Origin of the sequence: Streptomyces sp. NPDC025273 (assembly GCF_040638585.1) — a bacterium.
Taxonomy (GTDB): Bacteria; Actinomycetota; Actinomycetes; order Streptomycetales; family Streptomycetaceae; genus Streptomyces; species Streptomyces cinereorectus.
Map to the genome: position 1 here is coordinate 57672 of NZ_JBEZYP010000010.1, position 55948 is coordinate 113619.

55 protein-coding genes and 1 pseudogene (2 of these 56 only partly in view) are annotated in these 55948 nt (G+C 70.7%); 22 read left to right on the top strand and 34 right to left on the bottom strand.

Annotated features, from left to right (window positions below; translation table 11 throughout):
* Together AB0F38_RS18185 and AB0F38_RS18190 are read right to left on the bottom strand one after the other, a co-directional pair.
* Positions 1 to 714: the 5' portion of a hypothetical protein gene (locus AB0F38_RS18185; RefSeq protein WP_361893780.1), read on the bottom strand. Its footprint begins 60 nt before the window's first position; 714 of the gene's 774 nt are visible here — the first part of the coding sequence; its start codon is at positions 712 to 714; its stop codon lies off the left edge, out of view.
* 87 nt (positions 715 to 801) lie between these two features.
* Entirely contained in the window at positions 802 to 1986 is a 1185-nt protein-coding gene (locus tag AB0F38_RS18190) for a hypothetical protein (RefSeq protein ID WP_361893783.1), read from the bottom strand.
* 370 nt (positions 1987 to 2356) lie between these two features.
* Between AB0F38_RS18190 and AB0F38_RS18195 the strand changes: the two genes are divergently transcribed.
* Positions 2357 to 3622 carry a benzoate/H(+) symporter BenE family transporter gene (locus tag AB0F38_RS18195; RefSeq protein WP_361893786.1) on the top strand — a complete coding sequence of 422 codons (1266 nt, stop codon included), beginning with the start codon at positions 2357 to 2359 and terminating at the stop codon, positions 3620 to 3622.
* 71 nt (positions 3623 to 3693) lie between these two features.
* On the opposite strand, the gene AB0F38_RS18200 is transcribed toward AB0F38_RS18195, so the two are convergent.
* Positions 3694 to 4296 (bottom strand): hypothetical protein, encoded by a 603-nt coding sequence (locus AB0F38_RS18200; protein ID WP_361893789.1) that lies wholly within the window; start codon positions 4294 to 4296, stop codon positions 3694 to 3696.
* A 253-nt stretch (positions 4297 to 4549) separates the two neighbouring features.
* On the opposite strand from AB0F38_RS18200, the gene AB0F38_RS18205 reads away from it, so the two are divergent.
* The 6 genes from AB0F38_RS18205 (at position 4550) to AB0F38_RS18230 (ending at position 10597) form a co-directional block, all read left to right on the top strand.
* Positions 4550 to 6556: a hypothetical protein gene (locus tag AB0F38_RS18205; RefSeq protein WP_361893792.1), complete on the top strand. Its 2007-nt coding sequence runs from the start codon at positions 4550 to 4552 to the stop codon at positions 6554 to 6556.
* 20 nt (positions 6557 to 6576) lie between these two features.
* Positions 6577 to 7158, top strand: coding sequence for a hypothetical protein (locus AB0F38_RS18210; protein ID WP_361893795.1), 582 nt, complete (start codon positions 6577 to 6579; stop codon positions 7156 to 7158).
* Between the two features lie 125 nt (positions 7159 to 7283).
* Positions 7284 to 8891: a Hint domain-containing protein gene (locus AB0F38_RS18215; RefSeq protein WP_361893797.1), complete on the top strand. Its 1608-nt coding sequence runs from the start codon at positions 7284 to 7286 to the stop codon at positions 8889 to 8891.
* A gap of 3 nt (positions 8892 to 8894) precedes the next feature.
* The gene (locus tag AB0F38_RS18220) at positions 8895 to 9413 is read left to right on the top strand and encodes a hypothetical protein (protein ID WP_361893798.1); all 519 of its coding nucleotides are present in this window, start codon (positions 8895 to 8897) and stop codon (positions 9411 to 9413) included.
* Between the two features lie 101 nt (positions 9414 to 9514).
* Entirely contained in the window at positions 9515 to 10267 is a 753-nt protein-coding gene (locus AB0F38_RS18225; protein WP_361893801.1) for a hypothetical protein, read from the top strand.
* Between the two features lie 18 nt (positions 10268 to 10285).
* A complete protein-coding gene (locus AB0F38_RS18230; protein ID WP_361893803.1) occupies positions 10286 to 10597 on the top strand; it encodes a hypothetical protein in 312 nt (103 codons plus the stop codon).
* Between the two features lie 128 nt (positions 10598 to 10725).
* Here the strand turns inward: AB0F38_RS18230 and AB0F38_RS18235 are convergent, their stop codons facing one another.
* A complete protein-coding gene (locus tag AB0F38_RS18235) occupies positions 10726 to 11190 on the bottom strand; it encodes an ATP-binding protein (RefSeq protein WP_361893806.1) in 465 nt (154 codons plus the stop codon).
* A 312-nt stretch (positions 11191 to 11502) separates the two neighbouring features.
* Here AB0F38_RS18235 and AB0F38_RS18240 point away from each other — a divergent pair, with 312 nt between their 5' ends.
* Both AB0F38_RS18240 and AB0F38_RS18245 read left to right on the top strand, forming a co-directional pair.
* Positions 11503 to 12354 (top strand): helix-turn-helix transcriptional regulator, encoded by an 852-nt coding sequence (locus AB0F38_RS18240; RefSeq protein WP_361893809.1) that lies wholly within the window; start codon positions 11503 to 11505, stop codon positions 12352 to 12354.
* Between the two features lie 10 nt (positions 12355 to 12364).
* On the top strand, positions 12365 to 12556 hold the full coding sequence (locus AB0F38_RS18245) for a hypothetical protein (RefSeq protein WP_361893812.1): 192 nt from the start codon (positions 12365 to 12367) through the stop codon (positions 12554 to 12556).
* Positions 12557 to 12615: 59 nt separating this feature from the next.
* Here the strand turns inward: AB0F38_RS18245 and AB0F38_RS18250 are convergent, their stop codons facing one another.
* The 14 genes from AB0F38_RS18250 to AB0F38_RS18315 all read right to left on the bottom strand — a co-directional run bounded on the left by AB0F38_RS18250 (position 12616) and on the right by AB0F38_RS18315 (position 24703).
* The gene (locus AB0F38_RS18250) at positions 12616 to 13176 is read right to left on the bottom strand and encodes an OmpA family protein (protein ID WP_361893815.1); all 561 of its coding nucleotides are present in this window, start codon (positions 13174 to 13176) and stop codon (positions 12616 to 12618) included.
* 95 nt (positions 13177 to 13271) lie between these two features.
* Complete coding sequence (locus tag AB0F38_RS18255) at positions 13272 to 13874, bottom strand: hypothetical protein (protein ID WP_361893818.1); 603 nt, start codon at positions 13872 to 13874, stop codon at positions 13272 to 13274.
* A 31-nt stretch (positions 13875 to 13905) separates the two neighbouring features.
* Positions 13906 to 14571, bottom strand: coding sequence for a pilus assembly protein TadG-related protein (locus AB0F38_RS18260; RefSeq protein ID WP_361893821.1), 666 nt, complete (start codon positions 14569 to 14571; stop codon positions 13906 to 13908).
* On the bottom strand, positions 14568 to 14798 hold the full coding sequence (locus AB0F38_RS18265) for a hypothetical protein (RefSeq protein WP_361893824.1): 231 nt from the start codon (positions 14796 to 14798) through the stop codon (positions 14568 to 14570). The genes AB0F38_RS18260 and AB0F38_RS18265 overlap by 4 nt, the downstream gene beginning before the upstream one ends.
* 255 nt (positions 14799 to 15053) lie before the next feature.
* Positions 15054 to 16130: a response regulator transcription factor gene (locus AB0F38_RS18270; protein WP_361893826.1), complete on the bottom strand. Its 1077-nt coding sequence runs from the start codon at positions 16128 to 16130 to the stop codon at positions 15054 to 15056.
* Positions 16131 to 16231: 101 nt separating this feature from the next.
* On the bottom strand, positions 16232 to 17587 hold the full coding sequence (locus tag AB0F38_RS18275) for a histidine kinase (protein ID WP_361893829.1): 1356 nt from the start codon (positions 17585 to 17587) through the stop codon (positions 16232 to 16234).
* A 65-nt stretch (positions 17588 to 17652) separates the two neighbouring features.
* Positions 17653 to 18537 carry a DUF5936 domain-containing protein gene (locus AB0F38_RS18280; RefSeq protein ID WP_361893832.1) on the bottom strand — a complete coding sequence of 295 codons (885 nt, stop codon included), beginning with the start codon at positions 18535 to 18537 and terminating at the stop codon, positions 17653 to 17655.
* Between the two features lie 16 nt (positions 18538 to 18553).
* Positions 18554 to 19492 (bottom strand): type II secretion system F family protein, encoded by a 939-nt coding sequence (locus tag AB0F38_RS18285; RefSeq protein ID WP_361893835.1) that lies wholly within the window; start codon positions 19490 to 19492, stop codon positions 18554 to 18556.
* Positions 19493 to 19502: 10 nt separating this feature from the next.
* Positions 19503 to 20840, bottom strand: coding sequence for a CpaF family protein (locus AB0F38_RS18290; RefSeq protein ID WP_361893838.1), 1338 nt, complete (start codon positions 20838 to 20840; stop codon positions 19503 to 19505).
* Positions 20841 to 20897: 57 nt separating this feature from the next.
* Entirely contained in the window at positions 20898 to 21269 is a 372-nt protein-coding gene (locus AB0F38_RS18295; protein WP_361893841.1) for a TadE/TadG family type IV pilus assembly protein, read from the bottom strand.
* Between the two features lie 3 nt (positions 21270 to 21272).
* The gene (locus tag AB0F38_RS18300) at positions 21273 to 21731 is read right to left on the bottom strand and encodes a TadE family protein (protein WP_361893844.1); all 459 of its coding nucleotides are present in this window, start codon (positions 21729 to 21731) and stop codon (positions 21273 to 21275) included.
* A 3-nt stretch (positions 21732 to 21734) separates the two neighbouring features.
* Entirely contained in the window at positions 21735 to 23021 is a 1287-nt protein-coding gene (locus tag AB0F38_RS18305) for an AAA family ATPase (protein WP_361893846.1), read from the bottom strand.
* A gap of 7 nt (positions 23022 to 23028) precedes the next feature.
* On the bottom strand, positions 23029 to 23736 hold the full coding sequence (gene cpaB, locus AB0F38_RS18310; protein WP_361893849.1) for a Flp pilus assembly protein CpaB: 708 nt from the start codon (positions 23734 to 23736) through the stop codon (positions 23029 to 23031).
* An 82-nt stretch (positions 23737 to 23818) separates the two neighbouring features.
* On the bottom strand, positions 23819 to 24703 hold the full coding sequence (locus AB0F38_RS18315; RefSeq protein WP_361893852.1) for a hypothetical protein: 885 nt from the start codon (positions 24701 to 24703) through the stop codon (positions 23819 to 23821).
* 527 nt (positions 24704 to 25230) lie between these two features.
* Between AB0F38_RS18315 and AB0F38_RS18320 the strand changes: the two genes are divergently transcribed.
* Positions 25231 to 26955 (top strand): glycoside hydrolase family 18 protein, encoded by a 1725-nt coding sequence (locus tag AB0F38_RS18320; RefSeq protein WP_361893855.1) that lies wholly within the window; start codon positions 25231 to 25233, stop codon positions 26953 to 26955.
* A 190-nt stretch (positions 26956 to 27145) separates the two neighbouring features.
* On the opposite strand, the gene AB0F38_RS18325 is transcribed toward AB0F38_RS18320, so the two are convergent.
* The 5 genes from AB0F38_RS18325 to AB0F38_RS18345 all read right to left on the bottom strand — a co-directional run bounded on the left by AB0F38_RS18325 (position 27146) and on the right by AB0F38_RS18345 (position 32454).
* A complete protein-coding gene (locus AB0F38_RS18325) occupies positions 27146 to 28477 on the bottom strand; it encodes an Nramp family divalent metal transporter (protein WP_361893857.1) in 1332 nt (443 codons plus the stop codon).
* A 136-nt stretch (positions 28478 to 28613) separates the two neighbouring features.
* Entirely contained in the window at positions 28614 to 30089 is a 1476-nt protein-coding gene (locus AB0F38_RS18330) for a gluconate:H+ symporter (RefSeq protein WP_361893860.1), read from the bottom strand.
* 122 nt (positions 30090 to 30211) lie between these two features.
* On the bottom strand, positions 30212 to 30625 hold the full coding sequence (locus AB0F38_RS18335) for a RidA family protein (protein WP_361893863.1): 414 nt from the start codon (positions 30623 to 30625) through the stop codon (positions 30212 to 30214).
* A gap of 6 nt (positions 30626 to 30631) precedes the next feature.
* On the bottom strand, positions 30632 to 31390 hold the full coding sequence (locus tag AB0F38_RS18340; RefSeq protein ID WP_361893866.1) for an IclR family transcriptional regulator: 759 nt from the start codon (positions 31388 to 31390) through the stop codon (positions 30632 to 30634).
* Entirely contained in the window at positions 31387 to 32454 is a 1068-nt protein-coding gene (locus tag AB0F38_RS18345) for a sugar kinase (protein ID WP_361893869.1), read from the bottom strand. Before AB0F38_RS18345 ends, AB0F38_RS18340 begins: the two co-directional genes overlap by 4 nt.
* Positions 32455 to 32650: 196 nt before the next feature.
* Here AB0F38_RS18345 and AB0F38_RS18350 point away from each other — a divergent pair, with 196 nt between their 5' ends.
* Together AB0F38_RS18350 and AB0F38_RS18355 are read left to right on the top strand one after the other, a co-directional pair.
* Positions 32651 to 33940, top strand: coding sequence for an amino acid deaminase (locus tag AB0F38_RS18350; RefSeq protein ID WP_361894367.1), 1290 nt, complete (start codon positions 32651 to 32653; stop codon positions 33938 to 33940).
* 33 nt (positions 33941 to 33973) lie between these two features.
* A complete protein-coding gene (locus AB0F38_RS18355) occupies positions 33974 to 35650 on the top strand; it encodes a D-aminoacylase (RefSeq protein WP_361894370.1) in 1677 nt (558 codons plus the stop codon).
* A 27-nt stretch (positions 35651 to 35677) separates the two neighbouring features.
* Here the strand turns inward: AB0F38_RS18355 and AB0F38_RS18360 are convergent, their stop codons facing one another.
* Entirely contained in the window at positions 35678 to 36517 is an 840-nt protein-coding gene (locus AB0F38_RS18360) for a serine protease (protein WP_361893872.1), read from the bottom strand.
* Between the two features lie 305 nt (positions 36518 to 36822).
* Complete coding sequence (locus AB0F38_RS18365) at positions 36823 to 37176, bottom strand: helix-turn-helix domain-containing protein (RefSeq protein ID WP_361894373.1); 354 nt, start codon at positions 37174 to 37176, stop codon at positions 36823 to 36825.
* Positions 37177 to 37272: 96 nt separating this feature from the next.
* Between AB0F38_RS18365 and AB0F38_RS18370 the strand changes: the two genes are divergently transcribed.
* The 4 genes from AB0F38_RS18370 to AB0F38_RS18385 all read left to right on the top strand — a co-directional run bounded on the left by AB0F38_RS18370 (position 37273) and on the right by AB0F38_RS18385 (position 41083).
* On the top strand, positions 37273 to 38172 hold the full coding sequence (locus AB0F38_RS18370) for an NAD(P)-binding domain-containing protein (protein ID WP_361893875.1): 900 nt from the start codon (positions 37273 to 37275) through the stop codon (positions 38170 to 38172).
* Between the two features lie 159 nt (positions 38173 to 38331).
* Complete coding sequence (locus tag AB0F38_RS18375; protein ID WP_361893878.1) at positions 38332 to 39144, top strand: arylamine N-acetyltransferase; 813 nt, start codon at positions 38332 to 38334, stop codon at positions 39142 to 39144.
* Positions 39145 to 39385: 241 nt separating this feature from the next.
* The gene (locus AB0F38_RS18380; protein ID WP_361893881.1) at positions 39386 to 40597 is read left to right on the top strand and encodes a pyridoxal phosphate-dependent aminotransferase; all 1212 of its coding nucleotides are present in this window, start codon (positions 39386 to 39388) and stop codon (positions 40595 to 40597) included.
* Positions 40598 to 40687: 90 nt separating this feature from the next.
* A complete protein-coding gene (locus tag AB0F38_RS18385) occupies positions 40688 to 41083 on the top strand; it encodes a hypothetical protein (protein ID WP_361893884.1) in 396 nt (131 codons plus the stop codon).
* A gap of 84 nt (positions 41084 to 41167) precedes the next feature.
* Here the strand turns inward: AB0F38_RS18385 and AB0F38_RS18390 are convergent, their stop codons facing one another.
* Both AB0F38_RS18390 and AB0F38_RS18395 read right to left on the bottom strand, forming a co-directional pair.
* Positions 41168 to 42901: an Ig-like domain repeat protein gene (locus AB0F38_RS18390; RefSeq protein WP_361893887.1), complete on the bottom strand. Its 1734-nt coding sequence runs from the start codon at positions 42899 to 42901 to the stop codon at positions 41168 to 41170.
* A 235-nt stretch (positions 42902 to 43136) separates the two neighbouring features.
* Positions 43137 to 44963 carry a phosphoenolpyruvate carboxykinase (GTP) gene (locus AB0F38_RS18395; protein ID WP_361893889.1) on the bottom strand — a complete coding sequence of 609 codons (1827 nt, stop codon included), beginning with the start codon at positions 44961 to 44963 and terminating at the stop codon, positions 43137 to 43139.
* 211 nt (positions 44964 to 45174) lie between these two features.
* On the opposite strand from AB0F38_RS18395, the gene AB0F38_RS18400 reads away from it, so the two are divergent.
* A complete protein-coding gene (locus tag AB0F38_RS18400) occupies positions 45175 to 45858 on the top strand; it encodes a hemolysin III family protein (RefSeq protein ID WP_361893892.1) in 684 nt (227 codons plus the stop codon).
* Positions 45859 to 45892: 34 nt separating this feature from the next.
* Here the strand turns inward: AB0F38_RS18400 and AB0F38_RS18405 are convergent, their stop codons facing one another.
* The gene (locus AB0F38_RS18405; RefSeq protein WP_361893895.1) at positions 45893 to 47911 is read right to left on the bottom strand and encodes a thioredoxin domain-containing protein; all 2019 of its coding nucleotides are present in this window, start codon (positions 47909 to 47911) and stop codon (positions 45893 to 45895) included.
* 144 nt (positions 47912 to 48055) lie between these two features.
* Between AB0F38_RS18405 and AB0F38_RS18410 the strand changes: the two are divergent.
* Positions 48056 to 48490, top strand: a pseudogene (locus AB0F38_RS18410) (hypothetical protein); the annotation flags it as partial.
* 37 nt (positions 48491 to 48527) lie between these two features.
* Here the strand turns inward: AB0F38_RS18410 and AB0F38_RS18415 are convergent.
* Complete coding sequence (locus AB0F38_RS18415; RefSeq protein WP_361893898.1) at positions 48528 to 48758, bottom strand: hypothetical protein; 231 nt, start codon at positions 48756 to 48758, stop codon at positions 48528 to 48530.
* Position 48759: 1 nt separating this feature from the next.
* The gene (gene mca / locus AB0F38_RS18420; RefSeq protein WP_361893901.1) at positions 48760 to 49641 is read right to left on the bottom strand and encodes a mycothiol conjugate amidase Mca; all 882 of its coding nucleotides are present in this window, start codon (positions 49639 to 49641) and stop codon (positions 48760 to 48762) included.
* A gap of 97 nt (positions 49642 to 49738) precedes the next feature.
* Here mca and AB0F38_RS18425 point away from each other — a divergent pair, with 97 nt between their 5' ends.
* Positions 49739 to 50140, top strand: coding sequence for a DUF4307 domain-containing protein (locus tag AB0F38_RS18425; RefSeq protein ID WP_361893904.1), 402 nt, complete (start codon positions 49739 to 49741; stop codon positions 50138 to 50140).
* Positions 50141 to 50352: 212 nt separating this feature from the next.
* Positions 50353 to 50850, top strand: coding sequence for a transcription elongation factor GreA (greA, locus tag AB0F38_RS18430; RefSeq protein WP_361893907.1), 498 nt, complete (start codon positions 50353 to 50355; stop codon positions 50848 to 50850).
* A 55-nt stretch (positions 50851 to 50905) separates the two neighbouring features.
* On the opposite strand, the gene AB0F38_RS18435 is transcribed toward greA, so the two are convergent.
* The 3 genes from AB0F38_RS18435 to ilvA form a co-directional block, all read right to left on the bottom strand.
* On the bottom strand, positions 50906 to 51763 hold the full coding sequence (locus tag AB0F38_RS18435; RefSeq protein WP_361893910.1) for an ABC transporter permease: 858 nt from the start codon (positions 51761 to 51763) through the stop codon (positions 50906 to 50908).
* Positions 51760 to 52767 (bottom strand): ATP-binding cassette domain-containing protein, encoded by a 1008-nt coding sequence (locus AB0F38_RS18440; RefSeq protein ID WP_361893913.1) that lies wholly within the window; start codon positions 52765 to 52767, stop codon positions 51760 to 51762. The genes AB0F38_RS18435 and AB0F38_RS18440 overlap by 4 nt, the downstream gene beginning before the upstream one ends.
* A 125-nt stretch (positions 52768 to 52892) precedes the next feature.
* Entirely contained in the window at positions 52893 to 54122 is a 1230-nt protein-coding gene (gene ilvA, locus AB0F38_RS18445; RefSeq protein WP_361893916.1) for a threonine ammonia-lyase, read from the bottom strand.
* A 157-nt stretch (positions 54123 to 54279) separates the two neighbouring features.
* Here ilvA and AB0F38_RS18450 point away from each other — a divergent pair, with 157 nt between their 5' ends.
* Positions 54280 to 54810 (top strand): MarR family transcriptional regulator, encoded by a 531-nt coding sequence (locus AB0F38_RS18450; protein WP_361893919.1) that lies wholly within the window; start codon positions 54280 to 54282, stop codon positions 54808 to 54810.
* A gap of 168 nt (positions 54811 to 54978) precedes the next feature.
* Positions 54979 to 55170 carry a DUF1059 domain-containing protein gene (locus AB0F38_RS18455; protein ID WP_361893922.1) on the top strand — a complete coding sequence of 64 codons (192 nt, stop codon included), beginning with the start codon at positions 54979 to 54981 and terminating at the stop codon, positions 55168 to 55170.
* Positions 55171 to 55257: 87 nt separating this feature from the next.
* Here AB0F38_RS18455 and AB0F38_RS18460 read toward each other — a convergent pair whose 3' ends face one another.
* Positions 55258 to 55948, bottom strand: partial view of a cystathionine gamma-synthase gene (locus AB0F38_RS18460; RefSeq protein ID WP_361893925.1) — the 3' portion only. The gene runs 455 nt beyond the window's last position; the window shows 691 of its 1146 coding nt (coding positions 456-1146); the start codon falls outside the window, past its right edge — the gene reads right to left on this strand; it ends in the stop codon at positions 55258 to 55260.

Below are 55948 nucleotides of genomic sequence, written 5' to 3' on the forward strand. Positions count from 1 at the left end.
GCCCAGGAAGTCGGCGGCGTAGAACGTGACGACCGTCGATCCGGTGCGGACGAGGTGGAAGACCAGCGGCACCTCGTCCCCCTCCAGGCTGCCCGTCACCTGGTAGGCGAGCGCCTCCTGTCCTGCGGCGGGTGCGGGCAGCTCCTCGACCTCGGTGTAGGTGGTCGGGCCGTCGTCGCTCGTCGTACGGAAGCCGTCCGCACAGGCCTTCACCGCGTCCCGGACCGAGCGCAGCAACTGCTCGGCTCCGCCCTGCGGGTGGGAGGTGAGGATCTCAGTGACGACCGTCTGGTCGTCCTGCCCCTCCTCCGACGTGTCCATGACCGTACGGAAGACGGTGGCGGCCGGGGCGGGCTCGGGCGAGCCGTTGATGATCCCGGCGAGGGGGCGGCACGCCGCGTCCTCCGACCGCTCGGTGCCGCGCTCGTCGTCCCCCTGCATGGGGGTGACCTCGTAGTCCGCCAGCTCACCCGTCGTCAGGGCCACGTCGGCGAGTTCCGCCTCGGTGAGCGTCCTGCCGTCGCCGGTGGGCGCGGGTGCGGTGGTCTGCGGGGTCTTCGGGGCGTCCCGCGGCTTCTCGGGGGCCGGCGTCCGTGAGGCGCTCGCCCTGTCACCGCCCCTGCTCCCGCCGTCGCCCTCGTCCGGCCCGCAGGCGACGGCCGTCAGACACAGGACGGCCGCGGTCGCCGCCGTGACAGTCGTACGTACCTTCATCGTTCGCAGCTCCTGACCGCCCGTAATACACCGGATCCGCACGCTAACAACCGGGCTGCTCCCGGCGCGTGGGCCCGTGGGCCCAACTCACGGAGGTCCCGTCCCCAGGAGCGTCCACGCCCCGTACGCGGCGGAGGCGAGGGCGAGCAGGGAGACGACCGCGGCCGTACGGGCGGTCGTCCGCAGCCGCAGCAGCGCGAGGGCGGGCGGCAGGAGCAGCGGGAAGGCGGGCATCATCAGGCGCGGCCGGGACCCGAAGTACCCGGACCCGATCAGCGAGATGACGACGATCGCGATGCCGTACACCAGGAGGGGCAGCGGCTGCCTCTGCCGTACGCACAGGAACACCAGCCATCCCAGCAGTCCGAGGGCCGCGCACAGCCCCAGCGCGGCGGGCAGCGGCAGTCCGAGGACGAACGCGGCCAGTGCCCGGCCCCCGTCGATGCTGTTGCCCCAGTGCGCCTGGACCTCGAAGTAGGCGAAGGGGCTGCCCTGTCGCACGGCGACGAACACCACGTACGCGAGCCAGCCCAGCGGCGCGAGGCAGACGCCGGCCAGCATGCGCGCGTGCCGCCGCGGCAGGCCTGCCCGGTCGCCCGTCCGGGACTCCCGGACGAGGACGGCAGCGGCCGTGACGGCCAGCGCGGCGACGAGCGCGGCCGCCGAGGGCCGCGTGAGGCCGGCCAGTACGCACAGCGCGCCGGCCACGATCCATCGGTCCCTGAGCACGGCGTACAGGGCCCAGGCTGCGAGGGCGGTGAACAGGGTCTCGGTGTACGCCATCGACTGCACGAACGCCGTCGGGTACACGCCCCACAGCACGGCCAGCACCACTCCGGCCCGCCGCCCGTGCAGCCATGCCCCGACGGCGAAGATCCCCCAGGCGGCGGCCGGTCCGGCCGCCCAGGCGACGGTGATCCCCGCGCCCTGGACGGTGAGCGGGGTCAGCTCGGCGAGGGTGCGTTCCAGGGCGGGCAGGAGGGGGAAGAACGCCAGGTCCGGGTGGATGCTGCCGTCGGGGAGGGTGACGGTGTGGCCGTAGCCGTTCTCCGCGATCCGCTGGTACCAGACGGAGTCCCAGCGGCCGCCGAGGCGGTGCAGGGCGTCCTTCCCGTCGGCGGAGGCCCACACCTGCAGGACGACGAGCCCGACGAGCCGGACGGCCACGTAGGCCGCGAGGGCGGGCGCCGCCGCCGCGAGCGCCGCGACGGCACGGTGCCGGGTGCGGGGTCCGGGGTCCGCAGGACGGGAGCGGGTCTGCTGTGCGGGCATACGGACGATTATGTGGCCGCCGCGAGGCCGCTCACGCCGGTGGTGGCCGGGACTCCTCCTCGGTCAGGGACAGTTGTCCGGCCGTGGGCATGTCCGTCGTCACCTTCCGGTCGCGGCCCGGCCCGGCACCGTGGGGGTGTGCCGGGACGGGCGTCGCTCACTTGCTGCGACGACGCTAATTTCCCCGGGGCCTGCCCGTCTTGGGCCCAGGGACCCAACTCGGTGCTCCCGTCGCGTCACGCGCCGGACGGAGGTGTGGGCCCGTCTCGTGTGCCGGACCCGGCGGACCGGGCTCACCGGTCCGTGTCAGGGTGCGTGGGTCCGTACGGTGCGTACGGCGGGGACACGAGGAACGAAGGGCGGCACAGCGATGCCCGGTCCATCCATACCGGCTGCGGAGGAACGGGCGGAGGAGGTCCTGACCCTCGCGCCAGGGCAGCGGCCCCGTCTCGCCCGTGACCTCTCGCTCTCCGCGGTCCTCGCCGGCGTCGTCGCGGTCGTGGTCTCCTACTCCGGCCCGCTGGTCATCGTCCTCGCCGCCGCCCGCGCGGGGCACCTCGACGCCGCGCAGACCGATTCGTGGATCTGGGCGATCTCCGTCGGCAGCGGTCTCACCTGCGTCGTCCTCAGCATGCGCACCCGCATGCCGGTCATCACGGCCTGGTCCACGCCGGGCGCCGCCCTCCTGGTCACCAGCATCGGCTCGTACGCGTACGGCGAGGTGATCGGCGCGTTCGTGGTGTCGGGTGCGGTGATCGCCCTGATCGGGCTGACCGGGATCTTCGGGCGGTTGATGCGGCTGGTGCCGGGGGCGGTCGTCTCCGCCATGCTCGCGGGCATCCTCTTCTCGTTCGGCACGGGGGTGTTCACGTCGCTGGAGGGCACTCCGGTCATCGCCGGGTCCGTGCTCCTGGCCTATCTGCTGGGCAGGCGGTGGCTCCCCCGGTACGCGGTGCTCGTCGCGCTCGTCACCGGGGTGGTGTGCAGCGCCGCCGGCTCGCGGCTGCACGTCCGACTGGATCATGTCGGTCTGGTGCAGCCGGTGTTCACGACGCCCGCCTTCTCCGTCGCCGCACTCGTCGGCATCGCCGTCCCGCTGACCCTGGCCACGCTGGCCTCGCAGAACGCCCCCGGGGTCGCCGTGCTCTCCGCCTCCGGCTACCGCCCGGACGACCGGCTCCTGGTCGGATCGACCGGACTGGTCTCCGCCGCGCTCGCCCCCTTCGGCTCCCACGCGGTGAACCTGGCGGCCATCACGGCCGCGATCTGTACGGGCCCCGAGGCCCATCGTGATCCCCGCCGCCGCTATGTCGCGGGGGTCGCCTGCGGTGCCGTGTACCTGGTGGTCGGCGCGTTCGGCTCGACCCTCGTGGCCTTCTTCGCGGGCCTGCCGAAGGAGCTCGTCGCCGCGCTCGCGGGTGTCGCCCTCTTCGGCGCGCTGGCCGGTGGCCTGACCGGTGCGGTGAAGGAGGACAAGGACCGGGAGGCGGCCCTGATCACCTTCCTGGCCACCGCTTCGGGCGTCACCCTGTTCGGTGTCGGCTCCGCGTTCTGGGGGCTCGTCCTCGGCGTCGCGGCCCACGTCGCCCTCAACGGCCGGCTGCGGCGCGGGGCGGCGGTCTCCGCCGACGGGTAGGGGACCCGGGCGGCTCCGTCCGCCGGGCGCCCGCCGGTCTCCGCGCCGGTCCGTGCGTCCCTCCCGCGCGCTCACACGCTGAGGACCGCGCTCCCGAACACCCGCCAGGGCGACTGTGCGACGGACTCCATGACCGCCAGCTGCGGGTGCCGCGACGCGATGTCCTCCTGTACGGCGACGGCGTCCGGCCACCCGTCGAGGTAGGCCGTCCCACCGACGACCACCGCGTCCCAGTCGGTCCCCCGCGTGACGCCCTCCCGGTCGACGACGAAGCCGATGCACAGCACGGAGGCCCGTCCGACGGTCGCTCTGATGGCGTGCACGGCCGTCTCCCGCTCCGCCGGCGGCAGCCCGCCGAGGCCGAACTCGACGGCGACGACCCCGTGCCCGGCCCTGCGTATCCGCATCAGGACGTCCAGGTCGTGGCTCACCCAGAGCCGCACGCCGATCCCGTCCAGCCGCTCCAGTCCGGCGATGGACAACAGCTGGTCCCGGGTCACGGGCGACCGCGTCCCGCCGGTCCCCGGTGAGCCGGGGACCTGGCTGTCCAGGACGATGCGCCCGGTGACCGGATGGGCGAGCCGGAGGCCCGCGGCCTCGAGATCGCCGAGCAGGGTCCGGGCATCCACCCGGGTCCAGCCCAGGTGGTACGAGCGGAAGAAGCCGGCACCCATGGAACGCCTCACCCCATCACTGCGTGAACTCTTCACTCCGGCGCCGCCCGACCGGCTCACTAGCGAGAGTATTCAGCCACCCTGCGCCTGCGCGTGGGTCCACGGACCCAGCCCCGGGCCCGGCCGGAATCGCTCCGCGCGCCCGGGACGGTTGGGCCCGGAGTTGGGGCCGGGGGCCCACGTGACAGCCGGATTCCAGCCGTACGCTCACGCCCGACAGGGCAACGGGTGTGCGTCGGAGAGAGGTTGAACCGTGGGCAGTGGCGGCGGCTGGGGAGAAGGAAGCGCGGGCCACATACCGCCGGCGCGCGGCTCCGGGCGGGCTCCCGGTGACCGGGAAGGGTGGTTCTTCCCGCTGACCCGCGGCTGGGCGGCCGGCGCCCTGGTCTACATCGCCGCCGGGTTCCTGGTGACCCGGGCCCTCGTCGAGACGCTCGCCACCGAGGAACGGTTCGCACTCTTCGGCTGGCGGCTGGCGCTGCTGCATCTGCCCGGCGTCCTCGTCACCGTCCTGACGGTCCTGGCCGCGGCGCGTGTCCTGCCCGAAGAGCAGCGCGACTCCCGGGTCCTGTACCTCCTCGGCACGCTGACCGTTCCGGTGGCCGGGCTCGCCTACGGCTACTCGGTCTCGTGGGACGTGGTGAGCACCGAGGGCGTCCTGATGCCGGTCGTCTCGATGGTCACCGGCAGCGCCGTGGGGCTGGCCCTGGACCGGCTGGTGGAGGAGCGCGGCACGGAGTCCTCGGCCCCGGTGCCGCACACCCGCTCGTACGACTGGCGCGACGGCGGGGCCACCGCCATGGAGTACCTGGGTGTCGTCGTCCTGGTCGTCGCGCTGGTCGGTGCCCTCGCCATGGCGGGTGTGGGCGGGAGGATCGGCGACCGCATCCGGTGCGCGATCACCTCCCTCGCCGGCGACGGCGGCGGATGCGGGACGGGCGGGGACGACACGGCGAAGCCCAGGACCGATGCCGACTACGAGCCGACGATGTGTCAGGTCTCCAGCATCTCCGACACGGCGGGCGGCAAGGTCAAGATCGGCTGGTTCGAGTGGGGCGAGGAGTACGGGTTCCAGCAGAAGGTCTCGCAGGCCAGGACCGATGTGAACGGGGACGGCGAGGTCGACGAGAACGACAAGCTCGTCTACATGACGTTCACCGACGCCGCCTCCGCGGGAGCGACCGCCAGCACCCCGGGCGTCAAACTCGGCAACCTGGGGAAGGCGGACATCGACATCGGCGGCGGCATCAAGATCACCAACGGTGACACCTGGGTGTTCAAGAGCGAGGAGGACGCCCAGAAGATGCGGGACGACATCGAGGAGATGAAGATGTGGGAGACCTCGATGACGCACAGCGGCGGCTACGGCGGCAACTGGTACTCCGGCATGAAGTGGGCGGAGAAGATGGAGGACATCGAGAGGAAGATCGGCGACAAGAAGATCTCCTACTCGACCGTCGGCCTCAACGTGTACGCGGACGGCGGCCTCTCCATCAAGGACGGCGACGACTCCGAGCTCGGCGCCAAGCTGGGCGGCAAGGCCACGTTCTCGCCCGAGGTCACCATCACCAACGACGACGTGAACGGCAACGAGTCCTACACGTACACCGCCAAGCTCGAACTCGAGGGCAAGCTCGGGGGCAACGCGGGGCCGGTGAGCGGCAGTGTGGGCGGGAAGCACGACCGCACCGGGGCCATCACCGTCACCCGTGACCAGGAGACCGGGAAGATCGTCCAGATCAACATGACGCAGACGGTCGAGACGGGTTCGACGTCCGGCAAGATCGAGGTCGGCGGCGACAACGGCAAGAAGGACCAGGACAAGCGCGGCGGCAAGGGCAACGTCACCGACTCCTCCGGCGACACCGGCATCGAGATCGTGACGAACTCGATCGTCTTCGGCAAGGAGACGGACCAGGCCACGGAGGACAAGCGTGCCATCGCCGAGCAGTGGCTGGACGGCTCCGGCAACAACACCGCCCCGTTCGAGTACATGTTCGGTGACCACTCCTTGCAGGAGAGGCCGGCGGGCGACGATCCCTTCGAGCAGCTGATGTTCCAGGACGGCCTGTCCAGCACGATGCGGTACGACGGCGAGACGGACGCGCAGAATTTCGGCTTCGAGATCTCGCTCGGGATGAGCCTCGGCTTCTCCCTGTCCGACTCGCACAAGGAGGAGACGCTGACCGACGCCCAGTTCCTCGGAGCTCCGCAGGGTGACAAGCGCACGTATCTCCCGTACAGCTACTGCGCGCAGTGAACACGCACCACGAAGAGGCGATGACGTTGAAGAAGTCCCGGGCGCTCGGCGCGGCGGTCACCGCCGCACTCGGTCTGACCCTGCTCACCGGCTGCGGCGGGTACGAGGCCGCGGCGGTCCCGGACGGCTGGGGCACGCTCGACACGAAGAGTGTGTCCGTCGGCTATCCCGAGGACCAGGGGTACGCCCCGCAGCCGGCCGCCGAGCGCAGCGAGGCCAACGCCGCCGTCGCCCTCAAGGAGGAGGGCGGGCTGCGGACCGGCATGGTCTCGGTCCAGCTCGACTTCGCGACCGGTGTCAGCGACGCGGGGGAGGCGGCCGCGGCGGCGGGGGCGGGCATCGGCCTCGGTACGACCCGCAAGGACACGACGGACGTACGCCTCGCGGGCGAGGAGAGCGCCCGGGATGCCCGCAGGATCGACTACGAGTTCACCTCGACGGGGGAGGAGAGCACCCCGGAGAAGGGGACCCGGATGACGGGGGTCCTGGTGGCCGGCGTCGACTCCTCGGACGTGCCGTTCGCCATCCGTATCAACGCGGTGAAGGGCACGCTCGGTCCGGCGGACCTCGACGCGTTCGTCGGGTCGATCACCGTGAAGTAGACCTCTCGCCACGGCCGTCAAGCCAGGTGCCCGGTGCCGGTGTCCGGTGCCGGTGTCCGGGTTGGGCCCGGTGTTGGGCCCGGGGGCTCATGACGGGAGGCCCGCTCCCGCCTAGCGTGACGTTCATGTCTGTTCTGGGGGATGTACGCCGAAAGGGCCGCCGATTGCTGCGTGCTCGCACACCGCGGACCGATGCGCGCCTGCTCGGACTCCGCAGGCGCGACCGGCGTGACCGGGGCCAGTCGGCCATGGAGTACCTGGGGCTCGTGCTCGTGGTGGTCGCCGTCGTGGGTGCCCTGGTTGGCACCGGTATCGGCGCGGAGCTGGCCGAGAAGATCGGCGCGCAGGTGTCGTGCATCGGCGGGGGCGGCTGCGGTGGCAGCGGGAACGAGGCCGGCGGAACCGCGGACGGCACCCCTGCGAACCAGCCGGCGAACGACCCCGGAGCGCCGAAGTCGCCCGAGCAGATCGCGTACGAGAAGGCCCTGAAGGACCTTCAGGACGCGCAGGCCGCCGAGAAGGCGGACCAGGACAAGGCGGTCGAGGCGGCCAAGGAGCTGGCGAAGATCCTCGCCGAAGAGCTCGGGATCACCGACGCGCTCGACTGCATCACCGAGGGCGACATGGGCGCCTGCACGGAAACGCTCATCAACGTACTGCTGAGTCTGGTCGGCGGCGCGGTCGGCAAACTGGCCGCGAAGTACGGGGCGCCGTGGAAGTGGAAGAAGGCCGCCGAGCTCGTCAAGAAGCTCAAGAAGCACGGCGACGACCTGTACGACAGCCTCACCGGCCTGATCAAGAACCGCAAGAAGGTGGCGGACGCCCAGAAGGCGCTGGACGACGCCAGGAAGAAGTACGACCCCGACCGGAAGAAGCCCGACGACAAGAAGCCGGACGACAAGCCGGCGAACTGCCCCGTCAGGCACAGCTTCCTGCCGGGCACCCTCGTCCTGCTCGCCGACGGGCGCCGCGTTCCCATCGAGACCGTGCGCACCGGGATGCGGGTGGAGGCTTCCGATCCGGGCACCGGGGCGTCGGGGGGACGACCGGTCACGCGGACGTTCACGACGTACGACGACAAGGAGTTCACCCGGCTGACGGTACGGACCCCGTCCGGTACGGCAGTCGTCACGGCCACGGACTCCCACCCCTTCTGGCTCGCCGACGAGCGGCGCTGGGCGGACGCGGGCGACATCCGGCCCGGTGCGCGACTCCGTACGGACCTCGGCGGCAGCCTGCGGGTCCTCGCGGCCCGCCACTACGTACAGCGGCAGATCACGCATGACCTCGCGGTCGAAGGAGTGCACACCTACTTCGTCGGTGTGGGCGCGGCCAACGCCCTGGTGCACAACAACGACTGCGACATGTCGGGCGACGAGGTCGAGGCGGCGAGGAAGCCGGACGTCGGCGAGGGGGACCCCAAGAAGTTCAAGGACCACTTCCTGCGCCACAAGAAGCTCGTCGAGGACGCGCTCGGCACGAAGTACAAGAAGCTGAAGGAAGACGGCCCGCGGTTCCGGGAGGACATCGCGAACGCGATCAAGGACGGCACGTTCGAACTCGTCGGCAAGGGCACGCTGAAGAAGGGCGAGCCGGAGGGGCTGATCTATCGTGGCAAGGGTGTGACGATCGTCCTGAGGGAGAACGGTGACTTCTGGACCGCCCTCAAGTCCGGCGAGGGCATGGACACGAGCATCGAGATCACCAAGAAGGTGCCGACGAAGAAGGGCTGACCGATGAGCAGCGTGGCGCGGCAGGTCGCCGAGATCCTCGCGGGGAACCGGGTCCGGGACGTCCTCGTACCGGGGTGGATCGACCGGGACGACGATCTTCCCGAGTTCCGCCCGCAGCCACTGGTCCTCTGGCTGCGGCTGGATCAGGGGCTCGTGCGGTTCGCCTCCGAGGGGCAGTTCGGCCATGTGTCCGCCCGCGCGGTCCCGTCGGCCGGCTGGGAGGATGTCGAGCTGCTCGCCGAGGCGGAGGACGAGGTGGTCCTGGCCTCGTGCGGTGAGCAGCTGTTCGGCGACGGACGGGACGAGCTGAGCTGCACCGCGCTGCGCGGGTACGAGGGGGACGCCGGGGAGACGATCGCCCTCGCCCTCGACTTCGAGGGCGGGCACACCCTCTTCCTCGACCCGGCGTGGACCTTCGGCATCCGTATGGGAAACGGGGCGGACGAGGCCCGCTGGGTGGAGAAGTACGGCCAGGGCAAGGCGCCGGAGATCCTGGTGCCGGGCAGGCCGAACGGCGCGTGAGCGTGTGGATGAGTGGGGCTGGCTCGTCCGCGCGCGGACGGTCCAGCCCCACTTATCCACAGCCCCGTGCGGGATTCGTCCGATTCACCGATCGTTGTTCCATGAGCCACGAAGGGAATCCGCCCCGCCCGCGTCCGCGTTCCGAGCCCCGCCCGCGTGCCGACCCCGACCCCCGTTCACGTGCCGATCCCCGTCCTTGTCCTTGTCCTTGTCCTTGTCCGCAAGAGACGCGCACCCAGCGTCTGGAACGTGAGTTACGGGAGCTGGCGGCCCTCGCACCCGGCGGTGTACTCCTCACCGCCAGGGCACGGGAGGCGGGCTGGCCGGAGCAGCTGCTGTACCGGCGGCTACGGACCGGCGGCTGGCAGCAGATCCACCGCGGCGCCTGGGCCGCTCCGGGGCGGCTGGTGGACTGGCTGACCCACGCGTGGGTCGTGCAAACCCTCCAGCCGCACCTGGTGTGCAGCCACCGCACCGCCGCGGCCCTCCACCTGATCGAGGTCCTGGGCCCCGCCCACACCCGTCACGCGACCGAGTTCACGGACCCCCGCCCGGGCCCGAACCGCCGCCGCCCCGGCACCCGGGTCCATCACCTCGCCCTCACCGCGGCCGACCGGACGGTACGCCGCGGGCTGTGCACCACGTCGGCCGTCCGGACGGTCGGCGACCTCATACGGTGCCTCCCCCGCGACGAGGCCGTCGCCGCCGCGGACTCGGCTCTGGCCACCCGCACGGTCCGAGGCGTCCGGCGCCCACCACTCCTGCAGGCCTCCGCTCTCCGCACCGAGCTGGCCAGGCACCGGCACGGGGCGGTGCGCGCCCGCAGCTGGCTGCCCCTCACCGACGCCCTGTGAGGTTCCCCGGCGGAGAGCGTGGCCCGCCTCCACCTGCACGACGCCGGCCTGCACCCGGAGACGCAGGCGGCCCTGCGCACAAGGTCGGGCCGCACCCTCCGCCCCGACTTCTTCTTCAGGGCCCACGGCCTCGTGGTCGAGGTGGAGGGGTACGCCTTCCACGGCACTCGTGAGGCCCACACCCGTGACCTGCACCGCTTCAACGACCTCCAGTCCTGCCCCGAGGTCCGTCAGGTGCTGCGCTTCACCGCCCAGGAGGTCTTCCACCGGCCCGACCGCCTCCTCGCCCAGACCCGCGAAGCCCTGGCAACCCTGCCCCCGCCCCGTTGACCCCGCTCCCAGCAGGTTCGGGAGGACTTCCTACACTTCCACGACGGGCCGTCCGGCCCCCGCCGTGCAAGTACCCCCTCCCATTCGATGCGGGTTGGTGCCGGCCGCCGGCTCCCCCGGCCGCGAGGTCAACGGGGCAGCGTCACCCAGGACTTGGTTCCGCGCTGCGGTGGGGGCGCCGCGCAGGTGCCCCACTCCCCGCCCCAGTCGTCCACCACTGCCGCAACCAGCCAGAGGGCCCGGCGACGGCGCCCCTCGCACGGGGCTTCGGCGGCCGGGGCCGGGTGGTGGGGGTGCTGGTCCCAGACGAGGAGGCGCAGGACGTCGTCGCGGTGCCGGAGTGACAGGTAGAGGTCGCGGCCCGGCGTGAGGGAGACCGTGACGGCCACGAGTTCGGCCGCGACGAACACGGCGGGCCAGAGGTAGGCAGTCAGCCCGTGCGCCCGGAGCGCGGCCGTCACCGCACCTCGCGCGATGGCGGAGCTGCGATGGGCCCCGGGCAACGTCAGACTGACGGCCACCCTGGGCAGGCCGGAGCCGGGCGCGGCCGTCTCGGCGACGGGACACAGGACGGTGCGCGGATACGAAGACATGGGTGACTCCCCTTGTACGGGCGGCTGTCGGGTGGGATCACTTCTTTCGCGTCGGAGCGCACAAGGGCTCGCGTCCTATCCGATGGGCAGTGGCCTGTCTCCCTGACGCAGGCCTGCCCCTCCCAGGGCAGGAGGGCACGGGCAGGCTCGCGTGATGCACTTCTTGCCCATCGGAGCGTGAGCGGTGCATCACCGAAAGTAGCGTGCCAGGGGTCATATTGGCCACCCGACCTTACTGATTTGAACCCTTACGGGTATCAACGCGCTGTCCGCACGGCAGACTTCACCAGGGAGCGCCACGGAAGGACTGACATGGCAGAGCGCACATCCCCTACCGAACGGCAGAGGCGGCTGGGGAGGGAAGTCCGGAGGATGCGCACGGCAGCTGGCGTGTCCGCCGAGACCGCAGCTCGACTTCTCGGCGTGGACCGATCCAGGCTCTCGAACATAGAGCAGGGCCTGCGGGCCATCAGCCAGGAACGGGTGCAAACCCTGGCACGTGCTTGCCGCTGCTCGAACGACACGTACGTCGCCGCCCTGATCAACATGGCCGCTCCCGCTCAGCGCGGCTGGTGGAACCGCTATCGCGACTCGCTTCCCGCAGGACTCCTCGACATCTCGGAAATCGAGGCCCACGCATGGCGGATGCGCACGGCGCACTCCGTGCACATTCCCGGAGTTCTCCAGACGAGCGATCACGCCCTCGCGGTCTTCCGCGTGGTGGTCCCGGCCCTCTCGGAGCACGAAGTAGCCCTACGGCTGGCGCACCGCATGGAACGGCAGCAGATGCTTGACGGCACAAAGCCGCAGGAGTACGTCGGGGTCGTCCATGAAGCGGCCCTTCGCATGCAGTTCGGCGGCCGGAAGGTCGCACGTCAGCAGTTGCAGCACCTCCTTACGGTGTCCGAGCGGGACCACATCACGTTGCGCATCATCCCGTTCGAAGCGGGAGCCTTCCCCGGGGCGGGTCAGACGGTCAACTACTGCGAGGGCCCCGTACCGGAGCTGGACACCGTGCAGGTGGACAGTGCCCACGGGCCGGAATTCCTGGACGGCGAAGTCCAGTTGGCGAAGTACCGTGCACACCTGGACTGGATGGAGCGGATCGCTCTGTCACCCGCCAGTTCACGGGATTTCATTTCCACCGTCGCACGCAACCTCTGAGGGGGTCACCATGCCGGACGTCACCTGGGAAGATCCATTCTGCGGTGAAGGAGCCAGCTGCTACCAGCTCGGAACGGACACCCAGGGCAACAGCTACATAGCCCTGGCCGGAACCGAGGACCACTTCCTTACCGACACCCGCGAAGCCCTTCAGCAGATGATCCGTGACATCAAGGCCGGCAAGGCCGATCACCTGTTGTAGGCGGAATGCGCGAGAGGACCGGTCACAACAGCGTTGTGACCGGCCCCCTCCATCAGGCGTCAGTTCGTCGTGCGCGGGAAGGAAACCTCCACGCGCCGGTTCTTCTTCCGGCCCTCTTCCGTGCTGTTGTCGGCGATCGGGTACTGCTCGCCGTATCCGCGGATCTCGAACGTGATCGACGAGTCGAGCTCCTGGGACAGCACGCTGTTCACCGCTTCGGCGCGCCGCTTGGACAGCACGTCTCCGTGCGCCGACGAACCGAGGTTGTCGGTGAAGCCGAAGACACGGACCTTCGTCGCGTTCTGCTTCTCGATCTCGGCTGCGATGGCGAGGATGCGGGAGTTGGCCTCGGAGCTCAGCTTGGCGCTGTCCTTGCCGAAGAGCACCTCCGCCTGGAGCGCGAACTTGATGTCCGCGTTGGTGTCCTCGCGGCGCTCCTCGCCGCCCAGGTCCTCGACAACCTGGATGATGTCGAGGACCTTGCCCGGGGCGAGGGTTCCGCCCTCGACCATCTTCAGGTCAGGATCGTTGCCGTCGGTCTTGACCGGCGGCTCAGCAGAGGCTTCGGTGCCGGGCGGCACGCTGGGGCCGTCGTCAGCCTGCGCCGACCCGACACCCATGACAGTCACACTTGCCGAGAGCAGGGAGACGGCAAGCACTGTGCCTGCCAGCCGGGTTGCCCCCGTCCGCCTTCGAAGACAGGTCATGTCGGGCATCACCCGGAGATCTTCAGCGAAGTGGTGGCAAATCCAGGCAATGTGAAGTCCACTTCGTTCGATGTCGCCGGCGTTGCGGGGAACTGCATGAAGATGGGGTTTGCCCCGCCCGGCGAGATCGACAGCATGCTAGTCGTGCAGAGGCAGCGGTTATCAGTATCCCTGAGTACGTAGTACCGCTTCTTGCCGACCTTGTCGACCAACGTAGCTCCTGCTACCGAGTTGGGATTGGCCGCAACCAATGCGCTTTCAGCGCCTTCCATTCCGGAGGCATTGAGCGCGATCTCACCCGTGTTCTTGATTTCGCCGCTGACCGTGATGAACCCGCCGGAGTCCCTCTTCACCTCGTTCACCACAAGCAAGAACCCATCCCTGCCCTTGACCTCGGCAAGCTTCGCATTCGGGTCAGCCTGGTCTCCGGCTGCCGTGTCCGGCTTCGACCCCTCGTCCCCGTCGGCAGGCTTGGAGGAGGTGGACGAGCCGGACTGTTTCGTCGTACTGCCGTCGTCACCGCCGCAGCCTGAGACGGCGAAGGCCATCGCTGCCGTCATCGAGACCACCGCCACTACCTTTCGGTACCTAGTGGTGCGCCGAATGCTCATGGGTTCTGATTCCTTTACTCGTCGTTCGCTGTCAGTCGTCGATCAGGTGCACGGCGAAGAGGGTCTTGCCCAGCTCGGCCCACAGATCAGGACGAAGAGGATCGATCTCGAATTGATTCCGGCCGTCACAGTCGAAGGTGATCGGGCCCGGAGTCTCTTCCTTTTCGTCCTCGTCCTTGTCTTCGTCCGGCTGCGGGTTCGTTTCCTCGTCGGGCTTTTCCGCAGGCTTCCAGCTGCACCGGAACTCGATCACGGCGGTCGCCGTGGCTGTGGCGTGCGTCGTCTCGGTACCAGGAATCACCGTGTCACCCACCGTGTCGCGGGTCTTGACCTTGACGGTGACTTCGTCACGCTGGAAGCCGGACTCCCAGTCACATCCGTTGACCAGGTCGGCACGATTCTCTGCGGCGAAGCGCTGGGCCTGATTGCACGGCTCACCGCTGATGTAGTGATCGCCGAAGAATTCGTTCAGACCACCGGGCAGCAGGAGCGCCCCGAGGAACGCCGGGCCAATCTCGTCACGGGCCTGCTGCGCTGCGGCGAGGGCAGCCGCGTCAGCGGCGCCCTGAGCACCGTTACGCGTAGCCGAAGCCTTACCGACTGCAAAGAAGGCGAACGCGAGGAAGAGCAGACCCGCCACCATCACGATGTAGATGGGGAAGGCCTGCCCTGCGTCGCTGCGTCTGCGCTCGATCACTTCGCCGTGATGGAGTTCACCAGGCCCGTGATGCGGGTCGTGATCGCGCCACCGATGCCCGAGGCCACCATGCCGCCGATGATCGCCACGACCACCAGGATGATGCCCAGGTACTCGAACGCCGTCTGGCCCCGGTCCTTCGCCTCGTAGCGCTTCTGGATGGCGCTGACCGCGGTGCCGGCCCAGCCGTTGACGCGGACGGCGGTCTTCAGGGTGATGTTCGACATGGTGTTCCCCTCCAGGTTCGGCCGACCGACTGCCGGCCGACACGCACGTTTCTCGGTCGTCGCTCCCGTTACCGGCTTCCTCCCGGCCGGTGCCGTTGGCGACATGAGAAATGTACGTCGGAACACGTGTCCCGCCAGAGGGCCCCAGGGCCCAAAGCCGGGCCCAATACGTCAGTTGGGTCCGGCGTCCCCGGCTCTGGGCCCCAGGTGTACCGGCCGTTTCCGCCCGTCGGCGCGTTCCCCCGGGAGCCATGGCTACCTGCCCCCCAGACCGGTCGCGCCGCCGGGTGCCGTGCCCAGCCACCTGGCGATCGCCTCGCTGCGGCTGCAGCTGTGCAGCTTGGTGAAGATCCGGTTGATGTGGTTCTTGACCGTCTTCTCGCTGATGAAGCAGGTGGCGGCGATCTGCTGGTTGCTCATACCGGACGCGATCAGCTCCATGATCTCCACCTCCCGTGAACTCAGGTTGTGCTGGGTCGAGTTGGCTGGCCGGACCGGGCCGCTCGCTTCAGATGACTGTGCCACAGGTGGTTGCAGATGCGAAAGACCCTGCGCGAACGGGTCCGGTCGCGTCGCAGGTGGGGGCGTTTGCGGAGTGGGGCCATGTGCAGGCGCACCGCCCTGTGACGCGTCCCGGTTCCAGGAGGCGGAGGCGCCCGGCGCACCGTACGGAGGCCCAGGTGTGAGGGCCGCTCCCAGGCCGTCCGGGAGGGGGTCGCCCTGCGGGGCGGAGCCCTGGCGCATGTGGGCGAGCAGGGCGTTCGCAGCGGTGGCCGTGAAGTGGGCCCTGCCGCTCTTCGTGTCGCGCACCGCCTGGACCAGCTGGTCGGCGGTGAACTCGCCGTGCACCAGGTATCCCCCGGCTCCCAGGCGCAGCGCCTCGTGGACGATCTCGCTCTCGCGGCTGTACGTCAGCATCATCACCGGGGCCACCCGCACCAGATGCGGGAGGGCGGAGATGCCGTCCACGCCCGGCATGCGGACGTCGAGCAGGACGACGTCGGGGCGGTGCAGGACGGCCATCTCGTAGGCCTGGCGGCCGTCCGCGGCCTCGGCGACGACGTCGATGTCCTCACGGCCGTGCAGCAGGACGCCCAGACCGGCCCGGACCACGGGGTTGTCGTCGGCGACGACGACCCGGAGCGGGCCGGGGGTGTCGCGGGGCGCGGGGAAGGGGGGCATCGCCTCGGATGCCGCGGGCTGCTGGGGGACGGGGAACCCGGTGGAGCCGGGCTCCGAGGAGAACGGGCCGGCGTGCGAGGACGTGTGTTGGGAGGCGTGGTTCTGTGCCGCCCAGTTCTGGCCCGACGCGCGGGAGACATCGTCCGGCATTCTGCGACCTCCTCTCAGGATCTCTGTGTCTACGGGACTGTGGTGGTGCGGAGCCGTTCAGTTCGGAGCGGTTCAGGGCGAGTGGTTCAGGGCGAGTGGGTTCAGTGCGGGGCCGCCTCGTGAGGGCCGTTGCCGTCGGGGAGAGCGGTGGCTTCCGGGGCGGGGGCGGTGGCGAGGGCCGCCAGTGGCAGTTCGAGGCGTACCTCGGTGCCCTTCGCCGCCTTCCCCTTGCCGATGCGGATGCGGGCGCCGATCGATGCCGCCCGTTCGACCATGCCGACGAGCCCGAAGTGGCCCGCCCGTCTCAGGTCGTCGAGCGTCGTGCCTGTGGGCAGTCCGCGTCCGTCGTCGTACACCGTGATGCGGAGGACGTCGCCCTTCACGCCCGCGAGTACGACGAGATAGGTGGGGTGGGCGTGCCGGTGAGCGTTCTCCATCGCCTCGGAGGCCACGGTGAGCAGTTGGCGGGCAACGACCTGCGGCACCGGCGGTACGGGGGTGTCGCTGAGCAGCCGGAAGGTCGCGGTCAGGCCGTGGCGGCGGGTGAAGTCCTCGGCGCGGGACCTGAGTTCAGCGATCACGTCGACGCCGCCGTCGAGTCCGGAGTCCCGGCGCAGGTCGGAGAGCAGTTCGCGTGATTCCGCGGCGGCCCGTCGCGCGGACCGGGCGACCAGTTCCGCCTGGTGTTTCACGGTGAGCGGGTCCATGCGGTCCGAGGAGGCGGCGAGACCGTCGGCGGCCAGGGCGAGGCCGTGCAGGGTCTTGGCGACCGAGTCGTGCATCTCCCGGGCGAGCCGGGTGCGCTCGCCCTCCACCGCTTCGTTCACCGCGAGCCGGGCCCGGGTCTCGGTCAGTGCCTGGCTGGCCGTCCCGAAGCGGAGGAGCAGGTTGCGCAGCGTGACTCCCATCGCGCCGGCGATCACGCAGAATCCGGGGAGGAGGAGCGAGGTGGCGTCGCTCGCCTCCAGCTCGACATCGGTGGCGTACACGCCGGAGATGATCAGCGCCTGGAGCGCGGCGAAGACGGCCGCGCCCCGCCAGCCGTAGACGAGTCCCGCCAGGAGCGGGGTGCAGACGGTGACGTAGGCGAGGGTGGATTCCGGGGTCGCGGTGACCAGGAGCAGGGCACCGAAGAGCGCGTCGACACCGAGCAGCCACGGGTGGCGCAGGAAGAGCGGGCCGAAGCGCTCCCAGTCCCGGAAGAGGACGTAGGAGCCCATGAAGGTCACCAGGACGGCCGAGCCGATCAGCCAGGTGGCGAGGCCGGGTGCGGTGCGGTCGATCGCGAACGGAGTGGCGATGGCGATCATCGCGAGGCGGAATCCGAAGACCTGGCGGCACATGGCCTGCAGGGCGTTCAGCTGGAGGGCGAACGCCGGTCGGGTCCCGGGGTTCGCCATCGCCTGACGCACCTCACCGGTCAGCCCCGTGTGCGCGCTGCCCAGCTGGAACGACATCTCCCCCGTCACCTCCCCTGCTTGTCATGCCCATCATCCCCATCTCCCGTCCGTCACGCAGGCCATCAGCCCGAGAGGAAGCCGAAGTCGACATCGGCTCCGTAGACGAACCCGACGGTCAGGAGGACGAGGGTTCCGGGCAGCAGGAACGACGTGACCGCGAAGGTCGCCTTCGGCACCGCCTTGGCCGCCTTGCGGCGGGCGTTCTGGGCGTCGGTGCGCCGCATGTCGTTGGCGATCTGGATCAGGGTCTCGACGATGGGCGCACCGAGCTCCTCACCCTGCTGGAGCGTCGTCACGAACATCGCCACCTGTTCCGAGTCGTTGCGCCTGCGCAGTTCCTCGAAGGCCTGGCGGCGGCTCACGCCCATGTCCATCTGGCGCAGGGTGATGCGTAGTTCGTCGGCCCACGGGCCTTCGTACTTCTCGGCGACGCGCTCCAGCGCCTGGCGGAATCCGAGGCCGGCCGAGACGACGACGGCGAGGACGTCGAGGAAGTCGGGCAGGGTCCGCTCGATGTGTTCCTTGCGGGCCCGGATCGCGGACCAGATGCCGACCTCGACCCAGAACAGGCCGAAGGCGATCAGGAGGAGCGAGACGAAGACCTGTCCCCTGACGACGGTGGAGAAGGCTCCGAAGAACCCGAGAGCGCCGTACACGGCGCGGCGGGCGGCGTACCGGTCGATGGTGAGTCCGCCGGGGTTGCCCGCCATGTCGATCTGGCGGCGCTTCCTGTTCACGGCCTTGGGGCCCATCATCCGGAGCACCATCGGCGCCCAGCGCATGCCCATCCGGTCGATGACGGATCCGACGGCGCTGGTGCGGCTGGAGCCGACCTCCAGCGCGATGGCGAGGTCCCCGGGCAGTTTGGCGTCGGCGCGGTACATCCGGATGCCGGCGATGGCTCCGTACACCGCGAGGCCGAAGACGAGTGCGAGCAGGAGATCCATGTCCGTTGCCTCCCTCTCAGACGTCGATACGGGACAGGCGGCGGATCACGACGAATCCGATCGCGTAGAGGACGAGGGCGACGATGACCGCGCCCTGGCCGATGAGGGCACCGGTCATGCGGTCGAGTGCGCCGGGCATCACGGCGTTCATCAGCAGCATCGCGCCGAGGCCGAAGCCCGGTACCGCGTAGGCCGTCACCGTCACCTGCGAGAGCTGGGTCTTGACCTCGCGCCGGGTCTCCTTGCGCTCCTCCAGTGTCTGGGTGAGGTTGCGCAGCGAGCTGACGACCGTACCGCCGGCGCGGTTGGACAGGACGAGGGTGGTCACCAGGACGACGAGTTCGCGCGAGGGGAGCCGTTCGGTCAGCTCGCTGAGGGCGTCGTCGAGGGACTCCCCGACGGAGAGCCGGCGGGCGACCCGGGCCAGCTCCTCACCTGCCGGGTTCTCGAGCTCCTCCGCCGCCATGCCGATCGCGGTGCGCAGGGCGAGGCCGGCCTGGGTGGCGTTGGCCAGGATGCGGGAGAGCTCGGGGAGCTGGTTGATGAAGCGGTCGGTGCGCTTGGTCCGCTGCCATTCCAGGAACGCGTTGGTGCCCCAGAGGCCGATGAGGGCGGCGACCGGACCGAAGAAGCTGGCGAGCAGGGAGGAGGCCGTCATCCAGAGCGCGGCCATGGCCACGAGTGCGTAGACGAAGAACTCGCCCGGGGTGATGTCGAGCCCCGTGGCGGCGAGTTTGAGCTCGATCTTCCGGCCCACCCCGGTGGTGCGCAGCTTTCGGTCGACCCCCTGGAACCGGCGGTGGCGGCCGGCCACGGGAATCTGTCCGGTGTGCGAGAGCCGGTCGACGAGGGCTTCGCGGTCGGCCTTGCCGCCGGAGTACGCGTGCAGGCCCATGACACCGAGCACACAGCACAGCAGCGTGACGCCGATCGTGAGCAGAGGGAGATTGTTCATGGCGCGGTACCTACTTGGCCTCTCGGGTGGCGAGCTGTTCGTCGGACGAGGCGACCCCGAAGGCCTGCGGGATGGGCTGGCTGGCCATGTAGAGGCGTTCGGCGATCTTTCGCGGGAGGGGGAGATACTGGAACTGTCCGTAGATCCGCCCGTCGGCCGCCATCGGCTGCGGGTTGAAGCGGGCGACGCTCACGATGCGGTAGTTGTCCCGGCCGTGCGAGTCGAGGACCGCGATCTCGGTGACCTTGCGGCCGCCGTCGGCGAACCGGGTGAGCTGGACGATGACGTCGACGGCACTGTTGATCTGGTCGTGCAGCGCCTCGAACGGGATCTTGATCTCGGACATCGAGGCCAGGGTCTGCAGGCGCATCAGCGCGTCCTCGGCACTGTTGGCGTGCACCGTGGCCAGTGAGCCGTCGTGACCGGTGGACATGGCCTGGAGCATGTCGAGTGATTCGCCGCCTCGGACCTCACCGACGACGATCCGGTCGGGCCGCATGCGCAGGGAGTTGCGGACCAGGTCACGGATGGTGATCTGGCCCTTTCCCTCGACGTTCGCCGGACGGGACTCCAGGCGGATCACGTGGTTCTGCTGGAGCTGGAGCTCCGCGGAGTCCTCGATGGTGACGATGCGTTCGTGGTCCGGGATCAGCCCCGAGAGCGCGTTGAGCAGGGTCGTCTTTCCGGTGCCGGTGGCCCCGGAGACGATCACGTTGAGCTTGGCCTGGACCAGGCCGGAGAGCAGGATCAGCATCTGCTCGTCCAGCGAGCCGAAGCCGATCATCTCCTGGAGCGTGAACGCCCGGGGGAAGCGCCGGATGGTGAGCGTCGCCCCGGTCAGCGACAGCGGTGGGATGATCACGTTGACGCGCTCGCCGCTGGGCAGACGGGCGTCGACCATAGGATTCGCCTCGTCCACGCGGCGGTTGACGGTGGAGACGATGCGCTCGATCGTCTGCATGAGCTGTTCGTGCGAGCCGAAGCGCATCGGGAGCTGTTCGACCTTGCCGCTGCGCTCGACGAAGATCTGGTCCGGCCCGTTCACCATGATCTCGGTGATGGAGGCGTCCTCCAGCAGGGGTTCCAGGATGCCGAGGCCGAGGGCCTCGTCGACGACCCGGCGGATCAGCTGCGAGCGTTCGACGGTCGAGAGGACCGGCCCCTCGCGGCTGATGATGTGGCCGAGCACGCGTTCCAGCCGCGCCCGCCGGTCGGCGGCGGCCAGCGAGGACATCTCCGCGAGGTCGATCTCCTCGAGCAGCTTGGCCCGGTAGGTGGCGACCAGATGGCCGTCCTCCCGCCCCCCGGTGTGCTCCTCGGGGGCGGTGATGCGTGCCCGCAGGCTCATGTCCCAGACTCCTCGGTCAGACGTGCCGGTGGTGCCGTGCCGTTGCCCTGCTCGCGGTCAGTCCCGGGGCATCGTGGAACTGCGCTCGGCCCAGCCGAAGGCGTTCTCCATCCCCGGGATGACGGAGGGGACCTTGACCCTGGCCGTGTACGTCACCGCGTCGTCGCCCCAGCTCGGGGTGAACGTGGACTCGTCGGCGAGCCAGTCGCTGATGGCCCCGCGGCCCGCCGCCGCCGGGTCCGTCTCCGGCCTGTCGTGGCCGGCCGTGCGGGCTGCCGCGCGGGCGGCGGTCCCGGCCTGGTTGGCCGCGTACGCCGCGACGCCCAGCTGGACGGCGCAGAGGCCGACGATGAGCAGGAGCGGGATGAAGCCCATGTACTCGATGGCGACCTGGCCGCGGTCGCGGCGTGCGGTGCGTGTCCGTGTCATGTCTCAGCCCTCCTTCACGGCGGCGGCGTCGCCGGTGACGGTCATGGGGAAGTCGAGGACGCCCGGCACGAGGACGGGGACCTTGAGGCGGACCTCGGCCCGGTAGAGCCCGGGGTCCGTCGAGCAGTGCACGTCCGCCGCCGAGGACCAGGCGTCCGGCAGGTCCTTCGTGGCGGCCTGCGAACACGCCTCACCCCGGTTCCACTCCGCGCCCGTGCCGGCCCGGGCGCCCACGTCGGCGGCGTTGCCGGCGAGGCTGAAGGTGTAGCCGATCAGCGCGCACTGCCAGAGCGCGACCAGCAGCAGGATGATGAGCGGGGTGACGCCCACGAACTCGATCGCGGTCTGGCCGCGGTCCGGCCGGGAGGGGCGCAGCCGGAGCCGGACGCGGTGGCGCTCCGACGGGCGCGGGCGCTCCCGCCCCTCGCGTGTCCCCGGGCTTCTCGTATCGGTGATGGCCATCGGTCAGCGTGCCCCCTCGGTCGTTCCGCGGCCCCGGGCGTCGCCGTCGCGCCGTCGGCGCGGACGCCCGAGCGAGCCCCGGTCGTTCCGGAACCTTCCTCCGCCTTCGGAGCCCGCGGTGGCCTTCAGCAGTCCCAGCTCACCGGCCAGGGCCCAGAGCGCCTGCTTGACGGTGCTCTTCGCGTCGAGTTCGTGCATCCGTCCCGCGTCGACGGCGCCCTGCAGCTCCTTGAAGTTCGCGGGAACGGCCGTGCCCGCCATCCGGGTACCGGTGATCTTCTGGATCAGCGGCGGCTGGATCTCGGTGTTGCGGTTGAAGCGGTTGACGAGCGTGACCGTCTCCTCCGCCTTGCGGATCTGGAGGCGGTCCCACATCCGTACGATGCGCTTGGCCCCGCGCACGGCGACCACGTCCGGCGTCGTCACCAGCAGCGCGATGTCGGCCATCTCGATGGCAGCCGCGTTGGCGCCCTGCATCTGGCTGCCGCAGTCGATCACCACGACGTCGTACCGTGAGCGCAGGGCGCTGACGATCTGGCGGGCCGAGCGGTCGCTGACCTCCTCGCCGCGCTCGCCCTCACCGGGTGCCAGCAGCAGGGCCATCCCGGTGGAGTGCGAGTAGACGGCGTCGGACAGGACGCGGGGGGAGATGTCGGTGATCGCGGCGAGGTCGACGATGGAGCGCCGGAACTGGACATCGAGGTACGAGGCGATGTCCCCGTTCTGCAGGTCGAGGTCGACCAGCGCCACGGTGTGGCCGGACGCCTGGGCGGCCAGGGCCAGCTGTACGGCCGCCACGGTCGCGCCCACCCCGCCCTTCGCCCCGGTGACGGTGACGACGGTGCCGCCGGGGCCGGTGAAGACGTCGCCGCCGGCGCCGAGGTGGCGGCGCACGCCGACGGACCACTGGGCCGCCGCCTGCACCCGGTTGGCCAGTTCCTCGTAGCTGAGCGGGAGGGTGACCAGTCCGCGTGCGCCGGAGTCCATGGCCGCGGAGTACAGGCCCGGACTGGCGTCCACCGTGATGAGCACGACCCCGACGGCGGGGAAGCGCAGGGAGACCTCCCGGACCAGCTCCAGGGCCGGCACCGGGCCGATCCGCTCATGGACCAGTACGACCTCGGGCAGCTCGTCGAGGGACTCGCCCGCGAGACGGGCGAGCATGTCGATGAGCTGCGTCGAGTCACCGACCGGAGCCGCCGGCTCCGCGTCGGGGAGCTGGCTGAGCAGGGTGGTGACGGACCTGGCCGCGTCTGCGTCACCGACGGCCGGGAGGATCCTGGTGGTCATCCCATCCTCACTTGTCCTTGTCGAGCGTGTAGGTCCGGTCGCCCGGACGGATCGTGCCGTCGCTGCCCGAGGCGATGAGCGCGAGGCGTACGTGCTGCGCGAACGACTCGGCGTAGGCGATGCGCTGGGTGTCGAGCGTGTTCAGCGCGAAGGTGATCGGCACCGCCTCGGTGGCCTGCCCGGGCTTGTTGTCGTTGCTCGGGTCCAGGGGCGTCAGCCTGCCCACGTCCAGCACCCTGGCGTTGGAGACGATGACCTTGGACTGGGCCGGCTCCCCGTCGTTCTCCCCGGCGAAGGTGGCGTAGATGTTGACCGTCGCACCGGGGGTGATCTTGCCCGCGACGCCCGTCGCGGCGTCGATCATGATGGCGATCTCCTGCTCCCCCGGCCGCAGCGCGGGGCGCTTCTGCATCATGTCGGACTGCAGCAGTGAACCCTCGCGCAGCTCCGTGACCGCGATCTTGCCGTTGACCTCGGAGACGTCGGTCACCGCGTTGGACGAGAGCCAGCGCCTGGGCATCTTGATCTTCTCGAACTGCTTGCTGGACAGAGCGGTGTAGGGCGCCACGTTGGACTTGACCTGGTACGCCGTGACCTCCGGACCGACCTTCGAGTTGACGTCGCTGATCACCGAGAGCACACCGGCGAAGGCACCGAAGGCACACAGGACCGACAGGAGCAGGAGTATCACGCCGCGGCGCTGGCGGGAGTTCATTGGCCGGACAACCTCGTTCGATTCGGATGCGTGGGGCAGCGGACGGAGAGAGATGCGCGGTGTCTGTGGGGGTGTGCGGTCGCTAAGCGCCCGGTGGAGCGGGCGTTCCATGGTTCAGGACACCTGTGGCGTGCATTCGGTTCTCGGACGGGCCGAGCGGCGACGAGCAGAATCCGCAGCGGTCCCCGATGAGCTCCATTCCGCACCAGTGGCAGTTCTCCCGCCTCACGGAGGCGACGAGTTGGTAGATCACCGAGATGTCCGGAAGGTAGGAGGCGAATTCCACCATCTTCCCCGTGCCCCACCATCGCGGGGAGCCGGACGGCAGGGGGCACTCCTGGATGGCCTGGACGTTCCACGCGGGTGCCAGGGTCTGCTGCACCCAGTCGGAGGTCAGCTGGCCCTTGGCGATCAGCAGGTGCGTGCCGAAATCCGGCCCCGGCAGGGCTTCGGTGGTGGGGCCGACCTTGACGAGCCGCGGGTGAGGTCCCGCGAGTACGGCGAACTGGGAGCCCGGTACCCAGGACTTGGCGTGCGTCTTGAGGCTGACGGGCACCCGGTCCAGCCTGGCCACCGAGTTCAGCAGGGCGCCGGCGTGGATGTAGTGGGCGAGCAGCCGGGCGGCCGACGCCACCACTCCGGGGCTGAAGTCGCAGATGGACAACTGGCGAAGCTGCCGGACCAGTACCGCCACGCCCAGCGGCGGCAGATCCACCTTGAGCAGGGCGATGCGGTCGCTCTCCAGCACCGAGCGGATGGCGTGCAGCCGGCGCTCGTGGGCAGGGCTGATCCCCGTCGGGTAGACGGCGACCACATAGCCGTGCTGCTCCAGGAGCAGATGCATGTCGCCGATCGCGAGTTCAAGGGTCTGGGCTTCGGGTGCCTGCAGCAAGGCCGCGGTCGGTGTCTGCTGATCGGTCGGCGGCAGCACGAGATCGGCGCTGGTCACTGCTATTGCGGTCGGCACGCTCTTCCCCGTTCGGCTCCGGCCGTCGTCGTGGTGACTCCGGCCGCAATCGCTCCTGCTCCGAGCTTCTTCCCCAGCACTTTAGCCACGTCCTACCAGGCAGAGAACAGATGGCGGAGTGCAGTACGACAACAGTCGGCACACACGTTCGCATCATCCCCTTCGCGAAAGGGGGCCAAAACAAGATGGTCAACTCCTGCACCACTGCGAAGGGTTACCGGTCACCGCGAGGTTCAGCTCCGCGGGAATTCGTCCGCGCACGTCAGAAGGCATCCCGGCAGTTTTCCTTCCCGTACGGAAATCCGCTCCGTCACCGTCCGGGCCGCCCCGGTGTCTCACCCGCGCGAGTGCATCCCGAACGACCCACAAGGGCCGTTCACGCAGCGGCTCGACCCCCTGTTCGGGACCCTCCGTACGCATCCACTCCGCCAGAGGTCTTGACAAGTTGATTGGTCTGGACCAGTTTATCGGCCAACGGTGGCCACCGTTCCCGCCGGCACCCCCAACTCCCCCACCGGAGGCAGCACGTGGAACGCTCCGCAGCCAGCAGACACAGAAGAGGCCGTTCACGGCCCGTCCTCGGCGGAGCCGTCGCCGTGGCCGTCGCCGGGGCCCTGACCCTCACCGGACTCGCCGGCAACGCGTCGGCGGCCGACGTCAACGTCGCCAAGAACGCCGGATTCGAGTCCGGCCTCGCCAACTGGACCTGTTCCGGCGGCAGCGGCGCCACCGTCTCCTCCCCCGTGCACGGCGGCACCTCCGCCCTCAGGGCCGCCCCGGCCGGCCAGGACAACGCCAAGTGCATCCAGACCGTGGCCGTGAAGCCCGGCTCCACCTACACGCTCAGCTCCTGGGTGCAGGGCGGGTACGCCTACCTCGGCGCGAGCGGCACGGGCACGACGGACGTGTCCACCTGGACGCCCGGCTCCGGAAGCTGGACGCAGCTGAGGACCAGCTTCACCACCGGCCCCTCCACCACCTCCGTGACCGTCTACACCCACGGCTGGTACGGCCAGGCGCCCTACTTCGCGGACGACGTCCAGGTGACCGGCCCCGACGGTGGCGGCGGTACGGACCCGGAACCCACGATCCCCGGCACCCCCGCCGGCCTGACCGTGGGCACGACGACGTCCTCCTCCGTGGCCCTGTCCTGGAACGCGGTCTCCGGGGCCACCGGCTACACCGTCTACCAGGGCGGCACGAAGGCGGCCACCTCCACCGGCACGTCCGCGACGGTCACCGGGCTGGCCGCCGACACGGCGTACCAGTTCTCCGTGAGCGCCACCAACGCGGCCGGTGAATCGGTCAGGTCCGCGGTGGTCAGCGGCCGTACGGCCAAGGCCGGCGTCCCCGGCCCCGGGCCCTCCGTGCCCAAGCACGCGGTGACCGGCTACTGGCAGAACTTCGACAACGGCGCGGCCGTCCAGAAGCTCGGCGAGGTGCCCGCGCACTACGACATCATCGCCGTCTCCTTCGCCGACGCCACGGCCACGCCCGGTGCCGTCACCTTCAACCTGGACTCGGCGGGCCTGAACGGCTACACCGTCGACCAGTTCAAGGCCGACATCAAGGCCAAGCAGGCCGCCGGGAAGAACGTCATCATCTCCGTCGGCGGCGAGAAGGGCACCGTCGCGGTCAACAACGACGCCTCCGCGACCGCGTTCGCCGACTCGCTGTACGCGCTCATCCGGGAGTACGGCTTCAACGGGGTGGACATCGACCTCGAGAACGGCCTCAACTCCACGTACATGACGAAGGCGCTGCGCTCCCTGTCGGGGAAGGTGGGCTCCGGCCTGGTCATCACGATGGCGCCGCAGACCATCGACATGCAGTCGACGTCCGGCGAGTACTTCAGGACGGCGCTCAACATCAAGGACATCCTGACCGTCGTCAACATGCAGTACTACAACAGCGGCTCGATGCTGGGATGCGACGGCAAGGTCTACTCGCAGGGCTCGGTGGACTTCCTGACCGCGCTCGCCTGCATCCAGCTGGAGGGCGGCCTCGCCCCGTCCCAGGTCGGACTCGGTGTCCCCGCGTCCACGCGCGGCGCGGGCAGCGGCTATGTCTCCCCGTCCGTGGTGAACGCGGCCCTGGACTGCCTGACGAAGGGCACCGGCTGCGGCTCGTTCAAGCCGTCCAGGACGTACCCGGACCTGCGGGGCGCGATGACCTGGTCGACGAACTGGGACGCCACGGCGGGCAACGCCTGGTCGAACGCGGTGGGACCGCACGTCCACGGGCTTCCGTAGCCCACAGGCTCCACCCGCTTCCGGCAGCGCCGCCGCTCCCCCGGCGGCGCTGCCGCGTCAGGTCAGTCTCACTCAGCGCCGTGCGCCGCCCTGTTGCTGACGTCCGGTCGTCCTGCACGTGCGCCGCCCAAGCCGCCGTTTCGCTCCGGCGGGTCGGCAGCGCGCGGTACCGGGGTGCGCCCCCCGTGGCTCACCAGGGCAGTTCGCGCACCTGCTGGACGCACAGCACGACGAACAGCAGCCCGGCGGCGGCCAGCATCCCGTTGCTCAGCCAGCCGTTGCGCCACTGGCTGGGCGTGCGCGAGGAGTTGAGCAGCCAGAGCAGGGTCAGGGCGAGGAACGGCATGAAGAAGGCGCCGAGCACCCCGTATCCGATGACCAGGCCGAACGGTTCGTCCAGCCAGAGCAGGGTCATCGGAGGGAAGGTCAGCCAGAGCAGATAGGCGCGGAAGGGCACGGACCGCTGCTGCCGGCCGACCGTCGCGCCCGTGGCCTTCTCGACGTCGGCGCCGCGGCGGCCCGCCCGGGTCCGCTCCACGAAGTCCGCGAACATCAGGCTGACTCCGTGCCACACACCGATGAGCGACGAGAACGAGGTCGCGAAGAAGCCGACCAGGAACAGCTTCGCGGTGCCCGCCCCGAAGCGGTCCTCCAGGACCTGGCCGAGGTCGATCAGCCCCCGGTCGCCCTTCGTCAGGGCGATCTGCGAGGAGTGCAGCAGTTCGGCACCGACGATCAGCATGGCGACGACGAAGACGCCGGTGGTGATGTACGCGGCCCGGTTGTCGAGGCGCATCACCCTCATCCAGGAGGAGTCGCTCCATCCCTTGGCGTTCACCCAGTACCCGTACGCCGCCATGGTGATGGTGCCGCCGACCCCGCCGATCAGTCCGAGCGTGTAGATCAGCGAGCCGTCCGGGAGTACGGGGAGCAGCCCCGCGAACGAGGCGCCGGCGTCCGGCACGACCCGGATCGCGACGTAGACCACCACGACGAACATCACGCCGATCAGGACCGTCATGACCTTCTCGAAGACGGCGTACTGGTTGAACCAGACGAAGACCAGGCCGACGAGCCCGGTGATGATCGCCCAGGTCTTCAGCCCCGGACCGTCGGGGAAGAGCGCCACGATGGGCAGGGCACTGGAGGACATGGCCGTCGCGCCGTACACGAAGCCCCAGACGACGACGTAGACCGCGAAGTAGCCCGTGGTCCACCCGCCGATGCTGCGCCAGCCGTCGAAGAGGGTGCGGCCGGTGGCGAGGTGCCAGCGGCCGACCGCCTCGGCGAGGGAGATCTTGACGAGGCAGCCGATCACGGCCGCCCACATGAGGGTGTGGCCGAACTTGCTTCCAGCGATGAGTGTCGCGACCAGGTCCCCTGCGCCCACGCCGGTCGCGGCGACGACGATGCCGGGGCCGATGTACCTCCAACTGGACCTGCGCGGCGCGGAGCCTGGCTCCCCGGCCCCCGTCCGTCCTGTCCCGGACCCTGACTCTGTTGTTCCGCTTGTCTCCACCATGCCGATCAACGAAGCGCAAAGTGGGCCGTCGGACAAGAGGGCGCGCACGCCCGGTCTCCCGTCCGCACCGGGTCACCGTGCGGACAAGGAGGCCGGGGCCGCTCGCGTGGCCCCGGCCTGATCCCGACAAAGGAGCCTAGATGACCAGGCTGAGCGCTGCCGCGACCACGAAGCCGGCCACCGAGAGGACCGTTTCGAGGACCGTCCAGGACTTCAGGGTGTCGCGCTCCGAGATGCCGAAGTACTTCGAGACCATCCAGAAGCCGCCGTCGTTGACGTGCGAGGCGAAGATGGACCCCGCCGAGATCGCCATGATGATCAGTGCGAGGTGGGCCTGCGACATGCCCTGTCCCTCGACCAGCGGGACGACGATGCCGGCGGTGGTGACGATCGCGACCGTCGCGGAGCCCTGCGCGACGCGCAGTACCACGGAGATGAGCCAGGCGAGCAGGATGACCGGCAGGCCGATGTCGTTGAAGGTGTCGGCGAGCGCGTCCGCGATGCCGCTGCCCTTGAGTACGGCTCCGAAGATGCCGCCCGCACCGACGACCAGCAGGATGTTGCCCACCGGCTTCAGCGAGGACGTGGAGACGGATTCGAGGGAGGTGCGGGACCAGCCGCGCCGGATGCCCAGCAGGTAGTACGCCAGGAGCAGCGCGATGGTCAGGGCGACGAACGGGTTGCCGAAGAACTCGATCACGGAGCGCGGGGTGGAGGGGGCCAGCGCGATGGAGGAGAACGTGGCGGCGAGGATCAGCGCCAGCGGGGTGCCGATGATCGCGAGTACGGTGCCGAGCGCGACGGGCTTCTCGCGCGGGGTGACCCCGGCGGCGCGCTGCTCGGCGGCGACGGCCGCCTTGGCCTCGGCGGCGGCCTCGACCATGTCCTGCGGGACGTCGACGAAGAGGCGCTTGCCGATCCAGGCGGCGTAGGCCCAGGCGGCGAGGACGGACGGGATGCCGACGACGGCGCCCATCAGGATGACCCAGCCGAGCGAGACGTCGAAGAGGCCCGCGGCGGCGACAGGTCCGGGGTGCGGCGGCAGGAACGCGTGGGTCATCGAGAGGCCTGCGAGCAGCGGCATCGCGTACAGCAGGATCGATTTTCCGGAGCGCTTGGCGGCGGCGTAGACGATCGGAGCGAGGACGAAGATGCCGACGTCGAAGAAGACCGGGATGCCGAAGATCAGACCGGTGAGGCCCATGGCGAGCGGGGCGCGCTTCTCGCCGAAGACGTTCAGGAGACGGGTGCTGAGCACCTCGGCGCCGCCGGAGACCTCGAGGATCGCACCGAGCATGGTGCCGAGGCCGATGATGATCGCGACGTGGCCGAGGATGCCGCCCATGCCGGACTCGATGACGGACACGGCGGCGGACTTCTGGACCGTTCCGAAGAGTTCGGTGACGGAGAGACCGGCACCCAGGCCGACGGCTATGGACACGGCGAGCAGCGCGACGAACGGCTGCAGCCTGACCTTGATGATCAGGAGGAGGAGCAGCGCGATGCCGAGGGCGGCGACGGTCAGCAGGCCCGCGGTGCCGTCGATCAGGAGGAGCAGTCCGCCAGTGCGGGGTGGTGTCCCGGCCGGCGCGGATGGGGCGGCGAGCAGCATGTTCGGTCAACTCCGGGGGTGGCGGGGTCCTTCGGGGCATGGGGGAGCGCGGCACGGCGCTCCCGTGCGACGGGGACGGGGCGCCGGGCCGTGATGCGGGGTGGGGCGGCGGGGGAGGCGGGTCAGCCGAGGACCGCGAGGGCGTCGATCTCGATGAGTAGTCCCGCGGGGAGGCCGACGTAGACCGTCGTACGGGCGGAGGCGGGCGCCGTGAGTCCCTGCTCCTCGAAGTAGGCGTTGTAGAGGGCGTTCATCTCGGCGAAGTGGTCGACGTCCGTGAGGTAGACGCGCATCATCATCACGTCGTCCCAGCTCGCGCCGCCCTCCTCCAGGATCGCCTTGACGTTGGCGAAGGTCTGCAGGGTCTGCTCGCGCAGCGTCGGACCGGCCGGGGTGGGTGCCCGGCCGGTCCCGTCGGCGGGCAGGAAGCCGACCTGCCCGGCGACCTGGAGGATGTTCCCCTTCTTCACGCCGTGCGAGAACCTGGCGGGCGGGGTGGTGTGGGTGCTGGGGGTGAGGGCGGTCTTCTCGGTCATGACGGTTCAGGCTTTCTTGACGGGGGTGGTGCCGGAGTACTCCCGGCTGATGGTGTCGGCGGTGCGGCGCACCAGGGGGAGCAGGGTGAGGAGTTCCTCGGCCGTGACGACCACGTTCGGTGCGGACACCGACATGGCGGCGACCACCCGGCCGTCCGCGCCCCGGATGGGGGCGCCGATGCAGTTGATGGACTCCTCGTGGCCGCCGAGGTCGGTGGCCCAGCCCTGTTCGCGTACGACGGCGAGTTCCCTGAGGAAGGCTCCGGCGTTCGGGATCGAACGGGACGTGTACATGGGGTAGTCGAGCCGCTCGGCGATCGCGCGCCGCTCCGGCTCGGTCAGGTCGGCGAGAAGCAGCTTGGCGACCGCGGCGACGGTGATCGCGACGGGCTTTCCGATCCGCGAGTACATCCGTACGGGATAGCGGCTCTCGACCTTGTCGATGTAGAGGACCTCGTTCTCCTCGTACACCGCGAGGTGGATGGTGTGCCCGCACTGTTCGTTCAGCTCGACGAGGTGGGAGTGGGCGATCTCGCGCACGTCGAGGTTCTCGACGGCTTCCTGCGCGAGCGCGAAGAGCCGGGCGCCGAGGCGGTAGCGCTGGTCCTGCTGGCGGTAGACGAGTCCGTGCTCGTGGAGCGTACGGAGCAGGCGCAGCGCCGTGGACTTGTGGACGCCGAGCCTCTCGGCGACCTGGCCGAGGTCGGCGGGGCCCTGGGCGAGCAGCGGCAGGATGCTGAGCGCGCGGTCGACGGTCTGGCTCATGTGACTCGTACCTCCTCGTTCGCCCCGTCGGCTGCTGTCCAGCCGGGGCCGAGACGAAGTGTGCCCCAGGTTGCGTCGTCCAAGGCTGCGAGGCGGTCGGCGTGTGCGCGGGCCGGAGGGTCGGTGAGATCGCCGGGGACGGTGAGGACGGCGGCGGCCATCAGGTGGCCGTGCCGGGCCCGGTCCCGGACCGGCAGGCCGCGCAGGGTGGCGGACAGGAATCCGGCGGCGAAGGCGTCCCCGGCGCCGACGGGCGCGACCACGTCGACGTGGAGGGCGGGGACGGCCGTGACGGTGTCGGATGCGGGCGAGCCGGGCCCGGGGAGGTGCCGCGAGAACACCGTCGCGCCCTCGCTGCCGCGCTTGACGACCAGCACCGCCGGCTCCGGCAGCGCGGCACGGATCGCGGTGGTCCCGCGGACCCCCCAGGCCTCCTCCGCCTCGTCCTCGCCGACGAAGACGAGGTCGCAGCGGCGGGCGAGGCCGAGCAGGACGTCCGGTCCCGCGCCGCCGTTCCGCCACAGGCCGGGGCGGTGGTTGACGTCGAAGGAGATCTGCGGGCGGCCGTCCCGGGGGGCGGTCAGGTCGTGGAGCAGGGCCAGGCAGTCGCCGGAGAGCGCGGCCGTGATGCCGGACAGGTGAAGGATGCGGCCGGCGAGGAGGTCCTCGTAGGGGACGTTGTGCGGGGACATCGCGGAGGCGGCGGATCCGGCCCGGTAGTACGCCACTTCGTGGGTGTCGGTGGCCCGGTCCGTCGCCGTTCGGAAGTAGATGCCGGTGGGCCGGTCCGGGTCGCGGCGTACGGCGGACGTGTCGACCCCGTACCGGGCGACGGCTTCGACGAGGTGGTCGCCGAAGCCGTCGGCGCCGACCCGGCTGACCCACTTCGCCGGGTGTCCGGCGGCGGCCAGCGCGCAGGCGACGTTGGACTCGGCGCCGCCGATCCCGCGGCCGAAGGTGGGGACGTCGGCGAGGCGGCCGGGCTGCGAGGGCAGGAACGTCACCATGGACTCACCGAGGCAGACGACGTCCGCGGTGGCTGTCCTGGCTGCGGGTCCGGGCACGCTGGGCTCCTCGTGGTCGGGCATCGGCACCGGGGCTCACCATTGACCCGGCGTCGGCTCGGATGTTAGACAGCGTCAAGCGATATGCGCAATGACTGTTGCACATGATGCAACGACACTCCCTGAGGAGGCTCCCTTGGCCGCCGAACAGTCCGCCGAGCAGACCGCCGGCACGTCAGTGGGCCCGTACCCGGCCGTGTCCGCGGATCAGGCCGTGGCGGCACTCGCCGACGAGCGGGTCGACCACCGCTTCAAGGCCCTGCCGCCCGATGCGGAGGGTCTGACCGTCGGCGCCCTGGCGGCCCAGCGCCGCAACCTCTTCACCGGTGGGTTCACCACCCCGGTGCTCACCCTGTCCGCCGAGTCGGTCGAGGCCAACCTCACGCTCCTGGAGACCTACGCGCGGCGGCACGGTCTGGCCTTCGCCCCGCACGGCAAGACGTCGATGTCCCCGCAGCTCTTCGCCCGCCAGCTGGAGCACGGCGCCTGGGGCATCACCGCCGCCGTCCCCCACCAGGCGCGGGTCTACCGGGCGTACGGCATCCGGCGGATCTTCCTGGCCAACGAGGTCGTCGACGCCGTCGCGCTGCGGTGGCTGGCCGGTGAGCTGGACGCCGACCCGGACTTCACGTTCGTCTGCTACGCCGACTCCGTGCGCGGCGTCGAGCTGATGGACGAGGCCCTGCGCGCCGCCGGTGCCTCCCGCCCCGTCGACGTCGTGGTGGAACTGGGCGCGGGCCCGGACGCGCGCACCGGCGCCCGTACGGAGGCCGACTGCGCCGCGGTCGCCGACGCCGTGGCCGCCGTGTCCACACTGCGCCTGGTGGGCGTCGCCGGATACGAGGGGGAGGTGCCGGACGCCTCCCCCGAGCGGGTGAGGGAGTGGCTGCGCCGTCTCGTCGCCCTGGCCGCGGAGTTCGACGCGGCCGGCCGCTTCGCCGGACTGCCCGCGGCCGGCGAGATCCTCATCAGTGCGGGCGGCAGCGCGTGGTTCGACGCGGTGGCCGACGTCTTCGCGGAGACCGGGACGCTGAGCCGCCCCGTCTGCAAGCTGCTGCGCTCGGGCGCCTACGTCAGCCACGACGACGGCCACTACCGCCACCTCACCCCCTTCAACCGGATCCCCGAGGAGGGCGCCCTGCGGCCCGCCTTCCTGCTCTGGGCCCAGGTCGTCTCACGGCCCACCCCCGAGCAGGCCTTCGTCAACGCGGGCAAGCGGGACGCCGCGTACGACCTGGACCTCCCGCAGGCGCGGGTCGTCCGGTCCGCGCGCGACGGCTCGGTGCGGCCCGCCACCGGGATCACGGTCACCGGCCTGTCCGACCAGCACGGCTGGGTCCGCACGGAACCGGACACCGGGCTGGAGGTGGGCGACTGGATCGGCATGGGCCTGTCGCACCCCTGCACCTCCTTCGACAAGTGGCAGCTGATCCCGCTGGCCGAGGCGGACGGCACGGTCACCGACTACATCCGCACCTTCTTCTGATCCCCGCGGGGCCCGCTCCGGACGCCACCAGCCCTGAGCACCGAGGGCCCCGGGGCGCGAGCCACCGCTGAAAGGCAGCACGCCATGGACCTGATCATCCGCGACGCCCGTGTCGTCGACGGCACCGGCGCCCCCTCCTACCGTGCCGACGTAGGCGTCGCGGACGGCCGGATCACCGAGATCCGCCGGGAGGGCGACGGCCCGCGGCCCACCGCAGCACGCACCCTGGACGCCGACGGCCTCGCCCTCTCCCCCGGCTTCGTCGACATGCACGCCCACAGCGACCTGGCCCTGCTCCGCGACCCCGACCACAGCGCCAAGGCCGCCCAGGGAGTCACCCTGGAGGTCCTCGGCCAGGACGGGCTGTCCTACGCCCCCTGCGACGACCGCACGCTCGACGGGATACGCCGCTCCATCGCCGGCTGGAACGGCGACGGGTCGGACATCGACTTCGACTGGCGCACGGTCGGCCAGTACCTGGACCGCCTCGACCGCAACTTCGACGGCCAGGGCATCGCCGTCAACGCCGCCTACCTGATCCCGCAGGGCACCGTCCGGATGCTCGCGGTCGGCTGGGAGGACCGCCCCGCCACCGCCGCCGAGCTGACCCGGATGAAGGAGCTGGTCGGACAGGGCATGGCCGAGGGCGCCGTCGGCATGTCCTCCGGCCTCACCTACACCCCCGGGATGTACGCGGACGACGCCGAACTCACCGAGCTGTGCCGGGTGGTGGCCGGATACGGCGGCTACTACTGCCCGCACCACCGCTCCTACGGCGCGGGGGCGCTCGCCGCCTACGAGGAGATGGTGCGGCTCACCAGGAACGCGGGCTGCGCCCTCCATCTCGCCCACGCCACGATGAACTTCGGCGTGAACAAGGGCAGAGCCCCCGATCTCCTCGCCCTCCTGGACGACGCCCTCGCGGCGGGCGCCGACATATCCCTCGACACCTACCCGTACACCCCGGGCTGCACGACCCTCGTCGCGATGCTGCCGAGCTGGGCCGGTGAGGGCGGCCCCGAGCCGGTCCTGACCCGGCTCGCGGACGACGCGACGGCGGAACGGATCCGCCACCACCTGGAGGTCCTCGGCTCCGACGGCTGCCACGGCGTCCCGATCGAGTGGGACACGATCGAGATCTCGGGTGTCGGCGCACCGCACCTGGCCGGCTACGTCGGCCGTACGGTGGCCGAGTCCGCCCGGCTGCGCGGCGAGGCCCCCTGGGCGACCGCCCGCCGGCTACTCGTCGAGGACCGGCTCGGCACGACGATCCTCCAGCACGTCGGCCACGAGGAGAACGTCAGGCAGATCATGCGCCACCGGGTGCACACCGGCGGCAGCGACGGCATCCTCCAGGGCGACAAGCCGCACCCGCGCGCCTACGGCACGTTCCCCCAGTACCTCGGCCGGTACGTGAGGGAGCTGGGCATCCTCACCCTGGAGGAGTGCGTCGCACACCTCACGTCCCGGCCGGCCGCCCGTCTGCGGCTGCCGGACCGGGGCCTGGTCCACGAGGGCTACCGCGCGGACCTGGTCCTCTTCGACCCGGCGACGGTGGCGGCCGGGTCGACGTTCGACGAGCCGCGCACCCTGCCGGTGGGCATCCCGCACGTCCTGATCGACGGCCGCTTCGTCATCGAGGACGGCAGGCGGACCACGGCCCTGGCGGGCCGGGCGGTACGGGGCGCGGGCCGCCGGTCACGGGCCTGACCGGCCGCCCCACCCCCGTGGCCACGGCTACGGCTTGGGCAGTGCGCAGCCCGTCCGGTTCAGGTCGATCTGGTTGCCGCTGCCGATGCACGCCACGATGCCGTAGGTCTGCTGGGCGTAGTTGATGCCCTCGCGGACGGTCACGGTGCCGTTCTCGTCCACCTCGCACGGATTGTTGTCCGTGCACCGCTGCCCGTCCTCGTTCCCGGTGTTGTTGACGGCCACGACCTTGCCCGTCGCGTCGTTGATCACCGGCGATCCGGACGTGCCGCCGATGGTCTGGCAGGCCGAGGTGTAGCGGACCGAGTCCTTCCAGGTCCAGACGCCTTCCTTGAGGCGGTAGGCGAACCCGTCGACGGCGCAGCTGTAGGTGCGCTTCCAGTACCCGGACGCGACCGTGACGGCGGTGCCCTGCGCCGGGCGCGCGGCGTCGAGTTCCAGGGCCTTGATGCCGTAGGAGCTCTCGATCTGGGCGTAGGTGCGGGTGAGCTGGTACAGCGAGATGTCCGTGTCCGTCATCGTCCCGTACGCGATCTTGCTGGCCCGCAGGGTGCCGACGCCGCTGCCCGCGGCGTTCAGCAGCGTGAAGCTGCGGGTCGACGACCGGTTGAGCACGACCTCGCCCGGATCCGGGAACCCGGTCTCCAGGCAATGGCCGTTGGACAGGACGAGGGCCGGGTCGCCCGGCAGCGACGAGGGCGTCCGGACGACCGAGCCGGAACAGTTGCTGAGTGCGACCGTGCCGGCGAAGGTGACCGCCTTGGCACGGACTTCGGCCGTGTCCGGGCCCGTGGCCGCGGCCGCGGGTGCGACGCCCGCCCCGAGAAGCAGGACGGAAAGGAGTGCGCCGACGAGAGGCTTGTTCATGTGGGGGTCCCCTCCAGATGCGTCTGTCACCGGAGTTCTTCCGGTTTTGACATGCGCATGTTGGCGCACGGGAGGGATCTCCAACAAGGGGGGAAATCAAGCCGCCGGACGGATCAGCGCACCGGCCCCGCCGTCCGCGCGGCCGTACGGACCTCCCTCACCCTCCCGGCCACGGGCCGGCCCCGGGGAACACCGGGGCCGGTCCGCGGAGCTGACGCCCCGTGAGCGGCCCGTCGGCGACCCCCGCACCCGGCAGCACCCCGGTCACCGCATCGAGCAGTCCGTGGCCGGCGCGCAAGAGCCCCTCAGCCGGACGCCGCCCCCGCAGCCGCGTCCCGCAGGACGTTCTCCCGCCCCCACGCCCCCAGGGGGCCCAGCGCCTCGTTGAGCGCCGCACCCCGCGGCGTCAGTGAGTACTCCACCCGGGGCGGCACCTCGGCGTGCTCATCGCGGCGCACGATGCCGTCCCGCTCCAGCTCGCGCAGATGCGACGCGAGCACCTTCTCGGTCACTCCCGGCACCTGCCTGCGCAGCTCGCCGAAGCGGAGCGTCCGCTCGTCGAGCGCCCAGAGGATCAGCACCTTCCACTTCCCGCCGATCACGTCCATCGCCGCGTCGATCCCGCAGACGTACGAACCCGGCCGTCGAACGGTCCCCATGGCCTGTGCCTCCCAGCTGGTCACTCACCCCAGGGTAACCACCCACTTCCAAGTGGGTACTTGATCACTCCACGGCCTGCGACCACGCTCGTGTCCATGTCCGACAACACCGCGCGGGACGACACCGCGCACAAGGAACCCGTCGCCCTTCTCGGGCTCGGTGCCATGGGTACCGCGCTCGCCGATGCCTGGCTCACCGCCGGGCACCCGCTGACCGTGTGGAACCGCACCCCCCGACGCGCCGAGCCGCTCGCCGCCCGGGGCGCGACCGCGGCGGCCACGGCCGCCGAGGCGGTTGCCGCCGCCCGGCTCGTCGTGCTCTGCCTGCTGGACGACGACTCCGTGGACGAGGCCCTGGCCGAGGCCGACCTGACGGGCAGGGACCTGGTCAACCTCACCACCGGCACCCCTCTCCGGGCGCGGGACCGCGCCGCCTGGGCGCGGGCACGGGGCGCCCGGTTCCTGGACGGCGGGATCATGGCCGTACCGCCGATGATCGGCGCGCCGGACTCCGGGGGTTACGTGTTCTACAGCGGCTCCTCCGGCGCCTTCGAGGACCACCGGCACACGCTGGCCGTGCCCGCGGGCACCCGGTACGTCGGGGAGGACGCCGGCTTCGCCGCCCTGCACGACGTGGCGTTGCTGAGCGCGATGTACGGGGCGTTCTCCGGCATCACCCATGCCTTCGCGCTGATCCGCCGCGAGGACATCGACCCCGCCGGGTTCGCCCCGCTCCTCGTCGACTGGCTCACCGCCATGGTCCCGGCCGCGCACACGACGGCGGAGCGGCTGAACAGCGGCGACCACACGACGGGGGTGGTCTCCAACCTGGCCATGCAGGTCGCGGGCAGTGCCACGCTGGTGCGCACGGCGGAGGAACAGGGCGTCAGCACCGCGCTGCTGACGCCGTACCTGCATCTGATGGAGCGGCTGCTGAAGGAGGGGGGACACGACGAGGAGGACACCGCACGCGTGGTGGACCTGCTCACCCGCTGAGCGCGGCACACCCCGCGCGGGGGAGCCGGCGCCGCCCTGCGCGCACCGGCCCGCCCCACGCCGCGCAGGCCTCCCGCCCGGGCGGGAGGCCTGCCCCGTGCCCCTCTTCCCACGCACAGGAGGTGAGGTACGTCCGAGCGGTCTGCGTACTGTCGGGGCATGACACTCGACCTCGACGCCTACTTCGCCCGCATCGGCTGGTCCGGGGAGCGCCGTCCCACCGTGGAGGTGCTGCGGTCCGTGCACCGCGCCCACATGCTGGGCATCCCGTTCGAGAATCTGGAACCCCTCCTCGACAGCGCCCCCTCCCTCGCACTCCCCGACCTGGAGGCGAAGCTCGTCCGCGGCGAGCGCGGCGGCTACTGCTACGAGCACAACACCCTTCTCGCGGCCGTCCTGACCCGGCTGGACTTCCGGGTCACCCTGCTGGCCGCGCGGGTGGTGCTGGGCGCCGCGCCCGGTGACATCAGGCCGCGTACGCACATGCTGATGAAGGTGGAGGCGCAGGACGACCCCGCGGCGTACCTGGCCGATGTCGGCTTCGGTTCGAGCGGGGCTCTGCTGGAGCCGATCCCGCTGGTCGTGGACGCCGAGCTGCTCGACACCCCGCGCCGTCACCGGCTGGTGCACGCGCCGCACGACGGACCGCTTGAGCTGTGGGAGCTGCAGGCGGAGAAGGGCGGCGCCTGGGAGCCGCAGTACGAGTTCACGCTGGAGCCTTTCGAGGAGCCCGACTTCGAGGTCATCAACTGGCACATCGCGACGAACCCGCGCTCGCCCTTCCAGCAGACGGTGTACGCCCAGCGCACCCTGCCGGGCCTGCACCGGGCCCTGTCCGGCCGCACCCTCGTGGAGACGGCCGACGACGGCACGGTCGCCGAGCGGGAGCTGAGCGGCCCGGCCGAGGTGCTGCGCGTGCTGGCCGACGACTTCGGCGTCCGGCTCCCGGACCGGACCGTACTGCCCGGGTGAACCGCGGGCCGGGGCGGGGCCCGGACCGCCCGCCGGCCGGTGCCGCGTGGCGCATCTCACCCGCCTCGTGGGTCACGCCCGCATTCCAAGCCGCGGCGCCGTCCCGACCGCCCGTTCCCACGGTGGGCGGCCGGGGCCGCATGGGGATGGAAGTCCGGACGGGCCGGCGCGGGGCCCCGTAGGGAGCAACCGGTGCGGAAACCGGGCGCACCACGCGAAACACGGCCGTAAGCTCGCGGACATGCAGGTCATCCAGTCCACCAAGCTCTCCGGCGTCTGTTACGAGATCCGCGGCCCCGTGCTGGAGGAGGCCATGCGGCTGGAAGCCGCGGGTCATCGCATCCTCAAGCTCAACACGGGCAATCCGGCCGCCTTCGGCTTCGAGTGCCCGCCCGAGATCCTCGAGGACATCCTGCGCAACCTCTCGGGGGCGCACGGCTACGGCGACGCGAAGGGCCTGCTGTCCGCGCGCCGGGCGGTGATGCAGCACTACCAGACCAAGGGGATCGACCTCGACGTCGAGGACGTCTACCTGGGCAACGGCGTCTCCGAGCTGATCCAGATGTCGATGCAGGCGCTGCTCGACGACGGCGACGAGGTGCTCGTACCCGCTCCGGACTATCCGCTGTGGACGGCCTCGGTCTCGCTGGCCGGCGGTACGGCCGTGCACTACCGGTGCGACGAGCAGGCCGACTGGATGCCCGACCTCGCCGACATCGAGCGGAAGATCACCGACCGCACCAAGGCGATGGTGATCATCAACCCGAACAATCCGACGGGTGCGGTCTACGACGACGAGATGCTGCGCGGGCTGACGGAGATCGCCCGCCGCCACAACCTGGTCGTCTGCTCCGACGAGATCTACGACCGGATCCTGTACGACGGTGCGACCCACACGCCCACCGCCGCGATCGCCCCCGACCTGATGGTGCTCACCTTCAACGGGCTCTCCAAGAACTACCGGATCGCGGGCTACCGCTCCGGATGGATGGCGGTCTGCGGCCCGAAGGCGCACGCCACCTCGTACATCGAGGGCCTGACGATCCTGGCGAACATGCGGCTGTGCGCGAACATGCCCGCGCAGCACGCGGTGGCCACCGCGCTCGGCGGCCGCCAGTCGATCAACGAGCTGGTGCTGCCCGGCGGGCGGATCCTGGAGCAGCGGGACATCGCCTACGACCTGCTGACGCAGATCCCCGGGGTGACCTGTGTGAAGCCGAAGGGGGCGCTGTACCTCTTCCCGAGGCTCGACCCCAAGGTCTTCAAGATCAAGGACGACCGGCAGATGGTGCTCGACCTGCTGCGCGCCGAGAAGATCATGGTCGTGCAGGGTACGGGCTTCAACTGGCCGGAACCCGATCACTTCCGGGTGGTCACCCTGCCGCCGGCCAAGGATCTGACCGATGCCGTGACCCGTATCGGGAAGTTCCTGGACGGTTACGGCCAGCCGTGAGCCGTCCGCGCCGACACCCTTCCGGACCTCTCACAACTTTAGACTGAATCCAGGATAGGATAGGCTTACTGCAACGCCAGGAGGCCATCCATGTACGAGCCGATCCGCACCAAGTCGGTCCACACACCGGCCGACGACGCCGGCTTCCCGCACCGCACCCGTGAGGAGGAGCTGGACATCCAGCTCGCCGGACACCTCTCCGCCCTCCTCGCGGTCACCGACGAGCTGGGGCTCGGCACCACCGGCGACCGCATCGCGGCGCAGGTGGCCCGCCTCCGCGGCGCACCGCCGGCCCGGCACGCCGGACGGACCGACGCGCCCGCGACCGCGCTCCACCGCCGCGCCCGCGACCTCGCGGGCCGGGTCCTCGTCGTGGCCGCGTCCCGCGCCGACACGGCCGTCGCGATCCTCGCGGCCGAGGCCATGGACGCGCACACCGCCGCACTCGCACCCCGGACCGCGACCGCGCTGGCCGGCGCCCACTGACGGCCCCGGTCCGCGGGCCGCGAAGGCGCGCGGACCGGGTGCCATGCCCCTGAGGACCGGACATGCGTCGCGTGCGGGCAGGGATTACGCGGCGCGGACGCGCACCGTCACGGACGCTGTGGAGGCGCTGTGCAGGTCGTCGCCCGCGTAGGCGACCGTGTAGACGACCTCTCCCCGCGCGGAGGGCAGGTCGTTGATCCGGAAGGTGCCGTCGGCAGCGACGGCGGCGGAGGTCAGCGTGCCGGTGCCCCGCTTGTCGGTGCGCTGCACGGACAGGGTGATCCCCGCCGGCAGCGCCCTGCCCTGGCCGGTGAGGGTGCCGGTGATCTCCAGGCTCTGGTTCTTCTGCCCCTCCGCCGGCGCGGTGAGCGCGATCGCCGTCGGCGCCTTGGCCACGGTGACGGCGAGGGTGACGTCCTCGGCCGGGCGGTGGGTCACATCACCCAGGAACGAGAGGGTGTAGGTGGCGTCGCCGACCAGCGAGGGGACGTCGAGCACCGTGAACGAGCCGTCCGCGTCCACCTCCACGGCTGCCGTCCTGCGGTCGCCGTTCGCGTCGTGGCGTACCGCCGACACCTTCACCGGCTCCGCCGGGGCGGGTCCGTCCAGCTCCAGGCGCCCCCGGATTCCCAGAGGTTCGCCGACGACCGCCTGGGCCGGGGTGGTGGAGAGGGCGCCCGTGAAGCGGGAGTCGTACTGGGCCGCGGGAGGCTGGATGACGTGCAGCCAGTAGGAGGTGCCGGAGGCGTTGGTGGTCACGGCGAAGAGCCGGGAGGCGTCCTGCGACCACCCGAGTCCCCGCGGGGCGATCCGGGCGCCATCGAGTTCACCCTCGAAGGCGAACTCGGACGCGGTGGTGCCTTCCTCCGGGTCGGCCTTCTGGATCAGCAGGTCGGGCACGGGGCCTGTGGCGCCGGCACCCCGTGCGACGTACCGGCCGTCGCCGCTGAAGGCGACGGCCGAGGCCTTCGCCCCTTCCGGGAGCGGCTGGTAGGCCGTCGGGGCGTCGGACAGGTCGGCCGCGTCGAGGAGCCGGGTGCCGTAGGAGCCGTCGGCGACGGCCAGCCGGCCGCCGTCCGGGGACAGCGCCAGGTCCTTGAGGTCGAGGGCGCCCGCCCCTTCGCCGTCCGCGAAGCGGCGCTGCGGGCCCCGGACGAGCGAGTCGCCGCTGCTGTCGAAGGTGGTCAGGTAGGGGTTGGCCCCTCCGGTGCTCAGCGTCTGCCCCATCGCGAGCACGTCCGGAGCGCCGGGGGCGGTCGCGAAGTGCAGCCTGCCCGCACCTTCCCAGCCCGTCGTGTAGGTCCCGGAACCGCCGACGCCGAACAGCTGGCTCACGCGGTCGTCGCACTGCGTGGCGTACCCGACCTCCGTGAACCACACCTTGCCGCCCGCGTAGGCGACCTGCCGCCCGCACTCACCCCAGTAGTACGTGGAGGCGTGGACGGTCTTGGCGTGGGTCACGGTGTCGTACGCCGCGATCCGGCCCATCTCCGACACGAACAGCTTGGTGCTGTCCGTGGAGAGCGCCATGCCGCCCACGGCGCCGGACGTGCTCGGCAGCGTGGCGACGCGCTGGCCCTGGAAGTTGTAGACGAGCACCGACGACTTCGTGTTCAGCAGGCGGGTGTCGTCACTCACGTAGACGCGCTCGTGCGCGGAGTCGACGACCATCGAGGAGAAGGACGTGATGGGCAGCTTGGCCACCTCGTCGCCGGCCGCGTGCGCGGCGGGTGCGGCGAGCACCGTCAGGCCCGCACCGGCGAGTGCGAGCGCCACCAGTGTCGCGATGCCGCGTCTTTTCTTTCCTGACCTGTTCAACTGCGTCCCCCCACAGGGTTGTCGGCGCCCGCGATGCCCCGGGCGCTCTGCAGGGGTCATGCAAGTGTGGTGAAGGGATGGTGCGCAAACAGGTGGCGACAAGCGGGTGTTCCCGCCGAAAAGGGGCGGCACCCGGAGCCACGAGGGGGACTCCGGGTGCCTTACCGCGGCGGGCCTTGGACCCCACAGGTCAGGGCGGATGTCGGGAAGCCGGCCACGGGGATCGGGAAGTGGATCAGCCCAGGCGCTGGACCAGCGCGTGGTACTCGTCCCACAGTTCCTTCGGTGTGTGGTCGCCGAAGGTGTTGAGGTGCTCGGGGATCAGGGCCGCCTCCTCGCGCCAGATCTCGTTGTCGACCTTGAGCAGGAAGTCCAGGTCGGACTCGGAGAGCTCCAGGCCCTCGGTGTCCAGGGCGCCCTTGGCCGGCAGGATGCCGATGGGGGTCTCGACGCCCTCGGCCCTGCCCTCCAGGCGCTCGACGATCCACTTGAGGACACGGCTGTTCTCGCCGAAGCCGGGCCAGACGAACTTGCCCGCGTCGTTCTTGCGGAACCAGTTGACGTAGTAGATCTTCGGGAGCTTCGACTGGTCCGCCTTGTCGGCGCCGACCTTGATCCAGTGGTTCATGTAGTCGCCCATGTTGTAGCCGCAGAACGGCAGCATGGCGAACGGGTCGCGGCGCAGTTCGCCGACCTTGCCCTCGGCGGCAGCGGTCTTCTCGGAGGCCACGTTGGCGCCCAGGAAGACACCGTGCTGCCAGGTGAAGGACTCGGTGACCAGCGGTACGGCGGAGGCGCGGCGGCCGCCGAAGAGGATCGCCGAGATCGGCACGCCCTTCGGGTCCTCCCACTCGGGCGCGATGATCGGGCACTGGCCGGCCGGGACGGTGAAGCGGGCGTTGGGGTGGGCGGCGGGCGTACCGGACTCGGGGGTCCAGTCGTTGCCCTTCCAGTCCGTGAGGTGCGCGGGGATCTCCTCGGTCATTCCCTCCCACCACACGTCGCCGTCGTCGGTGAGCGCGACGTTGGTGAAGACGGAGTTGCCCCACATGGTCTTCATGGCGTTGGCGTTGGTGTGCTCGCCGGTGCCGGGCGCGACGCCGAAGAATCCGGCCTCGGGGTTGATCGCGTACAGCTGGCCGTCCTCGCCGAACCGCATCCAGGCGATGTCGTCACCGATGGTCTCGACCGTCCAGCCGGGGATCGTGGGCTCCAGCATGGCGAGGTTCGTCTTGCCGCAGGCGCTCGGGAAGGCGGCCGCGACGTACTTCGACCCGCCGCGCGGCGGCGTGAGCTTGAGGATCAGCATGTGCTCGGCGAGCCAGCCCTCGTCGCGGGCCATGACGGAGGCGATGCGCAGGGCGTAGCACTTCTTGCCGAGCAGGGCGTTGCCGCCGTAGCCGGAGCCGTACGACCAGATCTCGCGGTCCTCGGGGAAGTGCGAGATGTACTTGGTGGAGTTGCACGGCCACGGGACGTCGGCCTCGCCCTCGGCGAGGGGGGCGCCCAGCGTGTGGACGGCCTTGACGAAGAAGCCGTCGGTGCCGAGCTCGTCGAGGACGGCCCGGCCCATGCGCGTCATGGTGCGCATCGAGACGGCGACGTACGCGGAGTCGGTGATCTCGACACCGATCGCGGAGAGCGGCGAGCCCACGGGTCCCATGCAGAACGGGACCACGTACATCGTGCGGCCGCGCATGGAGCCGCGGAAGACACCCTGCTCCCCGGTGAAGACCTCCCGCATCTCGGCGGGTGCCTTCCAGTGGTTCGTCGGGCCCGCGTCCTCCTCCTTCTCGGAGCAGATGAAGGTGCGGTCCTCGACGCGGGCGACATCGCTCGGGTCGGACGCCGCGTAGTACGAGTTCGGACGCTTGACCGGGTCGAGTCTCGTGAAGGTGCCCTTGGCGACGAGCTCCTCGCACAGACGCTCGTACTCGGCCTCCGAGCCGTCGCACCACACCACGCGGTCCGGCTGGGTGAGGGCTGCGATCCCGTCCACCCAGGAGACGAGCTCCTGGTGGTCGGTGGGAACAGTGAGGGGAGCCGCGATGTCGCGCGCCACGATCGCTCCTTGTCGAAGGTGTCTGTTTACAGGTGCCCCGTGGGGGCCGCGACCCGGATGCTTACCCCTTCGATTTCCCATGGCGCTCATCCGGTGCCGACCGCACTCATTTGATCATCCGACGATCGCGCCCATATGTCCAGAGGGACGCACACGTGAGCATCGCCACTCGGGCCGACCTACCTACGGAAGCGTAGGTAGCATGACGTCCATGACTTCTGCCGCCGCGTCCGGACCTGTCGAGCTCGACGACCCTGTCCCCGTGAAGCCACGGATGCGCGGCTGGCTGCACGCCGGTATGTTCCCCGCGGTGCTGATCGCGGGGATCTTCCTGATCGCCCTGGCGGACAGCACGCGTGCGCGGGTGGCCTGCGCCGTCTACGTCCTCAGTGCCTGCCTGCTCTTCGGTGTGAGCGCGGTCTACCACCGCGGGACCTGGGGCCCGGTCGGCGAAGCCGTGCTGCGCCGGCTGGACCACGCCAACATCTTCCTGATCATCGCGGGCACCTACACCCCGCTGACGCTGCTCCTGCTGCCCGAGTCCACCGGGCGGCCGCTCCTGTGGGCGGTCTGGGGCGCGGCGGCGGCCGGCATAGCCTTCCGGGTGTTCTGGGTCGGCGCGCCGCGCTGGCTCTACACCCCGTGCTACATCGCCATGGGCTGGGCCGCGGTGTTCTTCCTGCCGGACTTCATGCGCACCGGCGGCGTCGCGGTGCTCGTCCTCGTGGTCGTCGGCGGGCTGCTCTACAGCGCGGGCGGCGTCATCTACGGCATCAAGCGGCCGAACCCCTCACCGCGCTGGTTCGGCTTCCACGAGGTGTTCCACTCGCTGACCCTCGCGGCGTTCATCGTGCACTACGTCGGCATCTCGCTGGTGGCCTACCGGCACGGCTGAGCCCGGCACGGGCCCAGCCCTCCCGCCGGTCCCGTCAGCCGCCCAGTTTCTCGGCGAGCTCCCCGGCGTCCGTCGTCGGCGCGTCGCACACGAAGTGGCGGCAGACGTACGCGGTCGGTGCTCCGCCCACCTCCGGCCGGTCCACCAGCAGCGGGAATTCCGTCCCGGCGTCCGGTCCCGCCCCCGCGGCGACCACCGCGCCGGGAGCCCGCCCCAGCAGCGCCGTCCGGTGCAGTTCCCCGCCGACCGGTCCGGCCACCGCCACCTCGCGCGGCCCGTCCAGCAGCGCCTCGGCGACCGCGAGCCCCCAGCCGGTGAACCGGGGAGCCTTCGGGCCGAGCGCGCGCACCACCCCGAGCGCCCCCTCGGCAGCCGTGCGGTGGGCCTGTGACCCCGTGTGCGCGGCGTACGAGAGCAGTGCGCCCGCGGCGGCGGTCCAGCCGGCCGGGGTGGCACTGTCCGTGGGGTCCTGCGGGCGGCGGATCAGCTGCTCCGCGTCGTCCGCGGTGTCGTACAGCTGACCGTTCTCGCCGGTGAAGTGTTCCAGCACGATGTCGAGCAGGAAGCCCGCGAACTCCAGCCAGACGCCCTCACCCGTGACGGAGGCCAGCGCCAGGAAGCCTTCCGCGACATCGCCGTAGTCCTCCAGGACCCCGGCGTTGTGGCCCGCGCGGCCGTCCCTGGAGGTGCGGCAGAGTCGGGCGACGTCGCCCATGTGGACCCGTACGAGCAGGTCGGCGGCCTCGGTGGCCCGTTCGACCAGATCCGGCCGGCCGAAGTACGCACCGGTCTCGGCGAGCGCGGCGACGGCCAGCCCGTTCCAGGCGGCGACGATCTTGTCGTCGCGCTCCGGCCGCACCCGCAGCTCGCGCGCCGCCAGCAGCCGGGCCCGCACGTCGGCGACCCGCGCCTCGTCCACCGGGCCCGTGCCCGGGAGACGCAGGACGGAGGACCCCTCCTCGAAGGTGCCTTCCGCGGTCACCCCGAAGTGTGCGGCGGCGAAGGCCGCGTCCTGTTCGCCCAGCACCTCGCGCAGCTGCGCGGGCGTCCAGACGTAGTACGCGCCCTCGACGTGCCGGCCGTCCGCGTCCTCGCTGTCGGCGTCCAGCGCGGAGGCGAAGCCGCCCTGTGCCGTCCGCAGCTCGCGCACCATGAAGTCGGCCGTCTCCAGGGCCACCCGCCGGGCCAGGTCCGAGCCCGTGGCACGCCACAGATGGGCGTAGACGCGGCACAGCAGCGCGTTGTCGTAGAGCATCTTCTCGAAGTGCGGGACGACCCACTCGCGGTCCACCGAGTAGCGGGCGAAACCGCCGCCCAGCTGGTCGTAGATCCCGCCGCGTGCCATCGCCGCGCAGGTGTCGGCGGCCATCTGCAGGGCGCCCTCGGCTCCCGTGCGGGCGTGGTGGCGCAGCAGGAACTCGATGACCATGGACGGCGGGAACTTGGGGGCGCCACCGAATCCGCCGTGCTTCTCGTCGTAGTCCCGGGTCAGCCGCAGCAGGGCCTGCGCCAGCTCCTCACCACCGGGTACGCCCTCCCCGCCGTGGGACAGGGAGCGGTCGGCGAGGTCCCGGACGATGCGCCCGGCCACCTCGGCGACCTCCTCCCGGCGGTCGGTCCAGGCGGCCACGACGCCTTCGAGCACCTGCCGGAAGGAGGGCATGCCGTGGCGGGACTCGGGCGGGAAGTACGTACCGAAGTAGAAGGGTTCGGCATCGGCGGTGAGGAAGACGGTCATCGGCCAGCCGCCCTGGCCCGTCGCGGCCTGGACGGCCTCCATGTAGACGGCGTCGACGTCGGGCCGTTCCTCCCGGTCGACCTTCACCGGTACGAAGTGCGCGTTCAGATACGCCGCCGCCTCCGGGTCCTCGAACGACTCGTGGGCCATCACATGGCACCAGTGGCAACTGGCGTACCCGACGCTGAGCAGCACCGGAACGCCGCGTTCGCGCGCCTCCGCGAACGCCTCGGGCGACCACGGCCACCAGTCGACGGGATTGTCGGCGTGCTGGAGGAGGTACGGGGAGGTGGTCTGCGCAAGTCGGTTGGCCATGCCCCAATCCTTGCGTACGCGGCTCCCCCGCCGGTCGACCGCCTCGCTCTCTCGCGCCGGAGCTCCCTGCGCGGGACACTGGGGGACGCATGCGGGAGAGCCATCGCTCGGAGGCCGAAAGACTGTTGGTACGCGCCGTGGAGGAGGAAAGGCGAGGTGGCCCGGGCGGAGGAGGAGCTGTCCACCGAGCCGGACCTGTACGGCCGCACCCGGGACGAGCGCGGGGAGGCCTGGGCCACTGACCCGGCTGGCCCCGGCTGCTGGACGGCGACCCGCCCCCGCGGTGGAGCGGCTGCGCGAGGCCCTGGCGGCCCGGCACCGGGGCAGCGAGGACGCGCGGGGTGAGCCGTGGACGCGGTACTACCTGGGGCAGGCGCCGAAGGGACGGCACGGCGGCGGCCCAGCAGCAGCTCGCGGACCTGCTCCTTGCCGCCCACCCGATGCGGGACGGCGAAGTGGAGGACTGCGCGGAGGCGTTCCGGGTGGTCCTGAACCGTGGGGCCGGCCTGGCGCCTCGGCCTGACCCCGTCCCGGCACGCCCGCGAGGTCATGGGCGTGCCGGTGGGGGCCCGGCCGTAGGCACGGGCCCGGTGTCCCGGGCGTGGGGGCCGGGGCGCTATTCCTTGGCTGCCCCGGCCGGCGCCTTCGGCTCCGCCGAGGACGGGTCCGGGGCCTCCTCGAAGTCGACCTTGCCCATGTGGCGGTTCATCGACTTCATCAGGAACCACACGCCCACGGCGAGCGCCGCGAAGACGAGGAAGCCGAGAACGCCGGGGGTCACCTTGTTCTTGTCGAGCTCATCGGCGGCGAGCGGGACGAGGTGAGTCAGTGCCTGGGTCGCGTACATATCAGGCATTGTCGCGGATGCCCGCGAAGAGGTCGCTCTCGGGGAGGGAGGTATCGACCAGGGACTTGGCGAGCTCGTACTCCTCGGTCGGCCAGACCTCCCGCTGGACGTCCATCGGGACCCGGAACCAGCCGCCGTCCGGGTCGATCTGCGTCGCGTGCGCGATCAGCGCCTTGTCGCGGATCTCGAAGAACTCGTCGCACGGGACGTACGTGGTCAGCGTGCGCTCGGCGCGCTGGAACTCCTTCCAGCGCTCCAGCCACTCGCCGTACGGGGACTCCAGCCCGCGCGCGAGCAGCGCCTCGTGGAGCGCCACGGTGCGCGGCTTGTTGAAGCCCTGGTTGTAGTAGAGCTTCTGCGGCTGCCAGGCCGGACCGAATTCGGCCTCGGGGAACCTCTCGGTGTCCGCCGCGCCGTCGAAGGCGATCATCGAGACGGTGTGCGTCTTGATGTGGTCGGGGTGCGGGTACCCGCCGTTCTCGTCGTAGGTGGTGATCACCTGCGGCCGGAACGAGCGGATCTTCGCGACGAGACGCCCCGCCGCCGTCTCGTCGTCCTCCAGCGCGAAGCAGCCCTCGGGCAGCGGCGGCAGCGGGTCGCCCTCGGGCAGACCCGAGTCGACGAAGCCGAGCCACTCCTGCTTGATGCCCAGGATCTCCCGGGCCTCGTCCATCTCCTTCTTGCGCACCTCGTGGATGTGCTCCTCGATGTACGCGTCACCCTGGAGTTTCGGGTTGAGGATGGATCCGCGTTCGCCCCCTGTGCAGGTGACGACCAGGACGTCCACCCCCTCGGACACGTACTTGGCCATGGTGGCCGCGCCCTTGCTCGACTCGTCGTCGGGGTGGGCGTGAACGGCCATCAGTCTCAGCTGCTCGGTCAAGACTCGGTCCTCAGTGATTCGTCGCGATGGTCGGCTTCTATAGTGACTGAACCGGGGGGTGGAAAATTCCTGTATCCCCGGCACGGGAGGAACGATCATGGCGGCGGTACGCGAAGCCTTGCCCGACGGGCGCTACGGCCGGTCCGAGGACGAGCGCGCGGACCGCAAGCTGAAGATCATCGGTTCGGTGCTGGGGGTGGCCCTCCTCGGTGTCGTCGGCTGGTTCGGTTACGACTACGTCGCCGGCCAGGACGTGAGCGGCGAGCTCATCAAGTCCAGGGTCGTCTCCGACGACCGGGCCGAGGCGCACCTGGAGGTGCGCAAGGAGCCGGACGCCGACGGGTACTGCACGGTCCGCGCCCTGAGTGAGAACGGCGCCGAGGTGGCCCGCAAGGACTTCCGGTTCGACGAGGACGCCGACCGGGTCGACAAGGTCGTCTCCCTGCGCACGACGTCCCGGGCGACCGCCGTCGAGCTGATGGTCTGTACCGCCGGCTGACGGCCGGCACCGGGCTTCCGGCCGCGCCGCCGGGCGCGCGCCGCACCTGAGCCGCGCGCTCCGGCGCCGACCGGCCGAGATGCCGGTGTGATGATTTACCTTCTCCCCCTTTTCGCGGGGAATTGTTAGGCTCGTGGTTTCGCCCACCCGTGGCAGCACATGCTTGGGGTAGGGCGATGCTTTGTATTCCCAGTACCGACGAGGAGCACCCTGTGACCCAGACCAGCGAAAACGTCACCTGGCTCACGCAGGAGGCGTACAACCAGCTCAAGGCCGAGCTGGAGTACCTGTCTGGTCCCGCGCGCACGGAGATCTCCGTCAAGATCGCGGCGGCCCGCGAGGAGGGTGACCTCCGCGAGAACGGCGGGTACCACGCAGCCAAGGAGGAGCAGGGCAAGATGGAGCTCCGGGTGCGCCAGCTCACCCAGCTCCTGGAGCACGCGAAGGTCGGCGAGGCACCTGCCGACGACGGTGTGGTCGAGCCCGGCATGGTCGTGACGATCGCCTTCGACGGCGACCCGGACGACACCCTCACCTTCCTGCTCGCCTCCCGCGAATACGCGAGCGGTGACATCGAGACGTACTCCCCGCAGTCCCCGCTCGGCGTGGGTGTGAACGGCAAGCGGATGGGTGAGGACGCCGAGTACGAGCTGCCGAACGGCAAGAAGGCGACGGTGAAGATCCTCACGGCGAAGCCGTACTCGGGCTGATCCGTACATCGACAAGCCCCGGCCGTGTGCGGCCGGGGCTTCGTCGTGGCGCGGGTCAGCCGGTGGCCGAGCGGTACCTGCGGACCGCCAGGGTGCGGAAGACCGCGATGATCAGCACGGACCAGATCACCGAGGCGGTGATCGGGTGCCGCATCGGCCAGGCGTCCGGGGTGACGAAACCCGGCGGCAGGTTGCCGAACAGCTCACGGCAGGCCTGCACCGTGGCGCTGAAGGGGTTCCACTCCGCGATGTGGCGCAGGACGGTCGGCATCTGGTTGGCGTCCACGAAGGCGTTCGAGATGAACGTCAGCGGGAAGAGCCAGATCAGTCCGCCGGAGGTGGCCGCCTCCGGTGTGCGTACGACGAGGCCGATCAGCGCGCCGATCCAGGAGAACGCGTACCCGAGCAGGAGCAGCAGCAGGAAGCCGAACAGCACCTTTCCGATGTTCTCGTGGGTCCGCCAGCCGATGATCAGTGCGACACCGGCGAGCACGACGAGGGTGAGCGCGGTCTGCACGAGGTCGGCGAGGGTACGTCCGGTGAGGACCGCCCCCCGGGCCATCGGCAGTGACCGGAAGCGGTCGATCAGCCCCTTGTGCATGTCGTCGGCGATGCCCGCTCCGGCGCCGGCGGTGGCGAAGGTGACGGTCTGGGCGAAGATGCCGGCCATCAGGAATTCCCGGTAGTCCGCGGACGAGATGGTGTTGCCGACCTTGATGGAGCCACCGAAGACGTAGGTGAACAGCACCACGAACATGATCGGCTGGATCAGCCCGAAGACGACCATCTCGGGGATGCGGGCCATACGGATCAGATTGCGCCTGGCGACGACCAGGGAGTCGGCGACGGACCGGCTGATACCGCTGCGGGGCCTCCGGGGGAGGAGTTCCGCGGTCTCCGTGGTGGCAGTCACTGCCCGTCCTCCTCACGGCCCTGTGCGGCCTGGGTCGATCCGCCCTCCCCGTTGGTCCTCTCCAGCTCGGCGGCATGGCCGGTGAGCGAGATGAAGACGTCGTCGAGAGTGGGGCGGCGCAGGCCGATGTCGTCGATCTCCACACCGTGGCTGTCGAGATCGCGGATGACTTCGGCGAGCAGTCTGGCCCCGCCGGCGACCGGGACGGTCAGCTTGCGGGTGTGTTCGGCGAGGGAGATCTCGCCCTTCCCGTGGGTGGCGAGCACCGAGCGGGCGGGTTCGATCTGGTCCGGCTGGTGCACGACGACCTCGACGCGCTCCCCGCCCGTGCGGGCCTTGAGCTGGTCGGAGGTGCCCCGCGCGATGACCTTGCCGTGGTCGATCACGCAGATGTCGTGGGCCAGGTGGTCGGCCTCCTCCAGGTACTGGGTGGTCAGCAGCAGCGTCGTACCGCCCGCGACGAGCTCCTGGATGACCTCCCACAGCTGCTGCCGGTTGCGCGGGTCGAGTCCCGTGGTGGGCTCGTCCATGAACATCACCGGCGGGGAGACGACGAGCGCCGCCGCCAGGTCGAGGCGGCGGCGCATGCCCCCGGAGTACGTCTTCGCGGTGCGGTCGGCCGCGGCCGAGAGGTTGAACCTCTCCAGCAGCTGCACCGCCCGTCTCTTCGCGTCACGCGCGCTCATCTGGTAGAGCTGACCGACCATCTGCAGGTTCTCGCGGCCGGTCAGGTACTCGTCGACCGCCGCGAACTGGCCGGAGAGCCCGATCGAGCGACGCACCTCGTCGGGATGCCTCAGTACGTCGATGCCCGCCACGACCGCCCGTCCGCTGTCCGGCTGGAGCAGGGTGGTCAGCACGCGTACGACGGTCGTCTTGCCGGCACCGTTGGGCCCCAGCAGGCCCAGAACGGTGCCCTCGGGTACGTCGAGATCGACGCCGTCCAGTGCTCGTACCTCGCCGAAGGTCTTCACCAGGCCTTCGGCGTAAATGGCGCCTGGCATACGGGATCCCCCAGTCGCTTTCGGGTGACTTCCTGAGCCGATCCTAGATTTCCCGGCGCTCCCGCGCCGGGAGGACGGGACCGCCCGGCGCTGCACGCCAGGGCGGCGCATCGCGGTCCCGAGGGTCAGCCCATGACCAGATAGCCCGCGTCCCGCAGTGCGCGAGCCACCTCCTCGCAGTGCTCCGGGCCCTTGGTCTCCAGGTGCAGCTCCACCTCCGCCTCGGTGAGACCCAGGCGGGGATCGGTCCGCACATGGCTGATGTCGAGCACGTTCGCGTCGGCCACGGACAGCGTGCCCAGAAGTGCGGCCAGCGCCCCCGGACGGTCGGTGAGCCGCAGCCGCAGGCTCAGGTAGCGGCCCGCGGCGGCCATGCCGTGCGTAAGGATGCGCTGCATCAGCAGAGGGTCCACGTTGCCGCCCGACAGCACGGCGACGACCGGCCCGTGGAACGCCTTCGGGTCGCTGAGCAGCGCCGCGACCGGGCTCGCCCCGGCCGGCTCGACGACCAGCTTCGCCCGCTCCAGGCAGAGCAGCAACGCGCTGGAGAGCTCGTCCTCGGTGACCGTACGGACCTCGTCGACCAGCTCCTGGACCAGCTGGAAGGGGAGGTCGCCGGGGCGGCCCACCTTGATGCCGTCGGCCATGGTCTGCACCGAGCCGAGCGCCACGGGATGCCCGGCGGCCAGCGACGGCGGGTAGCCGGCAGCGCCCGCCGCCTGGACACCGACGATCCTGACGTCGGGGCGCAGCGCCTTCACCCCGACCGCGATCCCGGCGGCGAGGCCGCCGCCCCCGATGCCGACGACGATCGTGCGGACCTCCGGGCACTGTTCGAGGATCTCCAGGCCCACGGTGCCCTGGCCGGCGATGACGTCCGGGTGGTCGAAGGGGTGGATGAAGACCGCCCCGGTCTCCTGCGCGTACTCCTGGGCGGCGGCGAGCGTCTCGTCCACCACATGGCCGTACATCCGGACCTGCGCCCCGTACTCACGGGTCGCCGCCACCTTCGGCAGGGGGGCGCCGACCGGCATGAAGACCGTCGAACGTACGCCGAGCAGCGAGGAGGCGAGTGCGACACCCTGCGCATGGTTTCCGGCGCTCGCGGCCACCACGCCCGCCGCCCGTTCGACGGGGCTGAGACCGGCGATCCGTACGTACGCCCCGCGCAGTTTGAACGAGCCGGTGCGCTGCAGGTTCTCGCACTTGAGGTGGACGGGCGCGCCGACGAGGGCGCTCAGATGACGGCTGCCCTCCATCCCCGTCGTCCTGGCCACCCCGGACAGCATCTTCTGCGCCCCCCGGATGTCGTCGAGGATCAGCGGCGGAAAAGGGCCGGACGTACGGAAGGTCATGACAGCAAGTCTTGCAGCTCAAAGCGCCGCAGGCCGTCGCATCTCATGGTGGCCCGCGGTGGTGTCCAGAGGTTTGTCCAGCGCCGGTACGCGGTGCCCCGTGGCCGCGTACTCTGTCCCCCACCCATCCGACACCGCACGAAGAGAGCCCCCGGCCATGCCCCCTCAGGACATGACGACTGCCGCGTCTCCTTCCGGAGGCTCCGCCTCCGGACACCCGGGAACGGACCACCTCCTCGACGCACTCCAGCACCAGGTGGCCGTCTTCGCCCGCCGCGCCGAGCAGACCCGCCTCGGCGGTGTCGGCCAGGTCCGCAACTCCATGGACCGGGCGGCCTATCTGCTGCTCAACCGGCTCGACCTGGAAGGCCCGATGGGCGTGAAGGCACTGGCCGCGGGCATGGGGATCGACTCCTCGACCGTGACCCGGCAGGTCGCGCCGCTCGTCGACACCGGCCTGGTCAAGCGCACCTCGCACCCGGAGGACGGGCGGGCGGTCGTCCTGCAGCTGTCCCCGCGCGGCCAGGCCCGCCTGGAGGAGGTCCGCGCCTCGCGGCGCGAGCTGATGTCCCAGGTGACCGGGGACTGGAGCGAGGAGGAGCGCGACACGTTCTGCGCCCTGCTCACCCGGTTCAACGCGTCGCTGGCCGCCCGGCAGGCCGCACACCAGTCGGCACACGACAACTGACCTTCGCCGCCCTCGCGCGGCCGCGTCCGCGGTGTGGGCGGGGTGACGGGCCCGGGACGACACCCCGCCCTCGACGACTTCCCCGGGCGGCCGGTGACGTCCGGTGTCCCGCGGGAGCGTGCGGATCTACCCTGGAAGGGACGGCATCGACGAGCCGAGGAGGCCGTCATGACACGGAAGATCGCGGACTGCCGCAACTACCCGAGCGTCTCGAACTGCTCCCTCGCCATCTCCGGCGAGGAGGACGAAGTGGTCCGGGCCGCCGCCGAGCACGCCGTCTCGGTCCACGAGCACACGGACAGCCCCGAACTGCGCGAGCAGATCCGGGCCACTCTGGAGGACGAGAAGGCCGCCGTCTGACGGCACCCGGTCCCGCCGCCACGGCGCACCGTGCTGCCGTCCGACGGCCGGGTGGTATCTCCCGCGGCCGTCGGACGGACGGGGTGTCTAGCCGAGGGCCTGTGTCAGGTCGGCCAGCAGGTCGTCGGCGTTCTCGATGCCGACGGACAGCCGGACCAGGTCGGCCGGCACCTCCAGCGGTGAACCCGCGGCGGACGCGTGCGTCATCCGGCCCGGGTGCTCCAGCAGCGACTCGACGCCGCCGAGCGACTCACCGAGCGTGAAGAGCTCGGCGCGGTTGCAGACCTCGACCGCCGCCTCCTCGCCGCCCGCGACACGGAAGGACACCATCCCGCCGAACGCCTTCATCTGCTTGGCGGCGATCTCGTGTCCCGGGTGCTCCGGCAGCCCCGGGTACAGGACCTGGGTCACCTTGGGGTGGCGGGTCAGCAGGTCGGCGACCTTGGTGGCGTTCTCGTCGTGCCGGTCCATGCGGACCGCGAGGGTCTTGATGCCGCGGAGCACCAGCCAGGCGTCGAAGGGCCCGGCAACGGCGCCCATCGCGTTCTGGTGGTACGCCAGTTCCTCGGCAAGCTCCGGGTCGCTGACGACGAGGGCGCCGCCGACGACGTCCGAGTGGCCGCCCATGTACTTGGTGGTGGAGTGCACCACGATGTCCGCGCCGAGCGAGAGCGGCTGCTGGAGGTAGGGGCTGGCGAAGGTGTTGTCGACGACGAGACGCGCACCCGCCTGCCGTGCCACATCCGCGACGGCCGCGATGTCCGTGATGCCGAGCAGC

Excerpts from the sequence above, each read along its gene's own strand:
- AB0F38_RS18190 (WP_361893783.1), bottom strand. The coding sequence starts at position 1,986 with ATGCCCGCACAGCAGACCCGCTCCCGTCCTGCGGACCCCGGACCCCGC.
- AB0F38_RS18195 (WP_361893786.1), top strand. The coding sequence starts at position 2,357 with ATGCCCGGTCCATCCATACCGGCTGCGGAGGAACGGGCGGAGGAGGTC.
- AB0F38_RS18200 (WP_361893789.1), bottom strand. The coding sequence starts at position 4,296 with ATGGGTGCCGGCTTCTTCCGCTCGTACCACCTGGGCTGGACCCGGGTG.
- AB0F38_RS18210 (WP_361893795.1), top strand. The coding sequence starts at position 6,577 with ATGACGTTGAAGAAGTCCCGGGCGCTCGGCGCGGCGGTCACCGCCGCA.
- AB0F38_RS18215 (WP_361893797.1), top strand. The coding sequence starts at position 7,284 with ATGTCTGTTCTGGGGGATGTACGCCGAAAGGGCCGCCGATTGCTGCGT.
- AB0F38_RS18220 (WP_361893798.1), top strand. The coding sequence starts at position 8,895 with ATGAGCAGCGTGGCGCGGCAGGTCGCCGAGATCCTCGCGGGGAACCGG.
- AB0F38_RS18225 (WP_361893801.1), top strand. The coding sequence starts at position 9,515 with ATGAGCCACGAAGGGAATCCGCCCCGCCCGCGTCCGCGTTCCGAGCCC.
- AB0F38_RS18235 (WP_361893806.1), bottom strand. The coding sequence starts at position 11,190 with ATGTCTTCGTATCCGCGCACCGTCCTGTGTCCCGTCGCCGAGACGGCC.
- AB0F38_RS18240 (WP_361893809.1), top strand. The coding sequence starts at position 11,503 with ATGGCAGAGCGCACATCCCCTACCGAACGGCAGAGGCGGCTGGGGAGG.
- AB0F38_RS18245 (WP_361893812.1), top strand. The coding sequence starts at position 12,365 with ATGCCGGACGTCACCTGGGAAGATCCATTCTGCGGTGAAGGAGCCAGC.
- AB0F38_RS18250 (WP_361893815.1), bottom strand. The coding sequence starts at position 13,176 with ATGGGTGTCGGGTCGGCGCAGGCTGACGACGGCCCCAGCGTGCCGCCC.
- AB0F38_RS18255 (WP_361893818.1), bottom strand. The coding sequence starts at position 13,874 with ATGAGCATTCGGCGCACCACTAGGTACCGAAAGGTAGTGGCGGTGGTC.
- AB0F38_RS18265 (WP_361893824.1), bottom strand. The coding sequence starts at position 14,798 with ATGTCGAACATCACCCTGAAGACCGCCGTCCGCGTCAACGGCTGGGCC.
- AB0F38_RS18270 (WP_361893826.1), bottom strand. The coding sequence starts at position 16,130 with ATGCCGGACGATGTCTCCCGCGCGTCGGGCCAGAACTGGGCGGCACAG.
- AB0F38_RS18275 (WP_361893829.1), bottom strand. The coding sequence starts at position 17,587 with ATGTCGTTCCAGCTGGGCAGCGCGCACACGGGGCTGACCGGTGAGGTG.
- AB0F38_RS18280 (WP_361893832.1), bottom strand. The coding sequence starts at position 18,537 with ATGGATCTCCTGCTCGCACTCGTCTTCGGCCTCGCGGTGTACGGAGCC.
- AB0F38_RS18285 (WP_361893835.1), bottom strand. The coding sequence starts at position 19,492 with ATGAACAATCTCCCTCTGCTCACGATCGGCGTCACGCTGCTGTGCTGT.
- AB0F38_RS18290 (WP_361893838.1), bottom strand. The coding sequence starts at position 20,840 with ATGAGCCTGCGGGCACGCATCACCGCCCCCGAGGAGCACACCGGGGGG.
- AB0F38_RS18295 (WP_361893841.1), bottom strand. The coding sequence starts at position 21,269 with ATGACACGGACACGCACCGCACGCCGCGACCGCGGCCAGGTCGCCATC.
- AB0F38_RS18300 (WP_361893844.1), bottom strand. The coding sequence starts at position 21,731 with ATGGCCATCACCGATACGAGAAGCCCGGGGACACGCGAGGGGCGGGAG.
- AB0F38_RS18305 (WP_361893846.1), bottom strand. The coding sequence starts at position 23,021 with ATGACCACCAGGATCCTCCCGGCCGTCGGTGACGCAGACGCGGCCAGG.
- cpaB (WP_361893849.1), bottom strand. The coding sequence starts at position 23,736 with ATGAACTCCCGCCAGCGCCGCGGCGTGATACTCCTGCTCCTGTCGGTC.
- AB0F38_RS18325 (WP_361893857.1), bottom strand. The coding sequence starts at position 28,477 with ATGGTGGAGACAAGCGGAACAACAGAGTCAGGGTCCGGGACAGGACGG.
- AB0F38_RS18330 (WP_361893860.1), bottom strand. The coding sequence starts at position 30,089 with ATGCTGCTCGCCGCCCCATCCGCGCCGGCCGGGACACCACCCCGCACT.
- AB0F38_RS18335 (WP_361893863.1), bottom strand. The coding sequence starts at position 30,625 with ATGACCGAGAAGACCGCCCTCACCCCCAGCACCCACACCACCCCGCCC.
- AB0F38_RS18340 (WP_361893866.1), bottom strand. The coding sequence starts at position 31,390 with ATGAGCCAGACCGTCGACCGCGCGCTCAGCATCCTGCCGCTGCTCGCC.
- AB0F38_RS18360 (WP_361893872.1), bottom strand. The coding sequence starts at position 36,517 with ATGAACAAGCCTCTCGTCGGCGCACTCCTTTCCGTCCTGCTTCTCGGG.
- AB0F38_RS18365 (WP_361894373.1), bottom strand. The coding sequence starts at position 37,176 with ATGGGGACCGTTCGACGGCCGGGTTCGTACGTCTGCGGGATCGACGCG.
- AB0F38_RS18370 (WP_361893875.1), top strand. The coding sequence starts at position 37,273 with ATGTCCGACAACACCGCGCGGGACGACACCGCGCACAAGGAACCCGTC.
- AB0F38_RS18375 (WP_361893878.1), top strand. The coding sequence starts at position 38,332 with ATGACACTCGACCTCGACGCCTACTTCGCCCGCATCGGCTGGTCCGGG.
- AB0F38_RS18380 (WP_361893881.1), top strand. The coding sequence starts at position 39,386 with ATGCAGGTCATCCAGTCCACCAAGCTCTCCGGCGTCTGTTACGAGATC.
- AB0F38_RS18385 (WP_361893884.1), top strand. The coding sequence starts at position 40,688 with ATGTACGAGCCGATCCGCACCAAGTCGGTCCACACACCGGCCGACGAC.
- AB0F38_RS18400 (WP_361893892.1), top strand. The coding sequence starts at position 45,175 with ATGACTTCTGCCGCCGCGTCCGGACCTGTCGAGCTCGACGACCCTGTC.
- AB0F38_RS18405 (WP_361893895.1), bottom strand. The coding sequence starts at position 47,911 with ATGGCCAACCGACTTGCGCAGACCACCTCCCCGTACCTCCTCCAGCAC.
- AB0F38_RS18415 (WP_361893898.1), bottom strand. The coding sequence starts at position 48,758 with ATGTACGCGACCCAGGCACTGACTCACCTCGTCCCGCTCGCCGCCGAT.
- AB0F38_RS18425 (WP_361893904.1), top strand. The coding sequence starts at position 49,739 with ATGGCGGCGGTACGCGAAGCCTTGCCCGACGGGCGCTACGGCCGGTCC.
- AB0F38_RS18440 (WP_361893913.1), bottom strand. The coding sequence starts at position 52,767 with ATGCCAGGCGCCATTTACGCCGAAGGCCTGGTGAAGACCTTCGGCGAG.
- ilvA (WP_361893916.1), bottom strand. The coding sequence starts at position 54,122 with ATGACCTTCCGTACGTCCGGCCCTTTTCCGCCGCTGATCCTCGACGAC.
- AB0F38_RS18450 (WP_361893919.1), top strand. The coding sequence starts at position 54,280 with ATGCCCCCTCAGGACATGACGACTGCCGCGTCTCCTTCCGGAGGCTCC.
- AB0F38_RS18455 (WP_361893922.1), top strand. The coding sequence starts at position 54,979 with ATGACACGGAAGATCGCGGACTGCCGCAACTACCCGAGCGTCTCGAAC.